The following is a 53,872-nucleotide window of genomic DNA, read 5'->3' as shown; positions in this document are numbered from 1 at the left end:
GGCGAGAATATTGATATTTAGCATTTTCGTTGGTTGCGACTTTATACAGTTCTTGCTGCACCATCGCTTCAGAAAGTTTAAGGCGTTTCATATCTGATAGTAACTTCTTGCGCATGGATTCGTCTTGACTGACAGCAAAGCCGTAAACGTGCCCAAGGTATTTCGTGTAGTCGGTACAAATCGCCTTTACACTTGATGCTGCATTAACAGTCCCAGCCATAAATAATAACGATAGTAATAGTTTTCTCATTATAAACTCACCTGCCTTATCACCCATTTAGGGTACATATTTTCGCCTTTAAAAAAAAGAGGTTATTAGATCCAACTGTGTATTTATTAAGCAGATAATGCTCTAATAAATTTGTATTTTTAAGTCACGAATGCTATCTTTTCGCATCATATTGACCTTTTAATCGTTCAGGCTTATAGTTCCGCCGTCGTAGCAAATTCTGCGACCGGGTTTAGCAGCCTGAATGATTGTGCGGACAGCCGCAGATATCCGATATTGCGGTATTTTTGTGTCCGTAAAACCGCGTTACGCCCAAATTATGGTGGGGCGTGATGGGGAGGCTTCGGCCTGCTGGTTTCACAATCGCCAGTCTGCTAACCCCGTCACGTCCTGCCACCTGTTTAGCAGCGGGTAGCAGGTTGTTAAACCTGATTGTGAGGCCGTAACTATGGTTAATGCCAATCCTTGCGCACGCCCAGAATTCATCTGGCGTTTCTATTCCTGTAAAAAACACCACTATCACTTCGTTATCGCAGCAACTGAAGACGAAGCACGCTCTCAATTGCCTGATGGCCCCTGCATTTTTACTGCCCGTTTTTCAACTAACTCGCGCAATTCACTTAGTTACTGGAGCCTCCCCTTCTCTGCCGACGTTCAGGGGGGTTTATGAAAAAACCTCTCGTCACCCGTAATGACATAGCCGAAGCGATCGCCCTGCATACTGCCTGTATACCGACACGGGAGATCCCCGGCGCAATTGCCAACTATTTCATGATAACCAGGCGTTTTTATACCCGAACAGATAAGGCTGTGATCAACAGGCTACTGATAGCCGAGATCAGGGATTATTTGATTGAACAAGGACGTCTACGTTACGCAACGGTGGCAGCAGAAATGAGAAAGGAGGCACATAGAATGACCAGTAATAATTTGAATGTTAAAAAACCAGCACCTGTTGCTTCAGCAACGCCAGCACCAGCCGTGAATGTCATCCCCACCACCGGAGACACAATCGACAGCCTGACACTGTTAAAGATGGTCAATGAGGCACGGAAATTATGTAGCGAAAAACCAGTTCGCAACAATGATTTCATTGCCAGAGTTAAGGATGAGCTTGATGGGGAGGGTTACGAAATCTTCGTAACCCCTATGGATAAGAAAAAAGGTGGAGCGGATCAGGTAGTTATAGTAATGACATACAAACAAGCCCTGCGCGTTGCTGCTCGCGAATCGAAAGCGGTCCGCCGTTCGCTGATCGACAAACTGGAAGAATTGCAGCAGGCAAACTCCCCTACCCCATCGATCCCCCAAACATTACCGGAAGCACTGCGCCTGGCTGCCGAGTTAGCAGAACAGAAAATGCAGCTGGAACAACAGCTGGTGGCCGCAGCCCCTAAAGTCGATTTTGCCGACCGGGTATCAGTGGCTAATGGAATCCTGATCGGGAACTTTGCAAAGGTCGTTGGACTGAAGCAAAACGCCCTTTTCTCATGGTTGCGCCAGAACGGCATTCTCATGGCTTTTGGTGCGCGCAAAAACGTACCGCGCCAACAGTACATCAACGCCGGGTATTTCACGGTGAAAGAAGTGGTGCTGGATGATGAAAATGGCTACCAGATACGGCTGACGCCCCAATTAACGGGTAAAGGCCAGCAGTGGTTGACTCGCAAGCTACTTGATGCTGGTTTGTTAAAACCAGTAGCAATAGGTTAACAAAAGAAAAAACCTGCCAGCGAACTGGCAGGTTTCTGAGCAGTTCGACCAACCCGATCTGGATCGAGTTAGAAAAATTTGCTCTAATAAATTTCGTTTTCTAAGTGCAAAGAATCACCATTTCGAGCTGGTGATTGAAGGTTGATGCAAATTTGGAGAAAAAATGCAACAAACATTCAATGCGGATATGAATATATCAAACCTTCATCAAAATGTCGATCCTTCAACCACTCTACCTGTTATTTGTGGTGTTGAAATTACGACCGACCGCGCTGGCCGTTACAACCTTAATGCTCTACACAGAGCGAGCGGACTCGGTGCCCATAAAGCGCCAGCTCAATGGCTAAGAACGCTGTCAGCCAAACAGCTCATTGAAGAGCTTGAAAAAGAAACTATGCAGAATTGCATAGTTTCGTTCGAAGGTCGTGGCGGCGGCACTTTTGCCCATGAATTGCTCGCTGTGGAGTACGCAGGTTGGATTTCTCCCGCGTTTCGGCTGAAGGTAAACCAGACATTTATCGACTATCGAGCCGGAAGATTACAACCAGCTATTCCGCAGAGTCTCCCTGAAGCACTCCGTTTGGCAGCCGACCTGGCAGAGCAAAAGCAACGCCTGGAGCAAAAAATGCTTATGGATGCCCCTAAAGTCGAATTCGCCGAACGCGTTGCTACCGCCAGCGGGGTTCTAATCGGCAACTATGCCAAAGTGCTCGGCCTGGGCCAAAACTATCTCTTCACCTGGTTGCGTGATAACGGAATTCTGATCGCAACCGGTGAACGCAGGAACGTCCCCAAACAAGAATACATATCCCGTGGGTATTTCACCCTTAAAGAAACCGTGATCGATACAAGCAATGGAAGCAGGATTTCTTTCACGACTCGTATAACCGGCAAAGGTCAGCAGTGGCTTATGAAGCGATTGCTTGATGCTGGTGTGCTGGTGCCTATCGCGGCGACGCGCTAACAGACGTAGTAAGAACCACCAGCATTGTAATGCTGGCTAAAGTCACTTTCCTGAGCTGTATAACGATGAGCGATTTTACTTTTTCTGGCTATGAATTGGCCTGCTTTGTAACACACTCCGGTCTATCCCGTAGCGCCGGGCATATCCTGTCGCAATGTGCAAATCTCGCGGCAACAACCAGTGAATACTTCATTCACAAGCCTCACCGCCTGATCGCGGCAGAAACTGGTTATAGCCAATCAACCGTCGTTCGTGCATTCCGTGAAGCTGTAAACAAAGGAATCCTGTCTGTAGAGATTGTTATCGGCGATCACCGTGAACGCCGCGCTAACCTGTACCGGTTTACACCATCCTTTTTGGCCTTCGCACAACAAGCTAAAAACGCGCTGACTGAAAGCAAATTAAAGATCTCTTCAGCCGCAACCAAGGTTAAAGCTGTTCTCGCTAAGACATTGGCTTTATTTGATTTTTTATCCACACCCCCATGTCAAAATGATACCCCCTCCCCCTGTCAGGATGACGTGGCAATAAAGAATAAGAAGTCACAAGTTAAAAAAACAAAAAGATCAGTTTCCGGCGGTGCCGGAACGACCAGACTCAAAAAATTGACTTCATGGATCGCTGAGGCAAAAGCAAAGGCTGACAATCTGCGGTTATCCAAAAAACGCGCTCAAAAACATGAGTTCAAGCAGAAAGTAGAGGCGGCTGCGCGGAAATATGCTTACCTGAAGAACAAGCGTTCGCCTGATATTGGCGGGATATCAAACTTCGATAACCTACCGCATTGCATGACGGTAAACGAAGCTCTTAATGCGGTTTTAGCCAAAAATAAAGATAACGAACAATGGGGTATACCGGCGGGATTCAGAGGGTGATAGATTGCTCTAATCTGGAGTCACCTGGCGTTTTCAGTTTGAGGTCGGAGATGCAATCTGATTTTTTACAGTTAGCGATCGCTTTTGCAGGATATGTTTGCATTGGCTTCTGTGTATACATGATCAGCCGAAAAATACTTGTCGATATCGACCGCAAAGAACGAGCAGAGGAAATCTTAGTATGGATTTTCTTTGGCGCGGTCTGGCCATTAGGGATCATGTTTGCTGCAACATTTCTTCTGATGTGGATATTCACCCTTCCAGGTGATTTCTATAGAAAAAAAGCCAGACATTGATACACCCGCTGCGGGTGCTTGAGGCTATCTGCTTCAGGCATTACCCGACAAGCAGATAGAAAAAAGCCCCAGATAACATTACGCGTCCTGCAAGACGCTTAACATTAATCTGAGGCCATATCTATGCTTAGCATACGTAGATTAGCCCTCTCCCCTTTTAAGGAGCAAGGAATTTTTTACTGCTATGCCGCCTTTCCAGTTATGGATTCAGCGACAAGAACAACCCCATGCTTACTTCGATCTGGGTGTTCACTCCATATCTCGGATTCAGGAATACTTTCCCCGTCATAGCAAACACGTTCGCCGTCAAACGGGTAATACTGAGCGGCATCGGTGTCGAGGATAAACACTTTTAGCTCGGAAGAGCGACGGGCGATGTGTTGCCAAAGAGCTTTTCCACCTTCGTATTGCTCATTATCACTGAGCAAAACAACACCAGCTTTTGAGGCTACGGTTTCGTAAACAAAAGTAGCTAAACCGACATCCCGGACGGTTCCATCAACCACGATACCTTCAATCTGGGCAACATCGCTATCCTCCCAGAACTTCCTTACCAGTACGCCTTCAAGCTGCGGGCGACGTTGAAGTTCAAGAGTAGCGACAACCTTATGGCGCATATCACCATCGATAACAGAAGGCGCAGCCTCTATTACAGCTGCAAATGGGGTTTTGGAATCCCATATAACCTGGTAAAGCACACCCTGGATGGTAACTCCGTCCAGGATCGAAAATCGACGAGCGACAGTACCCGGGGAGTACGACATTGGAATCACAGCCATTTTAGAGTCCCCCTTTAACAGTACAGGCACAAACATCTACCTCAATAATTGTAGTTTATTAGAACATTAATAATCTAACATAAAACTCCAGACAATGTTATCGATGCATTTTTATATAAAAAGGTTATAAAAAAAGCTCCCGAAGGAGCTTTAAAATACAAGGGATGACTCTTAATCCCACTCAATCCAGTTGTAGACGATACGAAGTGACGGGCGCACAGCGGCAGTCACATCTTCGGTACTAAAGTCGATTGCATCACTGTAGATTTTGCAGTCCAACATTTCAATTGTTGTAGCAGCTTTTGTCACAGCGTTAACCCCGGAAGATTTGGATTCAGGGGTAGCAGCCATCGTGATATCAACATAGTCCTTCGCCGCAATGCGATCCTTAATGAACTGAAGAATATCGCCTTCGATAGTCTCCACGCACTGGACCTGGATTTCCCCAGAGTTTCGAATTGGTCCGTGCTGGTTGAACTTCACACCATTCGGACCATAGTCCTCCACATCCTCGCGGGTCATTTCAGGAATTTGCGACGTGCGAACCAGTACACTGATATCTTCATAGCCTGCAAAAGTGAGCTGGAATTCAGACGATACCAGACGTTCGCCTTTAGCCGCGTTGGCAGTATAGCGGCCCTTAATAAATTTACGGTTTCCCTTAGTGTTATTGTGCCCCATATAAAATCCTTTTACTGGAACGCCCGAACAATATCGGAACTGTTATATATCGAAGAACCGGTCAACTGGAGGTTGACGGTGTTTTTCAGGAAATGCCCATTGCTGTCCCTGGGCGCATCGAGATCGAAACTTATGTCCTGGATAGCGACATCAATGATGTTGATCCGGCGACCAATGTTTAGCGTCACCCGCTCCGGGATTCGACCACCAATACTGGCGTCTTTAAGTTCCGGGCTAATCATTGCTGACAACGCGGCGATAGCACCTGAAACTTCCGTATATGGGTTAAACAAAGCAATGAAAATTACTGGCAGCGTGAACGTCGGCGGAGTTCCCCCCTCCCAAACCATTAAGCTGTTCCAACGGGCAACTGACGTTGTTTCAGTACCAACCTGCGCAAAACCACTGAAGGCACCAGCAACAGAACCCATAGACATACCAGTAAACGGCGCTTCCCAATTCTGGGCCAGATTCATTGCCGCCCCCTGGCTGATATATCCGGTAACCTGGTACTGAGAGTTCGTTAAAGTAACTTTCAGAAATGGCGATACACCGTCAGCCTGGCTGTAAACCCCAAAAGGTATAGGTGCCATTCAAGTTAAAGGCCGGAGTTCTCCGGCCTCCTCCTTTAGCCGAGGCGCTTACGGCGCAGTTTCATTGACTTTTTGCGGGCCAGTTTTGCCGCGCCGGTCTGGGCTTTACGACGCGCTTTTTTCAGCGCCGATTTTTGAGCCGCAGTCAGACGTTTTTTACGCAGACGTTTACGGATGAGTTTGATCTCGCCGTTACGAACAACCTTCTTAAATGCTTCAGTCAGCATTTCATCAGAAGTGCCAGCAACAACAAACGCCGCTTCAAGTTCGTCGCGGTCGTCGCTATCCAAACCAGCGATAGCGGAACCAACATCAGCAGCTGCGTCGTCGTCTTCATCGTCGGCCAATGCTTCGATCAGGTCATCATCTACACCGCATGCTGCGAGGAAGTCAGCAACATTTGCCCATGCTTCGTTATAGGCATCGTCCTGTTCTTCTGTAACTTCGGTATCGTCGTCGTCAGAGATACCAGCAATAGCCTGAACGAAACCATCAAGGGAGTCGAAAGTCAGATCACCGCTATCAGCCCAGGCGAAAACGGCATCGGCCGCATTACTCAACGCATTCTGCATAGCACTTCGATTTGCAGCTTCCAGAATCATCTTGTGCGCCTGTTCGACGGTCCATTCTTTACCTTCTTTCCCTTCCAGGATTTGCTCAGGTGCCGGGTCAGATTGAACGTTCTCGTTAATCTGTGCCGCCGGTTCCGGATTATTATTAATCACCGGTTCGGTTGGCGGTTGGGCACTTGCACGGGCAGATTCCATTAACTGCACCGGATCAGCGTTCAAAGCGAAACGGGACAATTCATTCCCCAAAAATGCCCCTGATTGAAAAAAGTTTTTGCTCATTGTATTCCCTTACTTAATAAGCAGCGGTACGCCCTGGATACGACGGGCTACACCTGTCGGGCAGCAGGCCCAGACCACTTCCCATTTATCGAATTCCGCCTGCGTAACTTTCAGCACATACGGTTCTGTACCGTCAGCATCCGGATCACGCGGAGCCACCAGAGCGCCAGAGGCGACAAAGCGATCTAAAAGTTTGGTCATCCCTTTAGTCAGGCCAGACTCAGTAATGCCGTCCGGGTTATGCTTCATCTGTCGGGCTAGCTGGACAAAGAAACGGCTGATTGCGTTCATCAAGGATGGTACGTGCTGGAAATGCAGATAGTTGTCCTGCGTGCAGCAAGTTAAAGCATCATCGATGATCATCTGGCCAGAGGTGCCTACAGATACTTTATTGAGACGCCCCTTAACCATAGCTTCTTCGTCCGGGGTGTCTTCCGGATACAGCGGCTGAAGTGATGCTCGAGCAATGACGGCACGTTCTTCACCAGCCGGTGAGTAATGCCAACCGCCGACATCGGAGTTTTTCTTAACGCCACGAGCTTTCGCCGCATACGCCGCGCCAGACAGACCGAAGACCACACGGGATTGGGTCCATTTGTCTTTGCAGGAGAACGGAAAGTGATAGACAGCACAGCTTACATAATCGGTACCAAGTAAACCGGTATCTTCAACAGCAGAGATCGCTTCCGTGTACGTCAATGTCGGTTTGACATCAAAGAAGCCATCAATCAGGCGATCAGAACAGATATTACCTAACGCGGTGATCGCCGCATTGTCATAGCAACCCAGGCCGAGAACAGCGGTGTACATGTACGGCGCATTGTTCAGCACTTTCACCGCACGCAGGTAAGCAGCAGTTGAGATTTTCGACTGATCGCCGTTGGTACCGCCAGTGAACGCCAGCGATTTTTTATTTGTTACTTTCGCGGTAGAAATCAGCTCTTCATTAACAACCGCGCGCAGATATTTAGAACGGGCTTCCAGAGCCGTAGGCAGATAACACAAGCGGCCCATGTCATCTTTCGCTTCTTCCGCCAAAGATACAATATGTGTCTCCAGGGTCGTAACCACACCGAGCGAAGTCGTCTGGGTCAGTTTCAGGAGGAAGCGTTCATTACCTGCGCTGTCCGCAGCTGCCGTTTCGATGGTTAACTCACGCGTAGGTGAAACGCATGGGTCGCCGTCATCAACGTAGATCGCAAAGGCTTCGCCGCTATCAAGTTCAATTTCAGAACCGTATGGCAACGCGCTGTAAGCCGGTTCGCCTGATTCATCGAACATAATAATCGGGAACTTCGCATCATCCGGAACAGCACGAACAACATAACCAGACGTTTGCTGAATAGCTTCGTACACATGACGAATTGGTTCGAACTGTGAGCCGGAAGACGGCTTCAGCGGTTCGCCGAGAACATCTTCGTAATTAGACTCAGTAACAGCGAGAACAGTAAACGGCTTGCCACGCGCAAATACGCCAATACCAGCCCATAAGCTGCTATTTAATGCAACACCGGTAGATAACGTCGCATCGGCATTGATCGGGCTAACCGCTACGCCGGATGCATTACCTAATGACTGTTGAATTGAATATTGAGACATAACTTTCCCTGTTATGCGCCCCGCGCGGGGGCGCTATGTTAAACGGAGAGCTTCCCCTGATTACTCAGAGTCACCAGCATCAATCGTGTTACCGGTCAGGAAGTTAATTCCGCCATTTTTTGCCATAGTCAGAGTTACACGGGTGAAGTAGTCAGCACCGTTGCGTGGATGCATATCGTTGATAGCAGAACCCCACAGAGTGGTTCGGTTGACCAGTGCCGGGGTGGTCGGATGCTGGAATGGGATAGCCGGGACCGCATCACCAGTCACGAAGCCTGCCTTGCCCGGATTTTCATCACGGACGTAGCACAGCACATCCATCGGGCTGAACTGGATACCTTCGGCGGTCAGGTTCGTGCAAATACCTTCAGGTACTTCGTACACCTTCACGTTACCGAACAGGGTGCCGATGAAGTGAACGTACGGAGTCTGGGTATATTCTTCAGCTGGCTGGAAGAAATCCTTCGGAAGCTGTTTGAAGAAAGATGCAGCATCAGCACCAGCAAACATCCCCATCGCACCAGAAGATTTAACGCGCTCAATAATGTCGCGATATACAGTCTGGAATTTGCCGCGAATGATGGTTGCCCATACATCAAAGGACTGGTTAACCGGCAGAGCGATGTCAAAGGAGTCGGTCGCAAGAGTACGCCAGATCATGATGCGAAGACGCAGCATATCCTGTTCATGAGACAGGTATTCCTTCAGGGTGCGGAACTGTAGGGACCCCAGGTCCAGACCAAACTCACGCTGTGCTTCATACGCCGCCTGTACCGTGTGCTCAGCCGCGATGACGAACTGGCTTGGGAACAGGGTGTAACTCTTCATTTCGTGGTTGATAAGTGGGATCAGCTCAGGAGCTGCTTCAATATTGATCTCCGCCTCAATGGCGATCTCTGTACCTTTATCCGGCGCTTTGGAGAACGACAGGGCAATCTGACCAATGTTGTAGTTCAGAGAGCAGGTAACAGTAATTTGTTCGCCAGCTTTGTTATTGAATGTGTGAAGCAGAGTACCGGAGCCGTTATCAACAACAGACTTAATGCGGTTAACGTAGATATTTGTACGGCCTTTGCGGATCGGGACATTCTGGCCTTCAAAGTCTTCCATCTTGAAGGTTGCGGTTTTGCTGGTGCCATCGGAACTTGCCACCAACACATAGCGGCGGCGCAGTTGGCTATACACACCAACAGATTGCATATCCAGAACATCACCCGAAGCATAAGAACCAAAAGAGGAACCCGCTACGTTAAAGATTTCATAGATTTCGGACTTGTCACGCGTAACTGGAATGAAGGTACACGCATCAGCGGTAGCTGCCCCCAACTGAACAGGCAGGATCATCGCGAGGAATAAAGGCAGACGCATAACACCGTCAGAAACGCTCATCATCTCTGCTGCGACGGATTCCAGCATCGCTTTATTGGTGGCATCCATGCTATTGCGGGTGGACTCAATCAGGCAGTTTTCCAGAGTCTGGTGGCAGGAGGCCAGAATTTCCGGACGCGGCATAGATTTATGTGCTGCGGCGTAGTCAGCCAGTGCACTTGCCCACGCTGTAGCGATTTGAGCAGTGGCATTATCAGAGATACCTGCAAAAATCGGGTCTTTGCGTGCAGCTTCAAGGATAGATGCGGCACGTGCGGCATCATCTTTGATGAATTGGTTATCAGTACCGAACTGTGCTGTACTTGCCCAGCCAAGAACGGCTTTAGAGCGTTTTGCGATATCTGCAATACGATTCTGGTATTCGCGTAAGTTACTCAAGTTACTCTTCCTTAAACACAAGGCACTTGTGTGAATCCCTTTTCGGAAGAGATTTTATTGAAAGTCACTTGTTGACTTTCTCACGAAAAGTAATTTTTTAAATTTTTTATGCGGGGAAGTGGACGGTGAAAGCAGGCGTTAAATCGTGGGAATTTCAGTCTGAAATTTTTCTAAAAAATATATTCAAATCATAATATTAGAAATGAAATTGGCGCGGGACATTTTAGGAAGGGGAGGGGCTAACACCACCTCCCACCAGCAGGTTTATTTTCCTGCGGACATTTTCTCAATGATTTTTTTTATTGCTTCGTCAATTTCAGTTTGCACTTCAGACGGGAGTCGGGAGAACTCGTAGGCGACTACCCGTTTTTTCGGATCGGTCTTCTTTCGTGCGTACTGGCGTCGGTCAGAGAAATCTCGCAGCTTCTCTACCACTACAGATTTAACCGGCGCAGGTTTCAGGCTTTTGCTTTCCGCTTTGAAGATAGCCAGTATCTTCGCTTTATCCTCTTTCGCGCCCTCAGTCTCTGCAATTCGCTCGCGCACCGTATCAACCAGTTCTCCAATCGGTACGTTTTTAGCGTTAGCATCTTCGGAGATCTGGAGCAGCAACTGATAATCAGGCAGGGCGAGATCGCTGGCAACAGGGAAGACAGCAATCATCTCATCCGGCACCGCCGCAGCCTGGAAAGCTCGCGTCACTTTAGCCTTTGAGATGTTCTCAGCGCGGGCGATCTCTTCTTTGGTCATGCTCTTACCGTACATAACCTCAAAGCGTTTACCCAGCTCGCGCAGAGTGTGTTCGCGAGCTGTCTGGATATCAATGGCCAGCTGGCGGGCATCCGCCAAGCTGATCTCATCTTTTGTCACCAGAATCTCAAATTTCGTTTCATTGAAGATACACGCAGCGCGGCGGCGTGATCCGTCCAATACCTCAATGCGCTCCCCAACCATACGACCGATAGCCGGGAAGAACTGTTGCAATTTAATGGTGCGGGAAATATCGCTTACCGACTCAGGAGTAAGCAGAGACTGATCGCGGCCGTTAACTGCCGGGTCAACGAACGTGCGCGACTCAATCTCACCACTAAGCACAACGGTAAGCAAAAATTTAGCCTGGCGGCCAGATTTTAGGGTAAAGGTTTTGGTGCCTTCACTGCCTTCAAGCATGCGAGCAAACTCGGAGCTATTCTTGCCCAGCACTCGTCCACGGGAAACTATTTTCTTCATGCCGACTCACCCCTTACAAACTCAATCCGATCAAACACAGCCTTAGTGAAACGCTCGGCCTCGGTTCGTGCCTTCTTCAGTGCCTCAGCACTGCCTGGATATGATTGCGGGTTGGCACTGATTACGGTGTCGAAAGACTCGCCGCATCGCTCGAAGCCATCCAGGCGAGGCAGAGAAGAGTCCAGAATGTTGCTGGCGTAAACCTCGCGCGCAAGGCTGTGTGATGTCTCGTGATCACGCTTGCCGGTCATCTTCGACATAAAACCAATGCTGGCGCTTAAACGCGGCTCTACGCCTTCCTCCTCCAGTTGCTCCAGCATTTCTGGCAGACGGGTGAGATATTTCAGAGTTGAGTGGAAGTCAACCTGGGCTGGTGGGGTAGGGGTAAGCAACAGATCGCTTGCCGCCAGACCGTTAAGCAGGAACGGATCCAAGTGCGGACCGGTATCGATAAAGATAAAGTCATAATCATCAGCAACACGATCAATGATATTGCGTCGAAGGATTTCGTACTGATTTTGTCCAGGAAGATGCTCTTCAACCAGCTCTTTCCATTGGCTGGCAACAAAGCCATCGTCGATAGAGGCTGGAATCACGTCTACGCCGGGAACGATGGTCGGACGAATCACCTCTTTGCGTAGCGTCTCCGCGTCCAGGTCGTTCAGCATCGCCTGCGCGGCTGTTTCCAGAATGGATCCAATACTGTGAGTATGGTCGAGGAACATTGTGCTGGATGCCTGCGGGTCAAGGTCAATAACCAGAATGCGCAGATCGTGACGCAGTAAATCCTGATGCACACGCAGCGCGTGCGCCAGCGTGACTGTGGAAACCGTTTTAGATACGCCACCTTTCAGGTTTACGACAAAAATAACGTAAGGCGATTTGTGAATGTCGCGATATTTGGGAATCTTGCGGTGGGCATAGATATCAATGACGTTCTGGATAGTGAGCGCGTACTGTTCAACGTTACCGACCTGTTTCTTGTTGAACTGGTACCCATCATCTTCCATCTCTTTGATGGCCTGCTCCACAATGCGGCGGCTCAGCTTCGGCAACTTTGCCACAGCGTTACGAGTAAACGTCTGATAATACTCGGTCTGATTGAACTCTTTGCGCTGATCTTCGATATCCTGGCTCATGGCCTTCAGCAATGCGCTTGCACGAAGAGCTATGGTGCCGACACCGCCGTAATCGCGTTTCATCATCATCTCCTTATCGTTTCGTATAAGTGAATTGTACGTGTGATTCTGTTACGTGCAACTTTTTTTGATATGTGCGTTATTTATTGCACGTTATGCGGTAGCGAAGAGTCTATTCGATGTGTGCTGGAGGGATGATGAAGACCCAGAATGTGCGATAGAGGGAAGTCGCATTGAATTATGTGTTGTGGAGGGATCGCAGGTATCAAATATGTGCGCTGAAGGGAAAGGCAGAGGATTAGATGTGCGCTGGAGGGAAAACCGGATGGTTAGATGTGTGCTGGAGGGAAAGTCTGGACAAACTGTGGGGCGCCGCCCTCCAGCGCACACCAAAAACAGGAAAATGGGTAGGTATTCCCGGCAGCGCACATTTTTCAAATGCAGCTGCCCTCCAGCACACACTTATTCGGGAAGTTTCAGCTTTGGATTGCGAGAATGGACGATTACAAAACTTTCCCGGCCTTTCTTCTCAATTGAACAGTCGAGATAGCCGATTGTTTTAAGCTGTTCTATCGCTTTCTTAATGATACGGTTTTGTTCGCCAACGGCTGACTGCAAAGCCAGGCGCTCGCGGATTCGCGCGAACGATAGCGGCAACGGGTTCTGCGGAAGGCTTTCAATGAAGGTGTAAATAGCTTGCGCAGCTTCTTTCTTCGGAAGGGCACGCAAGGCGTGGTGCTGCAACAGGACGCGATAATCAAGCTGGAACAGCTCCCACAGCTTCGAGTCGGCTTCCAGCTCGATCAGATCGAGGTCAGCATCGAAACGTCCGACCTTCAACAGACCAGTCTGGTAGCCACCTTTAGCATCTTTACCGCGCTTAAAAGCGATACCCTTGTTACGCAAGCGGCCAAGTGATTCATGAATGGTTAAACGCAGTTTCGCATCCAGACGTTTTGAGGGGAAACCACAGGCTTTAGCGAATTCCTGAAACGATAACTGGATGGTGTTTGAGGACAAGCCGTATTTGCTGAACGCGTAGATAACACCGATCCACGTTTTGAAATCAGTATCCATATCGAGTCGAGGACCGGTGATTTTAATGTCATCGTAACCTTCGGCTTTAGCTATCTCCAACTGAGAAAACGCTTTGGTGGCATCAATCTCTTTACTTTCTCCTTTGCTCTTTGATGGCTTCGGCACGAATACCCCCAAACGCATCAACGCTACAGGCTGCACAGTGTTGTTTGAATTAACTGTTAGTTCTTTTGCCTTACTCTCAATGTCTGCGTAAAGAATATCGGAGATAAAAGATTGATTCATATTAGCTTTTCCAGAATTATGTGGATAGTTTTTATAAGTGATGATAACTACCCATGCTTTCCCGTCAGCACACATCCTATATCCCGCCAGCACACATTAGCAACCCGTCAGCACACATTTTTTTCCCTCCAGCGCACATCGTTTTCCCTCCAGCACACATCGCGAAAGGCTTCTAAGCCAGACGTGGCGCGGCCTGCAACGATCAGGGATCTATATGGATCTAATTAGGATCTGTATGGGTCTAATTATTGGATCTATCCAGTGGATAATGTGGATAAGTGAAAAACCGGCCAACGTAGCCGGTTGGAAGGGAGTCGTATTATTCTACGCTTTCAATGAGAAGGCCATGTTCATAGCATTTAAGCTCATCGCCCTCGTACAAGAACTGGTATCCAATACCACCATATTCAGGCACATTAGGGAATAACTCATCACTCACTGAAGAACAAATCACACCAATGCAGCGATCAACACCTTCTCGTTCTTCAGTGCTGAAGAAATCCTCTTCAGTAAGCACTTGAGTACATTGCTCATCAGCATAAGTTGGAAATACATGCTCAATACAATCTGGATGTTTTAAACCAAGCTGATCGGCAAGTTCGAAAGCATGACGGAATTGTTCAGATCCTGGCTTGCCAACAGTGATTTGCTCAATTTTGTAGATTGAAGTCGCTTTGTTGATAGTTTGCTTTACTGTTACTTTATCAGACATAAAAATCCCTTTTAGTTACCGCTGATAGCGCGGTTGTAATCATTAACGTTGCGATTCTTCCTGTTAATCCCCATCAGCATCGTTTCTGTATCGAGGATATACGCTGGCAGATCATCAAAATATTCACTGCTAAACTCCGGCATCCTGCACATAAATGCACTTTTGGGGACAGGGTGGTTAACCTTTGTCGGCGTCGGCGTTAAATTCGCTGATCGACTCCCGGAGCAACCGCTGAGTGTCAGCAGGAATGCGCTGGCGAACATTACCCGCCGCAACCAGTTGTTTCTGAACTTCTGCTTTTCGTTCCATTTGCCTGTCAGCATACTTGGCTTGTTCTGATTCATTTTTCACTTCCTGGCTGTGAAAATGTTGATCTGCTTTGTTCATCGTCTCAATGGTCTGGTTAAGATCCATTATTGACTTATCACGCTCCTTAACAGCCTGATCAAGACTGCCAATTTTCTCCAAGGCTTGCTTTAGCTGATAACGTTCCCATGCAAACCCAGCACCAACAAGTGCGCAAATCAGAACAAGAACACCAGTAGCAGCAAGTTTCTCCTTCAAAGACAAAGCTGTTTTTAACGTAGAAAAGAATGACATGTCTTCCTCCTGAAGAAAAATTATCTGTGAAGTCCTTTGTTACTGTGCTGCCTTATTTAATTCATCAAGAACAGAATCAGGAACCAAAGCTGCGACTGCGCTGGCTGTGCTGGCCTTATTTGCTGATGCTTCTGCCAGCGCGGTACCGATAGCATGGTTATAAGCAGTTATGGCTACGCTGGCGCTTTCCTTCGCTCGTTCATACTGCTGTTGCAATGCTGCTACCGGTACTGTTGTCTGGTCGAAAAAAGCACCAAATTGTTCAGTTGCTTCCTTCAGTGCTTCAACTTGTTGTTCTGTCAGTGATGGTGGGGGAGTGACTGCGCCACCACCGGAATCAGAGCCTGACGAGCTGCCTGAGCCTGCGTTAAGGGTCTGGTTAATGTCCCCCATAGCAGCGATTAAACTCGACGTATTAAGCGTATTTACAGCGTCCTCAAGCGATTTCGTTGTAGTCGCGTCGCCAATGGCAATAGAGATCGGCAGTTCTGAAACTTCTCGCTCATTAGCACGACAGTAAACATCCCAACCAATATCGAGTTGAAGGAGCATTGACAGATCAGCATAACCAGCCAACAGGTCAGCGTGCTGAGTTGCCAGCCCTCCAATATTCGTTAAACCGGTTGCGGTTGTTCTGATCGTTGAAACATAGCTGGTAATAGTGTCGGGATAGACAATTGTATCCAGAATTAATCCGGTCAATTCTTCTGCAAGCAGTTTTGCCGTGTTAGCACTGTTTCGTGCCGATGTTATGGCACCAGGTGTTTTCATCCCACCGGCGGCGGCCAATTTCTTATATGCGGATAACTGGTAGTCTTTTTCCAGCATGATATCTCCTAACTTACCTGAACCAGACCGTCTCCGGCTGCAACGGTAGAGCCGCATGAAACAGGATCACCAACGCATACGATCCCTTTCCCGTTGACGGTAAACCATGCCCTGGTTGATATAGCTTGCCCGCCGTGCGTGCTGTTCCCATCGGTATGTTGTGCATATTGCTTACCATCAACTAACACTTCGACTCCGTTGACTTTAAGTAGTGGTTCGCTCTCTACGGGAGGCCTGGATGGGAATCCTCCGTGCCCCGAACAAATGCTGTCTTTTGTTGCAATACTCGCCACGTCACCACCAATGATTTGCTCTAAGTTTTGTTATTTTAACTTAGGTTTATTGTGGCATGAGTGTCATTGTTTTGAGTTTAATTGCTCTAATAAATATTGTTTTTTGTGTCGTGTTTTCGGTACCATTCAGGCATCGCCCTTCAATGGGCATTAGTTAGGAGTCGTCAGATGCAGATGGAGCTAATAAGCCGCAAGGAGTTCGATAGTCGGGTAACTAGCGGTGAACTCGACAACTTGCAGGCTATCAAGGTGAAAGAAGGCTTTTGCCTCATTGGGAATCAGAGCGGAACAAATCGCGTTTTTATGCTTCGCCGTACGGATCTGAAGCCATTTGTCTGGAAGAACGAAATTGGTCCCAGCTCATACGCTCAAACGAGGGGGTGCCATAACCTGACCTTCTTCTACAAAGACGAGCTTTCTGTGGTTGATATTCAAGGGTTACAACATGTTTAAGCACTGGAAAAACATTTCAATTTATAAAGTTTCACGTGAGACGGATCTGACCGACTTAGAAGATAAAAATAAAATGATCTCATTCACTCCATGCGGTAGTCAGGATATGTCCAAGTTCGGTTTTGTATCGCCATTTGGTGATAATTCCGAAGTGATCGCAATGCATGGAAATGGCTTTATCCTTGTTGAAGCAAAGCGCGAAACAAAAATTCTTCCCGCGCCGGTTATCCAGCGAGCCATTCAAGAGAAAATTGAAAAACTTGAGCAAGAACAATCGCGTAAACTGAAGAAAACAGAGAAGGACTCCCTGAAAGACGAAGTTCTGCATTCTCTTCTGCCACGGGCTTTTTCAAAGTTTTCTGTTATCCAGGCGATCTACGACGGTTCAACTAAACGTATCTATATCAATGCCAGCGCGCGGCAGGCAGAGGATATGCTCGCGCTTATGCGTAAGTCTCTGGGTTCTCTTCCTGTTGTGCCCCTAAGTGTTGAAAATCCCATTGAGTTAACGCTGACCGACTGGGTACGTGATGGTAGTGCTCCACAGGGATTTCAAATGGGGGATGCGGCAGAACTTAAGGCTGTGCTTGAGGATGGCGGTATCGCCCGAGTGAAAAAGCAGGATTTGGGAAGCGATGAAATTTCCACACACCTGGAAGCTGGCAAGCTCGTCACTAAGTTGGCACTCGACTGGCAGAACCGCATTAAATTTACACTGGACCATAACTTCAGCCTTACCAGCGTCAAATTTGCGGATGAATTGCTTGAGCAGAACTCTGATATTGATAGTGAAGATGTTGCGCAGCGACTGGATGCAGATTTCTTCCTGTTAACCAGTGAAATTTCATGCTTGGTTGATGCTCTGGTAAATGCCCTGGGCGGAGAGGCTAAGCAGTGAGAGAGCTGTGCTATGGATCTGTTTGCAGTGGAATTGAAGCCGCGAGTATTGCCTGGGAACCGTTGGGTATGCGTCCGGCGTGGTTTGCTGAAATCGAGCCTTTTCCATCAGCCGTTCTTGCGCACCGCTGGCCCCATGTCGCCAACCTTGGCGACATGACAAAACTTGCCAAAAAAGTCCTGGCTGGGGAAATCGAATCCCCTGATGTGCTCGTCGGGGGAACACCTTGTCAGGCATTCAGTATCGCAGGATTACGTGGTGGGCTTGATGATGAGCGTGGCGCGCTAACTTTAAAGTATGTGGAGCTTGCAAATGCAATTGACGACAAACGGGCTGAGTCATTTCTCAAACCAGCCGTTATCGTCTGGGAAAATGTCCCAGGAGTCTTGTCATCGGCAGATAACGCCTTCGGATGTTTCCTTGCCGGATTGGCTGGAGAAAATGCGCCATTCGAACCTGGTGATCGACCTGAATCACGAAAAAGTAACGCGTTCTGGCGGTGGGATGCCAAAACCGGTAGCCATGCTCCAAAGTGGCCGCAGTGTGGTTGTATTTATGGACCGCAGCGAAAAGTGGCCTGGAGAATCCTTGATGCCCAATACTTCGGAGTGGCACAACGACGCCGACGCGTGTTTGTTGTCGCAAGTGCTAGAACAGACATCGATCCCGCAACGGTACTTTTTGAGTTCGAAGGCGTGCGCCGGGATATTGCGCCGAGCCGAAGCGAGGGGGCGAAAGCTGCCGGGAATGCTGGAAATGGCATTAAAAGCGGGAGCCATTGGGATAGCTCAGTAAATCCTCACCCGACACTTAACCAGTCACACAATACTGGCGGGATCGGCGCAAGTAACCAGGAGATTTTTGCGCAGAGAGGAAGTGGGCTTGTTGGTGTTTATCGAATGGTTGCATTTGGTGAGTATGCTGATGATGAGACAGCTTCCACTGTCAAGGCCAGAGATTTTAAAGATGCTACCGATTTAGCTGTTTTCAGTAGTACAGGCGCTGGTGTTTGGCGTAAAGGAGCTGGCACTCTTCGCGCCAGACCACAAGAAAGCCACGAACATCTGGCAGTTATGGCTGTTCATGGAACACAAGATCCTGATGTTAATTGTGAATTGGCACATACTATTGGTCGTAACCACGGACAAGAAAACGCAGTAGTAGCTTTTTCCAGCAAAGATTACGGACAAGATGTTGCTATTGAATGTGCCCCGACTTTACGAGCTGGTAACTCTGTTAATAGTAATCAAAATACGGGATGCCCACCAGCTATAGCTTATGGGATACCTGGTAACTGGATTGGGCGGTCGCCTGAAAATGGCGGCAATGCAACTGAACCAATGTTGAATTTATCCCCATGTCTTACGACGACAGATAAACATGGCGTCGCCTATGCATTATTTGCACCTCATGTGATTAACGTGCGCAGGCTTACACCTATCGAATGTGAACGCCTACAAGGTTTTCCTGACGGGCATACGCTGATCCCTACAGGAAAGCGTAAAAAAGTCACTTCTGATGAACTGACATACCTTCGCAATCACTATCCTGATTTAAGCGAAGAAGAGGCCGCGATGCTCGCTGCTGACGGACCGCGTTACAAAGCGATCGGCAATAGTATGGCGATACCAGTAATGCGCTGGATTGGCGATCGGATTACTAAGGCTGCATGTCGGCAAAAAGAAGGGAGCGAAACAAAAGAGCGAAAAGTTAAACCAGCGGTAGAATTCGAACGATCCATATTCAAATGGGCTGGTGGAAAATTTGGTGTTCTGGAACAAATCTTTCGCTATTTGCCAGAAGGGAAGCGCCTGATTGAACCTTTCGTTGGTGGCGGAGCTGTCTTCATGAATGCCGGATACCAGGAAAATCTGCTAAATGATGTGAATGCTGACCTGATTAACTTTTACAAGACTCTACAACGCGAGGCGCATTCACTTATCACACTGGCACATCGGTTTTTCCAGGACTACAACACACAGGAAGGATACCTGGCAGTACGGAATGCGTTTAACAAACAAGTCTATGATGATTTACATCGCGCAGCGGCGTTTTTGTTCCTGAACCGACATTGTTTTAACGGATTGACGCGTTACAACCAGGCCGGTGAGTTCAATGTCGGTTATGGGAAGTATAAAACTCCGTATTTTCCACTACAGGAGATGGAAGCCTTTCTTGGTGCGGAAGGGCGATCTGAGTTTGTATGTGGTGATTTTGCTGGAGTGATTGAAGCTGCCGGAGAAGGAGATGTCATTTTTTGCGATCCGCCGTATGAACCGCTTCCCAATACTGAGGGGTTCACGAACTATTCCGGTCATGACTTTAAGTTTGAAGAGCAAAAACGCCTGGTGTCTCTGTTGACGGATGCTCATCGCAGAGGTGCAAAGGTTCTCATTACTAACAGTGGCGCGCCAAACATCAGAGAGCTTTATCAGGACAGCGGCTTCAGAGTGGAATCTCTTTTTGCCAGACGTTCTGTGTCTTGCAAAGGGGACACACGAGGTGTTGCTTGTGATGTTATTGGTGTATTGCTCTAATAAATTTATTAGAGTAATATTGTTTCAATGAAACGGGATTTATAAAGCGGATTGAGTTATTACCCGCGATAGGCGCGGCGGTAAGCATGGCTGGGTTACTCCGCCCACATGGCCACCGAGTTGCCAGGTTGACCATGCACCTAAGTGGCGACACCGAAATGCCTAACGATCTGTTCATCCAGTTTGCCCATCTTCGGGTGGGCGTTTTTTCAGGGTTTTCGTCATGGTTAGCGACTTTGCGGCGGTTTATAAACTGACCATTAAAGTAAATGCAAACGATGATCTGATGATGGTAGCGGCCTAAGAAGCCTGACGCCACGGGGTATGAGTCGTCCCCCGTCAAAAAATCGACCGCAGAGTGTCCCCGTCTGTGTATTAGGGAACGGGGAGGCATAACAGGCAAGGGCGCTGGTTCGATTAACCAGATGAGCGAGAAGGGGCCATCTCTTTGGTCAGCGTCCTTACCTGTTACGTCCTTTTTCATTCAGCGTAACAGCCATTGCTTAATGGCATCCTGGGATAATTTCTTGTAACGGGTATATCCCGTCATGCTGAAGGCGCTAATCACGCTGGAAGCCAGGGTTATGCATCCCCTGTTACCGAATTTCAGCCAGGGCGCGGGCGCCGAAAAGCATACGGAGGTGGAAGCCCTCGCCGGAGACGTACCCGGCAAGTGATGGTGTAGCTCAGCGGTTAGAGCGGTTGACTGTTAATCAACGGGTCGATGGTTCAAATCCATCCTCCATCGCCAATGCCGGTTTAGCTCAGTTGGTAGAACGCCTGCCTTGTAAGCAGGATGTCAGCGGTTCGAGTCCGTTAACCGGCACCAACACAACAGGTAAGGGTATTTTGCGACGTCGGAGATCGCTGTGCTTGGCAGAGGGTTCGAATCCCTACGAAGTACCCTTACCGTTGTGATGAAGTGCAGCTCTTAGAAGCAACCAGAAGATAAGCATCTGGCTTCACAACATAAACCGCAGGAACGACCAATAAACGGTAGTCCGTATGGAGAACACCCCGTTGAGGAAGAGGCCTGGCCGGAACCGTAACCGGCACTACAACGTTGAGAACACTGGCGTAACGGGGTCATATCCCAATCTACGAATAAATGTTGCGTTGCAGCGTGACAACCAGTGTTCTCAACATTGTGGTGAATGCACAGGCTGATGTGCCGCAACTACAGTAGTGCGCGCTTTGCGGGGCTTGCTACAACCCTGTGTCGGAGTTCAGCACCGACCATCACAGTTTGATTCTCTGGCATGAGCATAACGCTGAAATAAGTCCAGTCTGGTGCGGTCTGATCACCCGCCGTTAGCTCCATGAAACGGAGTACGCAACAGGTAAGAGCATTCTCCTGTAACGGGTTCATATCCCAATCTACAGGTCCACCAAGAATGCTCTTTCCGTTGCGGTGAATGCGGCTAAGCGCACGCGGGGAAATGGTTATATCAGTCCATTCATTTCTCCTTGTTTCCCCGTCCACGGTAGATAACCAGCCAAAGGACACCGGGAGGCACCCGGCACCGCAACCTTATTTCCCAACCAGTAATGAGGTTAATAAATGCTCGGCATTCTCAAAAAGAAATTCCGCAAAGCGGCTGGCGGAGTCAAGAAGATGGAAAACCGTGATGCGGTGGAAGCGACCGTCTGGGGCGCATATTCCATTGCATACTCTGACGGCACCTGCGATGCGAAAGAAATTGCAGTATTGGAAAAAACCATTGCAGCACTTCCTGCCTTTGCGCCGTTCTCCGGTGAAATTGCCCAGATGAGCGCCAATATTCGCGCTCAATATGAAGCCTCGCCGCGCCGAGCTAATGCCCAGGCTTTACGTGAGCTGGCTGATGTGTCCGGGACTAATGATGCGGTAGATGTTCTGTGCCTATGCATTGATATTGCTGACCAGGATGGCATTGGGGCAGAAGAGCAGGAGCAATTGAAGAAAATTGCCCAGGCTCTTCAATTGCCACTGGAACAGTATATCTGATGGTTATAAAAGCACGTCTAATTCTGGCTTTGGTTTTTCTCGTGCTATCTGTGCTGGTGGATTTCACCAGCACAGTCCTGTCGGTTTTATCCGACGGTGCGTTGGTAGCAGTAGCTGTAACATTGGTATGGCCGATATTTAAAACAGCTTCGAAGGATCAGTGATGGGCTTCTGGGATTTTGCTGACAAGTATCCAATTGTTCTCATTATCATTGTTGCCATAGTTGTAGGCGGCATTGTTAGCGCCATTGAAGCACTTAGTAAACAGTAATCCGGCCCTTTAGCTCAGTGGTTAGAGCTGGCGACTCATAATCGCACGGTCACCGGTTCAAGTCCGGTAGGGGCCACCACATTTGGTTGTAACACGGCGTCTGGCACATGCGTCGTTAGCGGTCTGGTGACGTTAAAGGGGGAACCTTGCCCCTAGCTCAGGCAACGAACCAGGTAGCCGGAATGTGCAAGCCCCGTTCATAGCGTCGGACTGCGGATTCACCATCCTGGCGATTCGGTGTGACAGCCGGGAAGAGTCCGGCGAATTAATCCTGATTTTCTGGTGATGACTCATATCGTTAGGAGTGATTTGAGTATGCCGATTATATCTGACATTCAGCACGCCTTGGAGGAGTGCTAATGTCTGCATCCCCTCTTGAATCCATGCCAAATTCACTTAGTGCAGAACAAGCTGTACTTGGTGGCTTAATGCTTGATAACTACCGCTGGGATGAAGTTGCAGATCGTGTAGTCGCTGATGATTTTTATACCAGTGCTCATCGTGAAATTTTCAGTGAGATGGAGAGGTTATTAAGTCATGGCAAACCGATTGATTTGATAACGCTTGCTGAAGCACTTGAACAGAACGGTAAATTAGAACGTGCAGGTGGTTTTGCGTACCTTGCGGAGATGTCAAAGAACACGCCCAGCGCGGCAAATATTTGTGCTTATGCGGATATCGTTCGTGAACGCGCGGTTGTTCGCGAAATGATTTCCGTCGCAAATGAAATAGCCGAAGCTGGATATGCGCAGGATGGCCGGGGCAGCAATGAATTGCTGGATATGGCCGAGCGCCGCGTTTTTGAAATAGCTGAAAAACGACAAAAGAGCGGGAGTGGACCAAAAGACATCGCCAGCGTTCTTGATGCGACGGTATCTCGCATCGAAGAGTTGTTTCAGCGACCGCATGATGGTGTAACGGGGATTGATACCGGGTTTACCGATCTCAATAAGAAGACGGCTGGGCTTCAGCCGTCCGATCTCATTATTGTCGCCGCCCGCCCGTCTATGGGGAAGACCACATTTGCGATGAATCTTGTCGAAAATGCCGCAGTCCGTAGCGATAAGCCCGTATTGGTTTTTAGCCTTGAGATGCCGAGCCACCAGCTGGTGATGCGCTCACTGGCCTCTCTTGCACGCGTTGATCAGACTCGTATTAGAACGGGGCAACTTAACGACGAGGATTGGGCGCGTGTTTCTGGCGCAATGGGGATTCTGTTGGACAAGCAGAATATTTTTATTGATGACTCAAGCGCCCTGACGCCTACAGAGCTACGTTCCCGCGCTCGTCGTGTTTATAAAGAAAATGGTGGATTGAGCATGATTATGATCGACTACCTGCAACTTATGCGTGTCCCCGAGCTGCAAGATAACCGAACGCTGGAAATTGCCGAGATTTCTCGCTCACTGAAGGCGTTAGCGAAGGAATTACAAGTACCGGTGGTGGCATTGTCACAACTTAATCGATCGCTTGAACAGCGTGCGGACAAACGACCGGTAAATTCAGATTTGCGCGAATCAGGAGCAATTGAACAGGACGCAGACCTGATCATGTTTCTGTATCGCGACGAGGTTTATCACCCGGATAGCGAAATGAAGGGCATTGCCGAGGTGATTATTGGTAAGCAACGAAATGGCCCAATTGGCACGGTGAGATTGGCTTTTAACGGCCAGTATTCACGATTTGATAACTATGCTGGTGCTGACTGGCAAGAGGATTATTAATGCAATGGAACGAGGAAAAGCCGATGAACATCCTGATCATTGGGCGAAAATTTGAAGCCATCAGTGATGTGAAAACATATACGGAAATGTGGGCTTATAACCTGGCCTGCGCCTTTAGTGAGGCAGGGGTAACATTGCAATACCATCGTCCATATTCCCCTGGCGTCGAAAGCCCGGAGGATTATGTTGAAGCTGTGTTGACCGCTGCGCTCTCGTGTTCTGCGAAAGCCATTTTAGCGCCAGGATTGCGGTATTTTACTACGGTGCCCAGGGAAATAGGTGTGCAACTGCGTCGTCGATTCACTGGATGGGTAGCTCAGGTATACGACGGTTCTATGCTGGATTCGGCACCAGTTGATATTACTTTTACTGTCCGCGATGATACCTGGCGGTACCTGGATAATCCCGGCAGGTTAGAGCGTCATAATCGCTTTAACAAACATGTTGGATGGGCAGCGAATCAGGAGCTGTTCCATCTGGAAACCAAAACAGACGATGTTCTGCGTATTTTTGTAGACCACGCTGCATTTGATGTTAGTGGGTTTGATCACTCCTTAAGTATCCTTATGAACCTTCAGCGTCTGACTGTTCCGTATGAGGCCAGAACGTTGACCGATGACGGATTGGTTACCATTGATCCGGGGAATATTTCGGTAACTCCATACAGACGGACGCCGGTACCAGCAACCGAATTTGCAGCTGAATTGCGTAAGAGTGACGTTTTTATCGTTACGCATCCCGAAAGCCTTGGATTAACTGTTCTTGAGGCGGCAATGTGTGGGGCGTTGATATTAACGCCGCCCGATTGCCTTCCGCCAGATCGCCTGGCTTTGGTGAACCATATGGTTATCAAGTCGCGGATTGATTGGGATGAGGTTATTGCTCGCGTTGATCGCGTGAAAAATGCTGAAAAGGTCCAGTGTCACACCTGGTCGGCAATCGCGGAAAAGATGCTTGGGACGTTTATCACGCAGAAACCGTCGTGCGGTAACGGATAAAAACATTGTACCCGTGGTAACAGTAAAGCCCGATCGCCGGGCTTTTCTTAAGCCTTATCAACAGAGACTTGAGCGGCTTTTATGGATAGATTCCCGCTGGCCTCTATCGCCATACTTCCCCCCGCCTTCAGGGCGACATCCGCGCCTGACTTTATATCGAGATTTCCTGCGGAAGAGATGAATGCCGGACCTTGAGAAATGGCATACAACTCCCCGGCCTCGTTGAATCCTATTGTTGTTCCACTTTTCAAGTGCGTAACGGCCCAGGCTCCGCCCGCCGTCCGGACCTCCATTAGTCCGTTCCGCGACGAAATAAAGTCTTTTTTGGCGCTGGTTGATGGTTGTGCTGGTGCACCTTCGACTTCAGGCGGTACATATCCTTCACCTTGTCCTGACGCTTCAGGCGGCACATTGGGAGCGCCACCGGATGCATCCTGTGCATAACCGATTATTAATGGCCATCGTGAATCCCCATTGTAGGGGAACTCTACCCATACTTTATCGCCGGGCAGAAATGGTGAAAACGTGTTTGCATTGGACAATATAGCTTCTGCCCACGGCAATGAGGCATCTGGTAACCCATCCATCATGCCGACAACGCGTATTTGTGTACGCATCAGACCTTTAGGGTCATCGACGCTTACCACTACAGCCCGATACTTCCCTGTCAAACTACCCATTCACCACTCCTAACTGTGCACGGCTGACAAAACGAAAGCGGTCTTCGAAATGAGTCACGGACATCACTATCATTTTGTCAGGGATAGATTCATCGAGTTCTCCGTCACCTGCCGTGTTATGCACGACAATTTTCAGCGTCGTACCCGGAGTTAGCGCGGCATTTCCTTCCACCAGCATATCGAGGCGGGGGAGAATGAATTTGTTGTAGTTCGCCAGCGCGGTAGGATCGGGATTGCTCGTAAATTTAATAGGGTCTTCCTGGTTACCTGAGTAAACCACGCCTTTGGTCATGTCATAACTGGCCATTCTGTAATTGTGTCGGCGCTGGTATTCATAATCGGCATTCAGGATGTTGAACTGACTAATTGTAAATCCGGATGTGTTGGGATTGGCGGACTCATAAGTAAGCGATGGAGCGGCGTTTGCCATTTTTTCCATACTTTTAAAATTGATCGTCCCCCGGGATGCCCAGCACATAGAACCGGTATCCCGGGCTATCTCCTGCAATACCTTGGTCGGTTTTTCTCCAACATTTAGGTGGTATGTGGATGTCTTTCTGAATGAATCAGCACTTACCTTCAGACCAGGGGCAAGAGTGGAAACTACGGCTGATGGGGGCTTATCAACAAAATACTGTGCGCTGGTGGACGGAACTTTCAATAACCGCACCGGGTTGCTAAACGCGTAAATCAGTACGGTATCGTCCTTGCGCGGCGCTTTAAGAACGAAGAACTCTTCCGAGAACAGGATGCCGCCATGACCTTCCGGATCACCAAGTGAAACTGTCAGTATTGTCCCAAATTTCACCCCCAGCTTATTGACCACGTAAGCCGTTGAATCCCTGACCATGAGCATAAGCTGGGGACCAGATAGCTCCCCAGGTTCGACATAGGTACATCCTACGATCATTTCGCGAGGGATTTCGTTCTGCCCAATTGAAACAGATTGCAGGAATAGCTGAGTGCGCTTTGAATCAGTTTCCGGGGCTGTGGTGGTCTTTGTGGCCATCTCATTCCTCCAGAATTTTCGCTTTTACCGTTATGGTGCCGGTGGTTTGCTGCATATAAGCCAGGATAGGAAGCTCCGCCACAACGGTGAGGTTCAATCCAACCGCGAACAGCCTGTTATCGGCGGTGCCGGTGGTCAGATCCTGAAATGCGATTGATTTTTGCCCTTCGATGTAACAGGTAACCGGTATCTCATAACCGCCGACATTGGCAATGTGAGTGAAAGATGCCTGCCCGAGGCTGGCATACATTCGTAGCCAGAATGCTAATGCAGTTGTAACCATCCCAAGAGATTCCTTCTCGTCACTGGCGATCCATAGCGAATATTCCAGTGAGAAAGGGATAGTCGATACCAGGGCTTCAATCTCATCATTTTCATTGGTGACATGCCCTTCATCGTAATTATCCCGGCACAGTTCACCTTCATAAACTGAAAACGCGGGAGAACGAGACAGATTCACAAGCGGCATTGCCAGCTTATTTACCGGAACAGAAGAGGCTGTATCTTTACGCCCGGCGCGATCGGCTTCAAATGATGACAACCACTCCTTCACATCACTAAAAGTGCCGAGCGTTATGCGATCTCTTGGGGTGCGTTTCAGGAACTCCCTGAATGACTGGTTAGTGCGATCATTAAAGCTGACAACTTGTGAGTCGAACGCTTCGTTTAAAGCCTGTGCGAGCGCCGAATCAATGCCATCAATAGTGGCAAATTCCAGCTTACCGGTTGGAGTAAGACCTTTTTTCTTAAAGATGGCCAGTAGCCATTCCTGATTATTCAGAATCACCGATGAAATTCCCTTCAAAGGCGCGTGAAGGCACGCAATAAAACAAACTGCCTACCCTGGCAGTGCCGTAATTGAATATTTTATGGATGTACCAGAAGCGGCGAATGGTTGTGCCGTCTGACAGCTGTTCCAGCCATTCGAGCATAGAACCCACTGGCACATTAACGGCGGCTAACCGAAGGATTAAAGCACTGTCGCTAATCCCTGTATTATCACTGCCGTCGTATAGCGCGTAGAAGGCGTCCATCTCATCCGGGCAGTCGAGGGCCGTTATCAGTTCTGGATCCTGATAGTCATATATGCGTTGGTTCGGTTCTATTATTTCCGATGCCGTTTCAGGTGCATTTTTGTCTCTGTAAGGTATTGCGCGATACAGAACTGCATCGAATGAGTCAGGGTCTAGCTTGATTGCTTTGAGCCAGTCCATCCGCACAAGGTTATTAAAAACTGCATGACCTTGATAACGGTGGCGCACACCAGAATCACTAAGCAGGCCGTGATCCAGATTGGGAAGGTGATTGTCCTCCACAGGATCAACAATATTACCAACGTTAACACCATCGGTTTCGATTTCAGCATCAATATCTTCCTCTTCAATCAGTTCAGAACCTTCGCCTGGAATATCCGGATCCGATTCGGTGTCCGGGAGGTTATCACCAGTCACTTGTTGTGATGGTTCTGTGTCCTCAAACATGTCATCAAAGAAACCAGCCATCGATTATCCTTTCCGTTTACGGGCTTCGTTAATTTGTGTCTCAAGAATGTTTCGCGCCTGCGCGGTGGCAGCGGCCTTGTCCATTCCCTGACTCATGAAAAACTTTATGAGGTTGTTCGCCTGCGTTTGCAGGGCTTTTTTGAGAGCGTCGGCTTCAGCGCGAGCCTGGGCTTCCCTCACCCGCGAGGCTTTTAGTTCGGCATTCTTCCTGTTTGCCGTGGTGCGAGCTTTTTTTAACAACCGGCGAACGTTGTCCGTGGCGCTATCTTTGGCGCGTAGTTTTTTGCCTAATGCATCCTGAGATTTCAGATATAACTCATACTCACGCGCCGCTTTAGCCTGATCCGTCGTTGTTGTCCGGTTGAGCGCGAGCGATTTAGCCAGTTCGCCTTTGAAATAGGTTGTTGTCTTCCGCTTGTCATCGCCGAAGGCCACCTGTTCAGCTGCTTTTTCCAGGGCAATAATGATGGCCTTGTGCCATGTGGGAGACTGAAAACGCGTCATAGCGTGCAAAACATGTTTGCAAGCCACACCAGTCAGATCAGGGTTGCGGATTTTGGGGAATGCATACTCTTTTGGCGGCGCGACAGCATAGTTACCAGCCGTGGCCATATAACGATACCAGTATTGATGGCGTCCACAATCACAGTCGAAAGATACCCGGCCCTTGCAGAGATCGGCAGCGATTCGGGCTTTTTTCGCACCGTCTTCAGCAATTTCCTCAACGGCTTTATCCCATTCCTCAAATCGAATTCTGACACGGTGATGCTGGTGGATCGACTCATCCGAGGCATTAACAGATATCAATGCAAGGTTGTGTTTTAGCCCGAGGAATGTCGCGGCTTTGATCCCTGTGCCATCAGAAACTTTGTTGTTAGCGCGTTTTATATCAATGCTGGTGGACTGCGCCACCAGCTGAGCATAGGTAATGCCGGGTACCGTGCTCTTGAATTTGGTTTTATGAGCCTGCCTTGAGGTGTTGAAACTGCGTATATCTTCGGGCGTAAAGTAGGTGCCATCTTTCTTTTTCCCAAGGCTGAGGAATGCCTCAAGTTCGCGGTTACGCATCCCCATAATCCTTGGGGTGAGTGTACGCCGCGCGTTTCGCCGACTCTGACGCTGCTGTTTACGGATAAGATCGAAGACCTTGTTAAAGTCTTTTGCACTTAATCCATCGGTCTGATAGCGACCAAGGTTGTCGCGAGCATATTCAGTTGGCATTCAATTCCCTTACGCAATGGATAATGTCCCTATTACCTGGCCGTCATATTGGAAATGGCGAATCATTTCGCGGACCCAGGTGGCAGGTGGGAGTTTTAATTTTTTGCCAACAGTCATGCCCTGAGATTCATCCTCAAGCCCAGCGGCGAGCGTCACTACCCAGCGTAGCTCTGCTATGCCCCACATACGGTAAGCCAGCAAATCCGGGCGGTATTGCTCATCGGGAAGAACGTAATAAATCGTCAGATTCTTGTCGTTCGATTCACACATAAGCATCACCTCTTTGCGTAGCTCTGCCCTGAGTATTGGATCGGCTATGTTGCGGTCGTCATACCGCGACAGAGGATATTGCCGGGTGCTTTGGGTTGTAGTGATTGATGTAGCCATAGTCAGCCTGCCAGAAATAGATGATGGTGATTCTACCGCTAGTCATTTGTTGAATATTTAACTCAATAAAAGAAAATTATTAGTGCAATTTTGGTTGTGAAATGTATCATTCTGCCCTTAAGTAGGTTCTTCACGAGGAAACAAAATTGGCAGAACGTGTTGATGATGCAGAGCTGAGCATGAATCAGTTAGAAGCTCTCAAAGACATGGCCATCGATAACATCAGAAAGCAGGCACAGGTCGTGAGTCAGGTATTTACAGGGAAGTGTCGGTACTGCAATGAACCGATTGAATCCGGCATCTATTGTGACGCTGATTGTGCGCAATGGCACAGGGAAGAGCAGGCAGCAAAACAGCGTAAATATGGCATGCGACCGGCAGAGTTTGACTGATTATGTTGCGCTTTACTGAGCAAGAGTATCTGGCTTTCAGTAAGCGCAGAAAGAAAGGATGGGCTAAGCCAAAGCCCAAAAAGGATCCGTTCTTATCACTTGCCCCGGTAAAAGAAGTTTCGCCACATGCGAAGGCGCTTGCAGCACTGGCAAAAAATCCTGATCTGCGAGTAGGAAATTGCGAGCACTACGAACAGGTTTTGATTTTTGATTACTTCGAACGCTATTACCCTGAAATTTATGAGCTGTTGCATGCAACACCTAACGGAGGGAAGCGTTCAAAAGCAACCGCCGGGAAATTGAAGGCGGAAGGGCTGAAAAAAGGTTATCCGGACATGAGTCTCGATAAAGCATGTGGCATTTATCACGGCATGCGAATTGAGCTTAAAGAACCAAATGGTAAAGCCCCGACGAAAGAGCAGATCGCCTGGATGCGCAGGCTTAGAGAGGAAGGTTACTACGTGGTTCTCGCGTATGGTGCAGAACAAGCGATTACCGCCATCCTGGAATACATAAGCCTTAAAAAGGGTGAGGCTATTGAGTATGTATTGAACGGCGATAAGTGGTTGTACGCTGCGTAAAATAATAAATTAATTAGTGCATGTGTGCTCTTTGAGATAGCGAACATTAACATCGGGAGAATAATCGTGTCATCCAAGGTTAATTATGAATCGCTGGCATCGGTCATGCCGCGTAATGAACAGGAAGCAGATGCTGTAGTGGACCCGGTAATCGCTGAAATGAATGCTCGCCTGGAGGCTGAATTTGCAGCTGAGAATGAACATACCACCCAGGGCGACTAGGACTGTTTTTTGTATCGGTAGCGGCCCATCACTCACTCGCGAGGACTGTGCTGCTATAGAAAAAACTGGCTGTTCAATCATCGCGGTTAACAATTCCTGGCAGATGTTCGATGAAATTTATGCCTTATACGCAGGTGATTTGTCATGGTGGAAGCAATACGGATCCACCATACCGGGGGGGAGATTCCGCAAAGTGACAGCCAACCTGGCGGCGGCGAAATCATTTTCGTTGGAGTACAGGCGATATTGTGGACCGGCGGAAGGGGTGAATAGCGGCGCGCAGGCTATCAGTCTGGCGGCTGAATCGGGGGCTGAAGTAGTTGTATTAGTCGGCTATGACTGTTCTCTGCAAAATGGCCTTCATTGGCATGGCGCGCACCCTCAAGCACTACGGAATCCAACGCAGGTGTCTATTTCAAAATGGCAACAGCAGTTCCTGGATACCCGCAAAAAACACGCAGATTTACATATTTTGAATGCAAGTAGGAGCAGTGCAATTCAATGTTTCCCAAGAATAAATTTAGAGGCAGTGATCGCGTTATTATCGTCGGCAGTGGCCCAAGCGCCGCAAACTTTGTTGCGCCGCGCGGAGTGCCGATTATAGCGGTCAATGGGGCCATCGACTGGCTTAACCGCGCTTCTTATTTTTTCACCCTTGATCCATCCCCAGACAATATGCGGCGCGTTGGTCGTGGGCGCCGTCGCCGTGGTGTTTATTATTGCATGGCGCTACCTGATGTTAAAGAACGTGAAGTCAGAGACGGCGTTCTGTGCTTCCGTCGTGTGGCTGAGCGCGGCACGGAGCCAAAAAATACGAATTCTCCCGAGTGGTGGGCGTGGCGCTGGTCCGCACATTTCGGTCTTTGCGAAGATGTGAATGAAATTGCCAGCGGCAATAGTGCATATGGTGCTCTGAACCTGGCTTTCCATATCGGATTCAAACATGTCGCCCTGGTGGGCGTGGACGCTACACAAGAACCACGCGTTCATTCCGGCGGCACGCCAAAAAATCTAAGTCACCTGCCTTTGTTATTCCAGTCTGCGCGTGAACAGATTGATGTTGTTTCATGCGGGAAAATGGGAGGTATTCCGCAGATGACTCTTAAAGAATGGCTGAAGAATACATGATGGCACCCACAATTTATCACCGTATCGACGGTACCAAATACAGGAATGTCTGGGTTGTTGGTGATTTGCATGGTTGCTACACCAGACTGATGTCCGAACTCCATCGTGTGGATTTTGACCCTGCGCAGGATTTACTGATATCGGTCGGCGACCTTATCGATCGCGGCACCGAAAATGTTAAATGTCTGGAGCTATTGCAGATGCCATGGTTCAGAGCGGTCATGGGCAACCATGAGCGGCTGATGATTGATGCGTTAAGCCCCGATGGCAACGTGAATAACTGGCTAATGAATGGCGGACAATGGTTCTTCATGCTCGACACTGATCAGGAAATATTAGCCAGGGCGCTGGTGGAGCTGGTAAGACGTCTGCCCTATATCATTGAGCTGAACACCGGGCGAGAAACTATTGTTATAGCCCATGCCGACTATCCGGATAATGAATATCAATTCGGTAAGGAGGTACCGCTTTTCAATGTTGTCTGGGCGCGCGAGCGTATCAGTGATTCGATGGATGATATTGGTGGCGAAATTTCGGGAGCAGATCGTTTTATCTTTGGTCATACCCCGGTGAAAAGCCCGAAGACATTCTGGAATCAGCATTATATCGACACTGGAGCCGTATTTTGCGGAAACCTGACATTGATGAAAGTGAAAGGTGATGGTGCAGCATGAAGATTGCTTTAGTTCTTCGCTCTGGTGGCGACTATAACGCTTCCGATGTGCAGTGGCTGGTTAATCAGCTGCCAAAAGGCTATGAAATTATTTGCCTGACAGACCTGAAGAGTTTACATGTGCCAGGCGTTAAGGTTGTCCCATTAATCAACCAGTGGCAAAAGTGCCGTGGCTGGTGGGCGAAAATCGAGTTGTTTCGACCGGATATAACCGATGATCTCTTCTACCTGGATTTGGACACGGTTATTGCCGGTGATATACGCCCAATTCTTGAGAATCCACCAACCAGCTTCACCATGCTTAGGGATTTTTACCATCCACAATATCGTGGCAGCGGTGCTCTGTGGATACCAAATAGTGTAAAAGCGCACATCTGGAGTGCATTCTGGCAAGATCCGGAAGGTTGGATTGCTCGTTGTGTTACTACTGAGTGCTGGGGTGATCAGGGGTTCTTGCGGAAGGTTATGGGCGATGACACACCAGCATTTCAGGATCTGTATCCGGGATGGTTTGTAAGTTACAAGGCCGATGTTGTGGAACCTGGTTCTAAATATGCAAGCGCGCGTTACTCCAGGGGGAATGGGGCATTACCAAAGGACTGCCGAATAATCTTTTTCCACGGCAAACCGCGACCTCGCGAAGTGTCAGAGGATTGGCTTCCCCTCATTAGCGCGTTTTTTGAGCAAGAATCAGAATAATATTGCTCTAATAATTCCATATTTTTAAAACGTGATGTACACTCATCACGTTTTTTATTAGAGCAATCCATAAGGTGCACTATGTGGCCATTCCGACGGAAATATCACTACTGGCTGATCGCCTTTGTTACACCGTCCGGCGATATCAGGCATGTCATCACCCGGTATCGCAACAAGAGACTCACCTTAGCCAGAATTTTACAGGCTGCCATTGGTGAGGGACTGGATACAAATTGCGTAGTCCTTCCACCTTCATACTTAGGAAAAATGACCGAAGCACAAGCTAATACGGAACTTTGAAATGAGCACTTCAGCACAAAACCAATCAATCGAAAATGTATCTATCCCTGACGTCCTGAATGCCGGTATCCCGGCCATTATTCAGAACATCCGAGCCGCGCAACGCCGCGTTAGTTGTGATGACCTCACAGCACGTTTTTTTGATAATGCGGTTCAGTCAGCTGAGATGCTTCACGCACAGCTTATTGATGTTTATAACGCAGAAGCTGATAGCCATAACGACCTGGTAGATGCAGCTGAAAATATGCAGCTGGATCTCGGTCTGAAGGGGAAAGAAATTGAAGAGCTTCAGCTGCAAATTGAGCATTTGAAACGCCAGCAACAGGACGCCATCGACGATGCGACGCATGACGCCAACCAGCGTGCTGATAATGCCGAACGTATAAGCATTGAGTTGGAAACAAAACTCAATGAAATGACTGCGATGGTTGAGCTGCGGAACTCACAGATTTCAACGCTAAAATCTCAATATAAAGAGATCATGAAACTTGATCCTTTTAACCTTGAGAAACGCTATAACAAAGCCAAAAGCGAGCGCCAGGAACTGCGTAAGCAGGTCGCCGACCTTAACCAACAGCTCAAAAAGGCCATTAAAGATGCAAGTGAGGCGCGCGTGGCATTTGCTAATAAAAAAGCAGAGGTTACCGAGCTGGTTAATGAAAATGCCAAATTTGCGACACTCAAGAAGGAAATGTATGGCATTACTGAGCGCCGTTTCCCTGCAAGTAAACTCCATCCGACGTTAGGGCAAATATCCTTCTTCCCGCGCCTCCTGGCTTATGGGATCTCATCGCCTAAAGAGTTCAATAACGAGCGCCCTTATATCGTTTCTAAGCTGGACTTTGCTTATCAGTTCTGCTGTGACATGGGCTATGCCATTGATATCCGAATCAACGAATGGTTGATGCCAAACTTCCAGCCGCTGGCCATTTTCCGCGAGTTCCAGCCGGAAGGTTGGGTAGAGTTCTTCCATGAATTGATCTGTAAAGAGATGGAAAGCCGCCGCCCGGAACTGGTCCGCCGTGTCGAGTGGGCGCAAGAGGTTATGTTGGCAGATGCAGAGCTACCGTTCGAACCGGAATTCATTGATGAACTGGCAACTAAAGGGCTGCATACGTTGTTTGATGTGGTTACCCGCCGTCATGAACAGTTGGTTGTCGAATTGGGTTTAGAGGAAACAGCGGCAAGAAGACTTCTCGATGTTTGCTATGCACGTAGCGACGCATGGGAAAAAGAGAACGGCGGCACTATTTACGTTCGCTGATAGTTACAGTGTCACTTTTAATGCTGGTGGAGTGCGTCCCACCAGCATTTTTTTCGTCCAATGAGGAGGGCATTTGAGTATTTTCAATAAACACGCACACCAGGAACGTCCGTATATCGTCATAGTCGATATTGATGGAACAATATCGGAGGCAACGGAAGACAGACTGCATTTGCTTCCGCCACCAGGTAAAGGTGCATTAACAAAGGACTGGAACGAGTTTAATCTCGCCTGTGACACTGATACTCCCATAACTCCAGTTATTGATATTGTGCGCCAGTTATTTAACGTTTACACGGTCTGGTTTGTAACCGGGCGCTGTGAGATCGCAAGGGATAAAACACGAGCTTGGCTGCGGAAGTACGTAACAAACGGGGCTGAGCCTTTGCTATCTATGCGCCCTGCCACTGATGACAGAAATGACGGCCCAGCAAAGATTGATCTCCTTAAGAAAATTGGTCTAAGTAAAATTGCGTTCGCGCTGGAAGATAAGATTGAAGTGGCGCGTGTTTTCAGGAGACACGGCGTGCTTACGTTAATGGTCAGGGAGTATGAAAATGCGCTTCTTCATCAGCAGTAATTGCTCTAATAAATCTTGATTTTTAAAGCAGGGAAAGTGAAAATAAAAACATGCCGCAAGGCGCGGCATGTATCTAATCAATCACAGGAGCTGAAAATATGAACACGGCATTCAAAATCATTATGGCCGCGATCTATTTCTGGCTGTTCTCTATCACTTTTGGCGGCATCGTCGCGCATGGGTAAGGGGGATGCATGAAAGGCGAAGTGAAAGAGCGCGGCATGATTTTCAACGATGAGATGGTCCGGGCCATCCTCGAAGGAAGGAAAACGCAGACGCGGCGGATAATGAAAAATCAGCCTGCGGAAGTTGGTCCAGAAGCACCAGTGATGGTTAGAAAAATTGGTGCAGGTTTTCAGTGGTACGGGGCTGATGGTGTAAGCAGTGTTTTCAATTGCCCCTTTGGTATCGTCGGCGATCGAATTTGGGTTCGTGAAACATGGGCGATATTAGGCAATGAGGATGGTTGCAGTGTGGACTGGAACGACAACCTTTGTCGTGGCGATGAGAAGAGCGCAGCAAGGATTTATCGGGCCAGTTGTGAGCAAAAGCCTGGTGATTACGGCTTATGGTCGATACCCGATGATGCCGACTGGAAACCTCACACTGTGAATGAAAAGTTTGATGGTGGGTGGCGTCCATCAATTCACATGCCGCGATGGGCATCACGCATTCTGTTGGAAATTACCAACGTGCGCGTTGAGCGGTTGAACGATATCAGCGAATGCGATGCAGGGGCTGAGGGCGTTCCGCCTGCTGGAAGTTTGCTTCCTGATTACCCGGGAACATTCCTTACTCCCAATGGGGACTTCGCAATGGCAAAGGTTGCGTTCCAGCGTCTGTGGGAGTCCATCTACGGCGAAGAAAGCTGGAGTGCTAATCCCTGGGTTTGGGTAATCGAGTTTGAGCGTATTCAGTAGGGCGAGCGTATGCAATCAGTTATTTGTGAGGAAGTCGGCCTGAATAAAGCATCCCCAGCAGAGTTAAGAGCAAGTCTCGAAATGGCGCATAGCCTTGCTCAAATTGGTGTCAGGTTTGTACCAATTCCAGTTGAAACAGATGAAGAATTTCACAGGTTAGCGGTATCGGCAGCACAAAAGCTGGAAATCATGGCAGCGAAAGTAGAGAAAGCTGAAGGAGCGACAAAATGAGCAAGCCAACCGACGAAGAAATAGTTCGGGTGTTGGAAGAACACGGGCGCTGTATGACTTACGTCGTGACCAACTGGCTTAGGGATAAATATCGCACACTCAAAACGGCATACGTTTTGCGTCGTCTAAAGAAACTGGAGTTCGACGGGAAAGTAAAGCGCGTTAACAGTTCTTATATAAGACAAATTTGCTGGGAGGCGACCAGTGAATAACCGCTTTTACATGATGTGCTTGCGTGAAACTGTGGGTAATAACGCTTCATTCCATTGCCATAACGGCAATGGTTACAGCTCTGATATCGATCGCGCTCATGTTTACACGCTGGAAGAAGCCCAAAAAGCCTGGAATTGTGGGCGAGATATCGATCAGCCTGTTTGTGCCGATAGTGTGGATGCAATGGCTGTGTGGCACGTTGATTGCCAGTACATCCCTACAGAAAACCTGATTGAGGCAGATTGCACTGCGTATGTGGCCTACAAAAAAGGTAGCTGGAACGGCAACGATGTTTACTGGCTTCAACACGGTGGATTGCCAACAGATGACTTCAGTAAAGCAACCATCTTTAGCGTCGCCAACAAAAACGAACCTGGAATAGTTTGGTTGCCATTTTCCATTGCTGATGCAGCAAAGCGCCGGACGTTCAATATCAATAACTTTAACCGCAGAACAATGGTTCAGGGCGCAGGTTTGGTCATGCCTGACTGGTTGAAAAAGCAAAACAGAAGAAAGAAGTCGCGAAGCGGGAAGGTGCGTTGGAATTGTCCGCATTGCGGAAAAATAACTTGGCAGTACAGCCCATATGATTTTGAAGGCTGTAGTGATTACAACTGTGAAGGATGGCGAGAATGACAATTGACTATCAGGTACTGCGTGAGGCGGCAGAAAAGGCAACACCAGACGAATGGGTCGCATTTATTTCGACGGATACTGGTACTTATGCGGTGCACACGCCCGGTGATGAACGATGTGAAGACGTTATCAAATGGACCGGCTTTGATGGACAGAAAAATGCAGAGAACAACGCTCGTCATGTTGCCGCGTTCAACCCAAAGGTTGCACTGGAGCTGCTTGGTGAAATTAAGTGCTTGGAGGACACAAATATTGATGCCACGTGCCGAATTTCAGAGCTTGAGACTAATCTCGCTGCGCTGGTGGCAGAGAACGCTGGGCTGAAACACGCAATGGCCGTAACTCTTGAGCATGTGTCGGTCACGGATGCAGGGCAGGCCGGAGTTGCTGCAATGATTATCAACGATGCCCTGCACCACAGCGAAACTCCAGCTACCGATGCTTTTCTGGCTGAAATTCGTGCGCAGGGCGTGGAGATGTTTGCGGAGTGTGCATACACACTTGAACATCATGATCACGCAGTAGCCTTCGCCGCTGAGCTTCGCAAAGGAGGCAACCAGTGAGCGAAATTAATTACCAGGCACTGCGTGAGGCGGCGGAACGTGCAATTCTAGCAATGGAACGCCTGTTAATGTTGCCAGCTGATGATGATTTGTTAAGTGAACAGGAACTTAAAGATTACGGTGTGGATATTGATGTGCTCAACGCCTTCAAATTTCTGGCCGGACCAGAAACCGTGCTGGCACTACTGGATGAAAGGGAAAGAAACCAGCAATACATCAAACGCCGTGACCAGGAGAACGAGGATATTGCGCTAACGGTAGGGAAGCTGCGCGTTGAGCTGGAAGCCGCAGAGAAGCGCATTGCAGAACTGGAAGCACGGGAAAGGAACCAGCAATACATCAAATCCCGCGACCAGGAGAACGAGGATATTGCGCTAACGGTAGGGAAGCTGCGCGTTGAGCTGGAAGCCGCAGAGAAGCGCATTGCAGAACTGGAAGCACGGGAAAGGAACCAGCAATACATCAAATCCCGCGACCAGGAGAACGAGGATATTGCGCTAACGGTAGGGAAGCTGCGCGTTGAGCTGGAAGCCGCAGAGAAGCGCATTGCAGAACTGGAAGCACGGGAAAGGAACCAGCAATACATCAAATCCCGCGACCAGGAGAACGAGGATATTGCGCTAACGGTAGGGAAGCTGCGCGTTGAGCTGGAAGCCGCAGAGAAGCGCATTGCAGAACTGGAAGCACGGGAAAGGAACCAGCAATACATCAAATCCCGCGACCAGGAGAACGAGGATATTGCGCTAACGGTAGGGAAGCTGCGCGTTGAGCTGGAAGCCGCAGAGAAGCGCATTGCAGAACTGGAAGCACGGGAAAGGAACCAGCAATACATCAAATCCCGCGACCAGGAGAACGAGGATATTGCGCTAACGGTAGGGAAGCTGCGCGTTGAGCTGGAAGCCGCAGAGAAGCGCATTGCAGAACTGGAAGCACGGGAAAGGAACCAGCAATACATCAAATCCCGCGACCAGGAGAACGAGGATATTGCGCTAACGGTAGGGAAGCTGCGCGTTGAGCTGGAAGCCGCAGAGAAGCGCATTGCAGAACTGGAAGCACGGGAAAGGAACCAGCAATACATCAAATCCCGCGACCAGGAGAACGAGGATATTGCGCTAACGGTAGGGAAGCTGCGCGTTGAGCTGGAAGCCGCAGAGAAGCGCATTGCAGAACTGGAAGCACGGGAAAGGAACCAGCAATACATCAAATCCCGCGACCAGGAGAACGAGGATATTGCGCTAACGGTAGGGAAGCTGCGCGTTGAGCTGGAAGCCGCAGAGAAGCGCATTGCAGAACTGGAAGCACGGGAAAGGAACCAGCAATACATCAAATCCCGCGACCAGGAGAACGAGGATATTGCGCTAACGGTAGGGAAGCTGCTAATCGAAAACGGCCGGCTTGTTGCCGATACGCTACGCCACTTAGCTGATAACGAAATCGACTCTGATTATTTTGCTATCACCTCAACGAATGAGAACGGTACTGAAATTGATCATGAGATGGCTATTACCGATTACGCACTGCAAGCTGCCGGAACTGTAGACGAATTGGTTGCGGCGCTGGAATCCGCAGAGAAGCGCATTGCAGAACTGGAAAGCAACGAAGTCCGTGAAGTCGGAAATCAGTTTCTTGTTGTTCGCCATCCTGGGAAAACTCCTGTCATCAAGCACTGCACTGGTGACCTGGAAGAGTTTCTGCGGAAGTTAATCGAACAAGACCCGTTAGTAACTATCGACATCATTACGCATCGCTATTACGGGATTGGCGGTCAATGGGTTCAGGATGCAGTTGAGTATCTGCATATGATGTCTGACGCTGGCATTCGCATCAAAGGAGAGTGACATGACCACTTTTACCGACAAAGAACTGATTAAAGAAATCAAAGAGCGCATAGGCAGCTTGGACGTTCGAGACAATATTGAGCGCCGTGCTTATGAAATTGCACTGGCATCGCTGGAAGCAGATCCAGTTGCTTATATTTTCAAACATCCTGCCGGGAAATTATTCTGGGCTTTAACGGATGAAAGCAATAAAGAGCAAGCGGACGTTATTCCTGTTTATGCCGCCCCTCCAGTGCCAGTAGTACCTGAAGAAAAACCAATGCCCAACCCTCTTAAAATGTACGCGGTCGATGCTGTTGCCGCTATTGCAGAGGTGAGAGGCTGGAATGCCTGCCGTGCTGCCATGCTAAACAAGGAGAAGAACAATGGATAATCGATATGAAATAGCAGAACAAAATGGCATGAGCCTAGAGTTCGCTGACTGGTTCTTTGATAACAAAAAAGATGGCTGTGGAAACGCTTGGTTCGTGATGATGGCTGCCATGTGGGAAGGCTGGAAAGGCCGGGCAGAACCGCCAGTTCCGGAAATACAGGCTGATGTCGCGCAAGCAATTGAAAAACTCAAACGGAAATTAGTGGAATGCAATCGCTATAACTACTGCGCAGATGCAGTAAAGGGCGTAGAGGATGCCTGCCACGCTGCCATGCTTCAGGGTAGCCAACCTGTAAGCCAAACTTACAAGTTGCCAGTTAATACACCTTGCCAAGATGCGCCAGCCCATATCTGGCTGCAAACAGCTGGAGTATGGCCAGAAGATGGCGAGTTAAGCGAATTAACGTGGTGCAGCCACAATCAGCACCATGATGACACGCTATATGTTCGAGCTGACCTTGTGAATGGCAACTATCCGGTAACTCCGGATGGTTGGATAAGCTGTAGTGAGCGAATGCCAGAGGATGGTCAGCACGTAATTATTTTATGTGATGGCGCATTCGTTCTTTATGCGCAATATCGAGACGGAGAGTTTTTCGATATTGTCCGCAATGGTGATGAATTTTTCGAAACACAGAGTCGCAATGTAACCGACTGGATGTCGCTACCAGAACCGCCGCAGGAGGTCGATCAATGAGCTGGCCTGAGGCATTCACCACGGTCGGAATTGCAATGGCGGTAGCACTGGTTGTGTATTCAATTTGTCGCAGGGGGTAACGATGGGAAAATTAACTTTTGTAGTCGAATTTGAGGATGGCAAAGAGCCACCTGTTAGCGCCAATCTTGATGTTGCTGGTGGCAGGCTGGTTTCGGTTCTATTTGGTGATTACCGCGACGACTTCCTTCAGCCTGAAGAGGTTGATGTAGTGCGAGAAGCATTAAACGAGCTAAGTGTTGATAACGATGATGCTCATGCGGAAATCATCAAAAAAATGGAACTGCTAACTCACTAAATTATCAATTATGGTGCTATCACCTACTGCACCGAGAGAAATTTTATAATGTCAAAAGTAAATATTTTGATTTTTTCAGCAATTGTTGGCTTTGGTTTTACTGCCGGAGTGCAGATTTATATTGCGTGGGAAAAAATCATCAACTACGCATGGAGTTGTTTTATTAAGTGAGGTAAGTATGTGGAGAGGTAATAGTCATGGCAAAAGCCAGATGATACTTACCGAATATACGTTCGACCACAAAACCAATGAATCACATTCAGTATATTTGCTTCGGCACAATAGTCGCGCAAGGAATACCGTGCTGGAGCAAAATCTGACCGTTGAAATGGATAATTTCGGGAACTTCAAGCCAACAATATCGCTTGATGATTTCCCGCGCGGGTTAAGCGAAAGAGAAGCAATGCTGAAATTAGCAGAATGGCTACAGAGATTAAGTATTGTTATTGAAGATAACTGGTCTGAACCTTAAATTCATATGATGACATTCAAACATTTTCTTGACCGCCCATTATGGGCGGCAGCCGCAGGCTATGATTTTAATTATATGGATTGCATGTCTTATACCGCCACTGCATACGACCATTCGTTCAGTCTGCTGTTTAACTCTTTAAAGATATTGCCTGAAACAGAAGTAGGAGAGCTTCATTTATGGCTATTGGGCTTTATCGCGGCTGTCGTTGGCATTGCTGTATGGCCTTTTATTTTCTGGTTGGTGGCTATTGTAGTGTGGTTTAAGTGTAAGACATACCGGAAAAAGTATTTCTTAGGCGATGGAATGACTGACATTGCCAAAATGAACATTAAAAATTGGACTAAGGAATGCGAAAAGAAATGGAAGAGGATGTCACGCAATGAAAAATAATAAGTCCTTTGATATTACCCCATTATTACATGCGGCTTGTGCCGTTTTAGCTCAGGTGCTTATGGGCACATTAACTGGCAACTGGATTTATGGAGCGATAGCAGGGATCACGTTCTTTATTGCGCGTGAACACACCCAGGCTGAATACCGATGGATAAACAAGTTCGGGAACGGTAAGCGCAGCAATATGCCCTGGTGGGGCGGTTTCGATCCACGCGTATGGGATATGGCGAGCTTGCAGGATTTTACCGTCCCTACTGTCGCCTGCCTTTGGGTTTTGGTTTTTGTGTATCTATGATGGTGAGCGATATGAGGATAACTAAAACTCGTTTATTGGACATTATCGCACGAATAGAAATGTATGGTCACGGTGCTGGATATACGGCAGATGAGGTGTTGGAGCTTGCCAAAATAGCGTTAGCAACCTGCAAGGATGGTGAAACAATAAAGCTGATTGACTTATTGGTGCAGGAGCTGCCAAAGCGTGGAGGGTGGCCTGATGATGTGCTCGATTGTCGCATGGTTAGAGAGGACGAGTATGAACCATCATATGGCCTCTTTGCTTTTGGCTCTGACCCGGCAAAAAGCCTGCGAGGACGCCATTTTTGCCTTGAGGTCAGACTCCCGATAAGTAACCTTGATCGTGAGGAATACACGGAAATAATTTCGCGCAAACAATACGAAGAGGCTCTAGAAGCATCCAACAAGTTAAATTTTGAGCAGTGGCTGGGGCAGCAACACGAAAAAATCGACCAGGACTGCGGTTGTGTGTCTACGGAAACATTCATGCACTGGCTGCGGGTAGCCTATGAATCTGGCAACCGTCTGGATACCCATCCACAAGCGCCGAAGCCAAGAGTGAGTACAACTCTGGAAAGGGGCCATCTTGAAACCGCATTAAAGATTAAGGCGGGGCATACGCTTGGGGTAATAGATGCTATGTTAATTCATGAAATGGCTAAGGCTTTGCTACCAGAAATCCCCGCAAATACGCCAACGCACGTGCTGGCGCAAATGAAAAAACACAATCTGCCCAGGGAAGTATTCTGGTGCTTTGACCATGAACAGTGGAGATTCGCATGTCATAAGTGCAAGTATTAAAGATGACCTGTCAGAAAAAATCACATAGCTGGTGGGTAAAATTCTGAATAAAGCTGATATCTGATCACCATGCTAAAATCCCCTCAATTCACAGAGGGGATTTTTGTATATGTTGCATAGAGTTTTATGGAAAAGCGTTATTGTCGGCGCGATCTTGGCTATGTCTGGGTGTGCAATGGTGCAATACAACGACGGTGAAAAGGTAAGCATCCAGTCAGATGGCTGGTATGGGCTGGATAGTCTGCAAAAAACCGCAGATAAAGCCTGTCAGCAATATGGAAAGTCTAAAGCCGTATATCAGCATAGCGCGAACGCTAATCCACATCTCGCGCCCGGCACGGGCGTTCAGAACACCATTTGGAAATGCGAACCATAATGCTGGTGGCATCTTTGTTTCAAAGAGGAACACCTGCTCTCAATGCAGGGGATGAGATTTAACGAAATCGATCACCTTATCTTGAACTTCGGAAAGAAGGTATTTTTCACGAGCCAGGACGTCAGGGTATTGACGTTCTGGCCTTACCAGATGCCGGAGCTTCCCATTAAGCAGAATGGCCTCAGAAAACACTTTTACGCTGTGCTTTACCCCCTCTGCTTCACTTTTAAGCGTCAAAATAAAGCGCAATTGCTTAATTGCATTGGCATGATTCAGGTTCAATACACGAATTTGCAGTTCGTCTATGCTATTTCGCAATGGGATTGATGCCACCACACTGGTGCAGTCTCTGATTGTCTGAATTGAACGGCTAACATTGAGAACGTTATTGTGCATGTGCCTGATCCACTAACTCCGGGAGGTTCTTATGTCAGATCGAAATATAGCAGATAAAAGCCAGGAAGAGCGAGACAAGGTGAACGTAGACCTTGCCGCCAGCGGCGTTGCTTACAAAGAACGGCTGAATATACCTGTGATTGCAGAGCAGGTGGCCCGTGAGCAACCGGAAAACCTGCGCGCCTATTTCATGGAACGGCTACGGCACTACCGGCAGTTAAGCCTCCAGTTGCCAAAAGGGAGCGATCCGGTGTATCAGAACGAGGATGCACCAAAAAAATAACGGCAAGATGGGGGAGAAATGTGATTAGCCCCCAGCGTGGCGCGCCTACAAACCCCGCTTTCACAAACTATGCCTTTTCAATGTATACTGTATGAATAAACAGTATCATTAAGGTAAAACGCTATGGGCTTCCCTTCTCCTGCGGCGGATTATGCAGAGAGCCGCATTTCTCTTGATCAGCAACTAATCAGACATCCTTCCGCGACCTACTTCATGCGGGCGGCAGACAGCCATCACCGTGAGGGAATATTGCAAGGTGCTTTGCTGGTGGTTGATTCCTCACTTACTCCGGTTGATGGTTCACTGCTTATATGCGCTATGGAGGGTGAATATCGCATAAAGAGATACAGGAAGTATCCGCGCCAGCACCTGGAGGATTTAAGCACCGGGAAGAAAGAGGCGTTACCAGTAGATGACGATGGATGCACGGGCAGTAATGCTGTTTTTGGTGTGATCACTCATGTCATCAATGATGCCCGAAGTGGGGAGTTTGATGATTGTCCGGTTATTTAAGCTGCAAAGGGCTGGTGCTTTATGCCTGTGAGGTTTATAATTGTGTACACATAACGAGTACACGAGGTGTTTATGCAATCCATTAACTTCCGTACCGCGCGCGGCAACCTTTCTGAAGTGCTCAACAATGTTGAAGCCGGGGAAGAGGTTGAAATCACCCGCAGAGGCCGTGAGCCAGCAGTAATTGTCAGCAAGGCTACTTTCGAAGCCTACAAAAAAGCGGCGCTGGATGCTGAATTTGCATCCCTGTTTGACACCCTGGACTCCACCAACAAGGAACTGGTTAACCGATAATGAGGCATATATCACCGGAAGAACTTATTGCGCTTCATGATGCGAATATAAACCGCTACGGCGGCCTGCCGGGAATGTCAGATCCGGGTAGGGCAGAGGCCATTATCGGGAGAGTTCAGGCCAGAGTTGCCTACGAAGAGATCACCGACCTTTTCGAAGTCTCCGCCACCTACCTGGTGGCTACTGCGAGAGGGCATATATTCAATGATGCCAATAAGCGTACCGCGCTAAACAGTGCGCTGCTATTTCTACGCCGTAACGGGGTGCAGGTATTTGATTCACCTGAACTGGCAGACCTTACTGTAGGCGCTGCGACTGGCGAGATATCTGTATCTTCTGTCGCCGACACGTTACGTAGATTGTATGGTTCTGCGGAGTAGATTAATGGCACGCAAATACAACAAATTGTCCCGTGAAGCGTTAAAGATGCTTCTTGATGGCGTGAGTCGCCGCAAGGTAAAGCAATACCTGGTTGGTAAGCAAATTGGAGTCAGGACCGCTATTGCTGTGTTATGCCGTCAGGAAATGGTTGTGCTTAAACAGAGAATGCCGGGCAGCAGATAAAGCCCAATCAGTGATGAAAGGTGTGATGTGAAAGCCGTAATTACTCCCTTTGTTCAGAAAGAGCTTGGCCTCGCCACGTTCAAAGTGGATCAGGAGGTCAGAAAGCTGGTGGAGGCTGGCCGTAAATTTATTATGGAGCCGGTGCCGCGCGAGTTAATCGAGCACATGGAAGATGGCCTCGTTGTTACCGAGCAATCCATGGCAACAAACGAAGCATTGCAGCCGTTTTTTAACAGCGATGAACTGTTTCGTCGTCTTGGTGGAATTGACGCGCTGGTGGCGTGGTTGCGTAGGAAAGAGGGGCAATGCCAGGCCGCAGATCGTAGTTGGTGTGACAACCATATTGTCCACGCTGAACGAGACAATAGCGCGGTGTTGTTGTGCTGGCATCACGATAACCATTACCGGATGCGTGGTTTTAATGAGCTGACAGAAACGCTGCATAATAATCGCGTTAACTGGATACTGGATGTAGCCCGTCAGGAAATGGGCCTTTCAGATGGGCATGATTTAAGTATTCAGGAGCTGTGCTGGTGGGCTTTCATGCGCAACATGATGCACCTGATGCCGGAAGAAGTCTGCCGCATATCAATAAATAAGATGAAGGCTGCACCGCAGGATAGCGGACCTCTGAAAGAGGCGGATATTCGCCCGTATGACGATCGAGCTACAGCATATGTTCAGATGATGGAAGAACGCGCCGCGCCGATGCGTGCAAAAGTATGTCCTGTGGATGTTGACCCCGATCCAGGTATGGCGCATTTCAAAATACCAAAACTGCAATCGCTAAAATTGCCCGAATACATGGACTTTGTTGCTTCTCGTCCATGTTGTGCTTGTGGAGCTGCGGGGGATGGTGCTCACATTACGCCCTATATCGTTCGTCATAGTCGATTATGCGCGCATGACATTTACGCGATTCCGCTATGTCAGTCATGCCAGCGTGATATTGAGCGTGACCGCGATGATTGGGAGAGTAAGCACGGCAGGCTGGCGATGCATCAACGATTGTTCTTTGATTACGCGCTCGGAGTAGGCGCTATCACAAGTCACTCGTCAATCGTTAGATAAAATTGCTCTAATGTATTGCTATTTATTTAATCGAGAGTATTATATCCATCGTTGATTAGTTGACATGGGCTAATCAGTAGGTGACAGGATGTTACTTAGCTGGCAGGGACGCCAATTCATGGAAATAAACCACTCACGAATAACATCGTATGAGATCGCGGATTACATGATCCGCACTAAGTCTTTTCTATCAGCGAAAGAACTCGCAGCAATCCTTGAAAAGGAATACCCGCATCTTGATGTCGATAAGCGCGATGTCTATCTGCGCTTAAAGGCTATTGCAGTGTCTAAATATTCGTCTGTTCTGATTGATGACAGTACGCGCCCGCGTAGATTTCAGATCCACTCTCTGAACCCTGAATTCTTTCGCCGTAGCCGTGCCCCGCGCCGGTTTGATGAAAAACTCCAGAATGAACTCTATATGACGCAGGACGAAAAGGAACGCCGAGAACACCAGCCTTGGGTAATGGCACGTCAACTTTTCAATAAGGTTGCCCGTCAGCACCGTCAGTTCGGTAATGCCGCTTCAGCACGTATCTGATTGATTGTTTACCCGTTCCGGGTCTTTTGACATGTGACTTTCGTTACCCTCGCGTCAAAAAGAGTTTTATACGAAAGGAAGCATAAGTGACCTGGGACGATCACAAGAAGAATTTTGCTCGCCTGGCGCGAGATGGTGGTTACACCATCGCACAGTATGCCGCCGAGTTTAATCTCAACCCAAACACCGCACGTCGTTATCTCCGTGCCTTCAAAGAAGACACCAGAACAGCGGACAGCCGCAAGCCAAATAAACCGGTCAGGAAGCCACTGAAAAGCATGATCATTGATCACGCTAATGATCAACGTGCTGGTGATCATATTGTGGCTGAAATTGTGGAAAAACAGAGGGTTAATGCTGTTGTCAGTGCCGCTGTCGAGAATGCGAAACGCCAAAATAAGCGCATAAAGGATCGTTCGGATGATCATGATGTGATCACCCGCGCCCACCGGACTTTACGTGATCGCCTGGAGCGCGACACCCTTGATGATGATGGGGAACGCTTTGAATTCGAAGCAGGCGATTACCTGATAGATAACGTTGAAGCGCGGAAGGCAGCGCGCGCAATGTTGCGTCGTTCCGGGGCTGACGTTCTGGAAACCACTCTTCTGGAAAAGTCACTCTCTCATCTCCTTATGCTGGAAAACGCCAGGGATACGTGTATTCGCCTGGTGCAGGAAATGCGCGATCAGCAAAAAGACGATGATGAAGGGACTCCGCCTGAATACCGTATCGCGAGCATGCTAAACAGCTGTTCCGCGCAGATAAGCAGCCTGATCAACACCATTTACAGCATCCGGAATAACTATCGAAAGGAAAGCCGGGAGGCGGAAAAGCACGCTTTGTCTATGGGGCAGGCAGGCATTGTTAAGCTGGCATACGAACGAAAGCGCGAAAACAACTGGTCAGTGCTGGAAGCAGCCGAATTCATCGAGGCGCATGGTGGGAAAGTACCACCCCTGATGCTGGAGCAAATCAAAGCCGATCTGCGCGCTCCTAAAGCTAATGCAGATGACGAGGAAAGCCAAACAGCATCAGGCGCACCATCGCTTGAAGATCTGGATAAAATCGCGCGAGAACGGGCCGCTAACCGTCGCGCTGATGCTGCATTGTGGATTGAACAACGTAGGGAAGAAATCGCCGATATCGTTGATACAGGCGGTTATGGCGATGTTGATACTGAAGGCGTATCAAACGATCCATGGCTGGAACAAGACCTTGACGAAGACGAGGAGGAAGACGAAGAGGTTACCCGCAAGCTATACGGGGATAATGATTAATGGCCAGAAGTTGCGTTACGGATCCACGCTGGCGGGAGCTGGTGGCTCTATATCGTTATGACTGGATTGCGGCCGCCGATGTTTTGTTCGGGAAGACGCCAACCTGGCAGCAGGATGAGATAATTGAGTCCACGCAACAGGATGGAAGCTGGACAAGTGTGACCTCTGGTCATGGTACTGGTAAGTCGGATATGACGAGTATCATTGCAATTCTCTTTATCATATTTTTCCCTGGTGCTCGCGTCATTCTGGTCGCAAACAAAAGACAGCAAGTGCTTGATGGTATTTTTAAATACATAAAGAGCAATTGGGCTACTGCGGTTAGCCGATTCCCCTGGTTGTCAAAGTATTTCATTCTTACAGAAACGTCTTTTTTTGAGATAACCGGCAAGGGTGTTTGGACAATACTGATAAAGTCCTGTCGCCCGGGAAATGAGGAGGCGTTGGCTGGTGAACACGCCGATCATCTCCTGTATATCATCGACGAAGCTTCGGGTGTTAGCGATAAAGCATTCAGTGTGATAACAGGGGCGCTGACTGGTAAGGATAACCGTATTCTTCTTCTTTCTCAGCCTACGCGACCTTCTGGATATTTCTACGATTCACACCACAGACTGGCGATTCGCCCAGGAAATCCTGATGGATTGTTTACTGCGATAACACTGAATAGTGAAGAGTCTCCGCTTGTAGACGCAAAATTTATACGAGCAAAACTTGCGGAGTATGGCGGGCGTGATAACCCTATGTACCTGATCAAGGTACGCGGCCTATTCCCTAAATCACAGGATGGCTTCCTTCTTGGTCGTGATGAGGTTGAGCGTGCGACGCGGCGCAAGGTCAAGATCGCCAAAGGATGGGGATGGGTTGCATGTGTTGACGTTGCTGGTGGCACAGGTCGGGATAAGTCCGTTATCAATATCATGATGGTTTCCGGACAGCGAAATAAACGCCGTGTAATTAACTATCGTATGCTGGAATACACAGACGTTACAGAAACGCAGCTTGCCGCAAAGATTTTCGCAGAATGTAACCCGGAACGATTCCCTAATATCACTATAGCTATTGACGGCGATGGCCTGGGGAAAGCAACGGCGGATCTGATGTACGAGCATTATGGAATTACCGTACAGCGTATACGCTGGGGTAAAAAGATGCATAGCCGTGAAGATAAAAGCCTGTACTACGATAAGCGTGCGTATGCGAACGTTCAAGCCGCAGAGGCCGTAAAATCTGGTCGTATGAGACTGGATAAGGGGAATGCAACCATTGAGGAGGCGTCGAAAATACCTGTAGGTATTAACTCCGCAGGTCAATGGAGGGTGATGACTAAGGAAGACATGAAGAAAAAGTTCAACCTGCACTCACCAGACCATTGGGATACGTATTGTTTCGCTATGCTGGCGGATTATGTTCCCCAGGATGAGGTGCTTAGCGTCGAAGACGAAGCACAGGTTGATGAAGCTCTGGCATGGCTTAATGAATAGCTCTTTAACCATGCCGGGCGGAAACTATTGCGCGCTTTCGGGGTTGTCGTTAACCGGCTGCCCCTTCTTAGTTTTACGGCTACGCGTAACTGATGCGGCTTATTTAACCTTCTTCTCTTCGCGAGTGATGGCAATTTGTTTTTTTACGTTTTCAATATCTGCCAGGCGATATATTTTCGCCTGTGGCCAACGATCGCAGATGATTGGCTCTATAGAGTCGTAAATACTAAATTTTGCTTTCTCAAACTCGCCATTGATGATAATCCCATCGCGGAGAGTTTCGTCACAAATAAATACGCCACATAATGGGACGTGATAACTAACTGATTTACCGCCATTATAGTTAGGACTGCTGGAAATGTAGTGGACGCGGAGCATGGTCTCACTAAAGCCGTGTACGCGCATACGGAATTTCTCATCTTCCGGATACTGCATCATCAGCTCTTTCGTTGTTTCCAGGTTCTCTATGTACTTTGCGCTGTGTTCGCTAATACCTGCGCTTTTTTGGATTCGAATATCTCTGTCGATCAGATGGATAATGCGACCGGCAGTCATATTTACGCTATTAACAGCCTCCGTCCGATAAGTTGTCACCTTCCGCACACCGCGAAGTATGTTAGGAACAGGATATAAAATTGTTTTTGGGATATTCAGGTCTGGGTACTGTTCCAGCTCCTTCGCCATTAATGTCCATTTATCAATTTCAGCTTGAATGCTGTCCGTTTCTTTAAACGGCAGAACGACAACAGGGCGTACAGGACGTCCGTCGCTGGCGGCATCAACATGTTGGGCGCGTGCAACAGCTTTTTTTAGAAAGAGATCCCTGAAGCTGACGAACTCCTGGTACAGTTGTTCGCCGTAGACATAATTTATCATTGATCCTCCTCCAGAATTGACATGGCCAACAACTCACAGCGGATAACACTGAGAGTTGTTGACCACCATTATAGAAGGATCCAGCAAAAATAATAGATTTATTAGTGCATTTATTGTGAGTCTGGCTGGTTAGTGGCCATGAGATATTCGATTGTGTCAGTGAGATCATCAAGGTCGTCTTGGGTGATGCGGTACTCCTGATTGGATATCTTTGAGTAGTGTTCAGCAATGGCGCGAGCAGCGTCGGTTTCGGCGGGGTCTACAGATAAAGCGTTAGAGCAATGTCTAACGTCGTCGATGGTTGGTGGAATGAAAGCCATAATTATGCCTCACTGTATTGACAACACAGAGCCTGAAGCTCTGACCTACTGTTTCACCCATAATCCATGCTGGGGTTATCTAACAACATTGCGCTGTGTGTAAGATGAGCAATGCATAGCCGTAATGCCGTTTGTATAAGGTTTCCCTGTTTGCTCATTTCCCTCTGAGCCGCTCTATAACACCTGAAGGTGGCCTTGGTGTCATATTACGAAACGGCGGCAAAACTATAATTTATTAGAGCAATTGTCAAACAACTATGAAAAACAATCCAGATTTTTGCTGGAAGAAAGTGGTTTATTGTATTGCTCTAATAATTCTTGATTTTTGTGCGCAGCTGGACGTAAACTCCTCTTCTGACCTGATAACTTCGTATAGCATACATTATACGAAGTTATCTTAAGGGTTATTGAACATGATCAATTTACCTGTAAATCCATACAGTTCAATACCTTATCAGGTCAAATAGTGATCACTTGATCATTTGATCAAGGTTGCGCTACGTAAAATCTGCGAAATGTTGGCAGTGTTAGTGCTCCAGATTTTGCGTAGCGCACTTAGCACCACCAATCAATCAGAGGTGAAAAATGGGATATTCAGCTGCTAAAGTGTCCACTCATATTGAGCTTGAGAAAAACCGTGGTTACTGGCGGGCAAAAGGGTTTGATCGTGATAGTTGTCAACTGTCATTATCGCGCGGTGAAGAGAAAATAGAACGCACGCGCGGTCGCTGGCGTTTCTATGACGAGAACCATAAACAGGTAAAGGCAGAGCCGATCCTGTACACTTTACTTAAAACCATCATCTGAGTGTTAAATGTCCAATTTACTGACCGTACACCAAAATTTGCCTGCATTACCGGTCGATGCAACGAGTGATGAGGTTCGCAAGAACCTGATGGACATGTTCAGGGATCGCCAGGCGTTTTCTGAGCATACCTGGAAAATGCTTCTGTCCGTTTGCCGGTCGTGGGCGGCATGGTGCAAGTTGAATAACCGGAAATGGTTTCCCGCAGAACCTGAAGATGTTCGCGATTACCTTCTATATCTTCAGGCGCGCGGTCTGGCAGTGAAAACTATCCAGCAACATTTGGGCCAGCTAAATATGCTTCATCGTCGGTCCGGGCTGCCACGACCAAGTGACAGCAATGCTGTTTCACTGGTCATGCGACGGATCCGAAAAGAAAACGTTGATGCCGGTGAGCGTGCAAAACAGGCGCTGGCGTTCGAACGCACTGATTTCGACCAGGTTCGTTCACTCATGGAAAATAGCGATCGCTGCCAGGATATACGTAATCTGGCATTTCTGGGGATTGCTTATAACACCCTGTTACGTATAGCTGAAATTTCCAGGATCAGGGTTAAAGATATCTCACGTACTGACGGTGGGAGAATGTTAATCCATATTGGCAGAACGAAAACGCTGGTTAGCACCGCAGGTGTAGAGAAGGCACTTAGCCTGGGGGTAACTAAACTGGTTGAGCGATGGATTTCTGTCTCTGGTGTAGCTGATGATCCGAATAACTACCTGTTTTGCCGCGTCAGAAAAAATGGTGTTGCCGCGCCATCATCCACCAGCCAGCTATCAACTCGCGCCCTGGAAGGGATTTTTGAAGCAACTCACCGATTGATTTACGGGGCAAAAGATGACTCTGGTCAGCGATACCTGGCCTGGTCTGGACATAGTGCCCGTGTCGGTGCCGCGCGAGATATGGCCCGCGCCGGAGTTTCAATACCGGAGATCATGCAAGCTGGTGGCTGGACCAACGTAAATATTGTCATGAACTACATTCGTAACCTGGATAGTGAAACGGGGGCAATGGTGCGCCTGCTGGAAGATGGCGATTAGCCGTTCATTTGCGCTTGATTGCTCTAATCATTTGATATTTATGGTGACACATGCGGAAGGATTTCAAAATAGACGGAAAATATGTGGTGCTGTCTGTAAGCTCTCAAATTCAGTCACCATCTGTCATTGTCACCGTAAAGTTGAGCGATAGGATGCCTGATATCGACTCGATATCTGTTGCGTTCCCCGTTAAAAGTATGCGGAGTGCTGAACATTTTGTGATGAATGCAACGGAGGAGGAAGCGCGGCGCGGGCTTACTAGAGTGATGGCGGAATTTGGCGAACTCCTGGGTAAGG

Annotated in this window: 69 protein-coding genes, 3 tRNA genes and 8 pseudogenes (1 of these 80 cut by a window edge); 56 read left to right on the top strand and 24 right to left on the bottom strand. The window is 48.4% G+C overall.

What is annotated here, in order from left to right; all coding sequences use genetic code 11:
- Positions 1 to 250 carry the 5' portion of a simA domain protein gene (locus RGV86_RS22100; RefSeq protein ID WP_309508499.1) on the bottom strand. It extends 242 nt beyond the left edge of the window, so the window shows 250 of its 492 coding nt (coding positions 1-250); it begins with the start codon at positions 248 to 250; the stop codon falls past the left edge of the window.
- Between the two features lie 427 nt (positions 251 to 677).
- Between RGV86_RS22100 and RGV86_RS22095 the strand changes: the two genes are divergently transcribed.
- The 5 genes from RGV86_RS22095 to RGV86_RS22075 all read left to right on the top strand — a co-directional run bounded on the left by RGV86_RS22095 (position 678) and on the right by RGV86_RS22075 (position 4,077).
- Positions 678 to 899, top strand: a complete 222-nt coding sequence (locus RGV86_RS22095; RefSeq protein WP_000245703.1) for a host cell division inhibitor Icd-like protein — start codon at positions 678 to 680, stop codon at positions 897 to 899.
- A complete protein-coding gene (locus RGV86_RS22090; protein ID WP_309508500.1) occupies positions 896 to 1,942 on the top strand; it encodes a phage antirepressor KilAC domain-containing protein in 1,047 nt (348 codons plus the stop codon). The genes RGV86_RS22095 and RGV86_RS22090 overlap by 4 nt, the downstream gene beginning before the upstream one ends.
- A 163-nt stretch (positions 1,943 to 2,105) precedes the next feature.
- Positions 2,106 to 2,906, top strand: coding sequence for a phage antirepressor KilAC domain-containing protein (locus RGV86_RS22085; RefSeq protein WP_309508501.1), 801 nt, complete (start codon positions 2,106 to 2,108; stop codon positions 2,904 to 2,906).
- 29 nt (positions 2,907 to 2,935) lie between these two features.
- On the top strand, positions 2,936 to 3,781 hold the full coding sequence (locus RGV86_RS22080; protein ID WP_130261325.1) for a MarR family transcriptional regulator: 846 nt from the start codon (positions 2,936 to 2,938) through the stop codon (positions 3,779 to 3,781).
- A 50-nt stretch (positions 3,782 to 3,831) separates the two neighbouring features.
- Positions 3,832 to 4,077: a hypothetical protein gene (locus RGV86_RS22075; protein WP_222687634.1), complete on the top strand. Its 246-nt coding sequence runs from the start codon at positions 3,832 to 3,834 to the stop codon at positions 4,075 to 4,077.
- A 182-nt stretch (positions 4,078 to 4,259) separates the two neighbouring features.
- On the opposite strand, the gene RGV86_RS22070 is transcribed toward RGV86_RS22075, so the two are convergent.
- The 3 genes from RGV86_RS22070 to RGV86_RS22060 form a co-directional block, all read right to left on the bottom strand.
- On the bottom strand, positions 4,260 to 4,856 hold the full coding sequence (locus tag RGV86_RS22070; RefSeq protein ID WP_222687633.1) for a hypothetical protein: 597 nt from the start codon (positions 4,854 to 4,856) through the stop codon (positions 4,260 to 4,262).
- A gap of 171 nt (positions 4,857 to 5,027) precedes the next feature.
- A complete protein-coding gene (locus tag RGV86_RS22065; RefSeq protein WP_001615627.1) occupies positions 5,028 to 5,537 on the bottom strand; it encodes a hypothetical protein in 510 nt (169 codons plus the stop codon).
- Positions 5,538 to 5,548: 11 nt separating this feature from the next.
- A complete protein-coding gene (locus tag RGV86_RS22060; protein ID WP_309246988.1) occupies positions 5,549 to 5,830 on the bottom strand; it encodes a hypothetical protein in 282 nt (93 codons plus the stop codon).
- Positions 5,831 to 5,834: 4 nt separating this feature from the next.
- Between RGV86_RS22060 and RGV86_RS22055 the strand changes: the two genes are divergently transcribed.
- Positions 5,835 to 6,053: a hypothetical protein gene (locus RGV86_RS22055; protein WP_309246989.1), complete on the top strand. Its 219-nt coding sequence runs from the start codon at positions 5,835 to 5,837 to the stop codon at positions 6,051 to 6,053.
- 112 nt (positions 6,054 to 6,165) lie between these two features.
- On the opposite strand, the gene RGV86_RS22050 is transcribed toward RGV86_RS22055, so the two are convergent.
- The 11 genes from RGV86_RS22050 to RGV86_RS22000 form a co-directional block, all read right to left on the bottom strand.
- Positions 6,166 to 6,981 (bottom strand): hypothetical protein, encoded by an 816-nt coding sequence (locus RGV86_RS22050; RefSeq protein WP_222687631.1) that lies wholly within the window; start codon positions 6,979 to 6,981, stop codon positions 6,166 to 6,168.
- A gap of 9 nt (positions 6,982 to 6,990) precedes the next feature.
- Positions 6,991 to 8,580, bottom strand: coding sequence for a hypothetical protein (locus RGV86_RS22045; RefSeq protein ID WP_222687630.1), 1,590 nt, complete (start codon positions 8,578 to 8,580; stop codon positions 6,991 to 6,993).
- A 60-nt stretch (positions 8,581 to 8,640) separates the two neighbouring features.
- Positions 8,641 to 10,347 carry a DUF8615 domain-containing protein gene (locus tag RGV86_RS22040; protein WP_222687629.1) on the bottom strand — a complete coding sequence of 569 codons (1,707 nt, stop codon included), beginning with the start codon at positions 10,345 to 10,347 and terminating at the stop codon, positions 8,641 to 8,643.
- A gap of 264 nt (positions 10,348 to 10,611) precedes the next feature.
- On the bottom strand, positions 10,612 to 11,577 hold the full coding sequence (locus RGV86_RS22035; protein ID WP_309508502.1) for a ParB family protein: 966 nt from the start codon (positions 11,575 to 11,577) through the stop codon (positions 10,612 to 10,614).
- Entirely contained in the window at positions 11,574 to 12,779 is a 1,206-nt protein-coding gene (locus RGV86_RS22030; RefSeq protein ID WP_048266580.1) for an AAA family ATPase, read from the bottom strand. The genes RGV86_RS22035 and RGV86_RS22030 overlap by 4 nt, the downstream gene beginning before the upstream one ends.
- Positions 12,780 to 13,178: 399 nt before the next feature.
- The gene (repA, locus tag RGV86_RS22025; RefSeq protein WP_001076427.1) at positions 13,179 to 14,039 is read right to left on the bottom strand and encodes a replication protein RepA; all 861 of its coding nucleotides are present in this window, start codon (positions 14,037 to 14,039) and stop codon (positions 13,179 to 13,181) included.
- A gap of 319 nt (positions 14,040 to 14,358) precedes the next feature.
- Complete coding sequence (locus tag RGV86_RS22020) at positions 14,359 to 14,751, bottom strand: hypothetical protein (protein ID WP_222687626.1); 393 nt, start codon at positions 14,749 to 14,751, stop codon at positions 14,359 to 14,361.
- Between the two features lie 11 nt (positions 14,752 to 14,762).
- A complete protein-coding gene (locus RGV86_RS22015; protein WP_000336812.1) occupies positions 14,763 to 14,903 on the bottom strand; it encodes a hypothetical protein in 141 nt (46 codons plus the stop codon).
- Between the two features lie 25 nt (positions 14,904 to 14,928).
- Positions 14,929 to 15,351 carry a ppfA gene (locus tag RGV86_RS22010; RefSeq protein ID WP_222687625.1) on the bottom strand — a complete coding sequence of 141 codons (423 nt, stop codon included), beginning with the start codon at positions 15,349 to 15,351 and terminating at the stop codon, positions 14,929 to 14,931.
- A gap of 39 nt (positions 15,352 to 15,390) precedes the next feature.
- Complete coding sequence (locus tag RGV86_RS22005) at positions 15,391 to 16,179, bottom strand: hypothetical protein (RefSeq protein WP_222687624.1); 789 nt, start codon at positions 16,177 to 16,179, stop codon at positions 15,391 to 15,393.
- A 13-nt stretch (positions 16,180 to 16,192) separates the two neighbouring features.
- Entirely contained in the window at positions 16,193 to 16,345 is a 153-nt protein-coding gene (locus RGV86_RS22000) for a hypothetical protein (protein ID WP_309508503.1), read from the bottom strand.
- Positions 16,346 to 16,640: 295 nt separating this feature from the next.
- On the opposite strand from RGV86_RS22000, the gene RGV86_RS21995 reads away from it, so the two are divergent.
- From RGV86_RS21995 to RGV86_RS21950, 10 genes are all read left to right on the top strand, one after another.
- Complete coding sequence (locus RGV86_RS21995; RefSeq protein WP_001177861.1) at positions 16,641 to 16,925, top strand: hypothetical protein; 285 nt, start codon at positions 16,641 to 16,643, stop codon at positions 16,923 to 16,925.
- Complete coding sequence (gene rdgC / locus RGV86_RS21990; protein WP_222687622.1) at positions 16,918 to 17,823, top strand: recombination-associated protein RdgC; 906 nt, start codon at positions 16,918 to 16,920, stop codon at positions 17,821 to 17,823. The genes RGV86_RS21995 and rdgC overlap by 8 nt, the downstream gene beginning before the upstream one ends.
- Complete coding sequence (locus RGV86_RS21985) at positions 17,820 to 20,360, top strand: Dam family site-specific DNA-(adenine-N6)-methyltransferase (RefSeq protein WP_309508504.1); 2,541 nt, start codon at positions 17,820 to 17,822, stop codon at positions 20,358 to 20,360. Before rdgC ends, RGV86_RS21985 begins: the two co-directional genes overlap by 4 nt.
- 675 nt (positions 20,361 to 21,035) lie before the next feature.
- Positions 21,036 to 21,111, top strand: a tRNA-Asn gene (locus RGV86_RS21980).
- Between the two features lie 2 nt (positions 21,112 to 21,113).
- Positions 21,114 to 21,189: transfer RNA gene (locus RGV86_RS21975), tRNA-Thr, on the top strand.
- A gap of 732 nt (positions 21,190 to 21,921) precedes the next feature.
- On the top strand, positions 21,922 to 22,347 hold the full coding sequence (locus tag RGV86_RS21970) for a tellurite resistance TerB family protein (protein ID WP_000900640.1): 426 nt from the start codon (positions 21,922 to 21,924) through the stop codon (positions 22,345 to 22,347).
- On the top strand, positions 22,347 to 22,511 hold the full coding sequence (locus RGV86_RS21965) for a DUF3927 family protein (protein ID WP_222687618.1): 165 nt from the start codon (positions 22,347 to 22,349) through the stop codon (positions 22,509 to 22,511). The genes RGV86_RS21970 and RGV86_RS21965 overlap by 1 nt, the downstream gene beginning before the upstream one ends.
- A 110-nt stretch (positions 22,512 to 22,621) precedes the next feature.
- Positions 22,622 to 22,697, top strand: a tRNA-Ile gene (locus RGV86_RS21960).
- A gap of 280 nt (positions 22,698 to 22,977) precedes the next feature.
- Positions 22,978 to 24,342, top strand: coding sequence for a replicative DNA helicase (dnaB, locus tag RGV86_RS21955; RefSeq protein WP_222687617.1), 1,365 nt, complete (start codon positions 22,978 to 22,980; stop codon positions 24,340 to 24,342).
- Positions 24,342 to 25,340 (top strand): glycosyltransferase family protein, encoded by a 999-nt coding sequence (locus tag RGV86_RS21950; protein WP_222687615.1) that lies wholly within the window; start codon positions 24,342 to 24,344, stop codon positions 25,338 to 25,340. Before dnaB ends, RGV86_RS21950 begins: the two co-directional genes overlap by 1 nt.
- Before the next feature lie 47 nt (positions 25,341 to 25,387).
- Here the strand turns inward: RGV86_RS21950 and RGV86_RS21945 are convergent, their stop codons facing one another.
- The 6 genes from RGV86_RS21945 to RGV86_RS21920 are packed head-to-tail and all read right to left on the bottom strand — an operon-like array spanning position 25,388 to position 30,139.
- Entirely contained in the window at positions 25,388 to 26,020 is a 633-nt protein-coding gene (locus RGV86_RS21945; RefSeq protein WP_000535208.1) for a hypothetical protein, read from the bottom strand.
- Positions 26,013 to 27,029: a phage tail tape measure protein gene (locus RGV86_RS21940; protein WP_222687614.1), complete on the bottom strand. Its 1,017-nt coding sequence runs from the start codon at positions 27,027 to 27,029 to the stop codon at positions 26,013 to 26,015. Before RGV86_RS21940 ends, RGV86_RS21945 begins: the two co-directional genes overlap by 8 nt.
- A gap of 1 nt (position 27,030) precedes the next feature.
- Positions 27,031 to 27,816, bottom strand: coding sequence for a hypothetical protein (locus RGV86_RS21935; RefSeq protein ID WP_016231373.1), 786 nt, complete (start codon positions 27,814 to 27,816; stop codon positions 27,031 to 27,033).
- Positions 27,803 to 28,531, bottom strand: a complete 729-nt coding sequence (locus tag RGV86_RS21930; RefSeq protein ID WP_000896801.1) for a hypothetical protein — start codon at positions 28,529 to 28,531, stop codon at positions 27,803 to 27,805. The genes RGV86_RS21935 and RGV86_RS21930 overlap by 14 nt, the downstream gene beginning before the upstream one ends.
- Before the next feature lie 3 nt (positions 28,532 to 28,534).
- A complete protein-coding gene (locus RGV86_RS21925; protein ID WP_309508505.1) occupies positions 28,535 to 29,752 on the bottom strand; it encodes a phage tail protein in 1,218 nt (405 codons plus the stop codon).
- 9 nt (positions 29,753 to 29,761) lie between these two features.
- A complete protein-coding gene (locus tag RGV86_RS21920; protein ID WP_032353325.1) occupies positions 29,762 to 30,139 on the bottom strand; it encodes a hypothetical protein in 378 nt (125 codons plus the stop codon).
- 146 nt (positions 30,140 to 30,285) lie between these two features.
- Between RGV86_RS21920 and RGV86_RS21915 the strand changes: the two genes are divergently transcribed.
- The 28 genes and pseudogenes from RGV86_RS21915 (at position 30,286) to RGV86_RS21795 (ending at position 44,107) form a co-directional block, all read left to right on the top strand.
- The gene (locus RGV86_RS21915) at positions 30,286 to 30,531 is read left to right on the top strand and encodes a hypothetical protein (protein WP_059222016.1); all 246 of its coding nucleotides are present in this window, start codon (positions 30,286 to 30,288) and stop codon (positions 30,529 to 30,531) included.
- Positions 30,532 to 30,533: 2 nt separating this feature from the next.
- On the top strand, positions 30,534 to 31,112 hold the full coding sequence (locus RGV86_RS21910; protein WP_222687609.1) for a PDDEXK family nuclease: 579 nt from the start codon (positions 30,534 to 30,536) through the stop codon (positions 31,110 to 31,112).
- A 66-nt stretch (positions 31,113 to 31,178) separates the two neighbouring features.
- Positions 31,179 to 31,334 (top strand): hypothetical protein, encoded by a 156-nt coding sequence (locus RGV86_RS21905; protein WP_042017011.1) that lies wholly within the window; start codon positions 31,179 to 31,181, stop codon positions 31,332 to 31,334.
- A gap of 501 nt (positions 31,335 to 31,835) precedes the next feature.
- Entirely contained in the window at positions 31,836 to 32,462 is a 627-nt protein-coding gene (locus RGV86_RS21900; protein WP_222687607.1) for a motility associated factor glycosyltransferase family protein, read from the top strand.
- Positions 32,459 to 33,136, top strand: coding sequence for a metallophosphoesterase (locus RGV86_RS21895; RefSeq protein WP_222687606.1), 678 nt, complete (start codon positions 32,459 to 32,461; stop codon positions 33,134 to 33,136). The genes RGV86_RS21900 and RGV86_RS21895 overlap by 4 nt, the downstream gene beginning before the upstream one ends.
- Positions 33,133 to 33,834, top strand: coding sequence for a hypothetical protein (locus RGV86_RS21890; protein WP_222687604.1), 702 nt, complete (start codon positions 33,133 to 33,135; stop codon positions 33,832 to 33,834). Before RGV86_RS21895 ends, RGV86_RS21890 begins: the two co-directional genes overlap by 4 nt.
- A 301-nt stretch (positions 33,835 to 34,135) precedes the next feature.
- Positions 34,136 to 35,398, top strand: a complete 1,263-nt coding sequence (locus RGV86_RS21885) for a hypothetical protein (RefSeq protein WP_309508506.1) — start codon at positions 34,136 to 34,138, stop codon at positions 35,396 to 35,398.
- A gap of 73 nt (positions 35,399 to 35,471) precedes the next feature.
- Entirely contained in the window at positions 35,472 to 35,978 is a 507-nt protein-coding gene (locus tag RGV86_RS21880) for a phosphatase domain-containing protein (RefSeq protein ID WP_001379122.1), read from the top strand.
- Positions 35,979 to 36,172: 194 nt separating this feature from the next.
- The gene (locus tag RGV86_RS21875) at positions 36,173 to 36,898 is read left to right on the top strand and encodes an ASCH domain-containing protein (RefSeq protein WP_023156867.1); all 726 of its coding nucleotides are present in this window, start codon (positions 36,173 to 36,175) and stop codon (positions 36,896 to 36,898) included.
- A gap of 39 nt (positions 36,899 to 36,937) precedes the next feature.
- Positions 36,938 to 37,129, top strand: coding sequence for a DUF1382 family protein (locus RGV86_RS21870; RefSeq protein ID WP_024257927.1), 192 nt, complete (start codon positions 36,938 to 36,940; stop codon positions 37,127 to 37,129).
- Positions 37,126 to 37,341, top strand: a complete 216-nt coding sequence (locus RGV86_RS21865) for a hypothetical protein (RefSeq protein ID WP_023156869.1) — start codon at positions 37,126 to 37,128, stop codon at positions 37,339 to 37,341. Before RGV86_RS21870 ends, RGV86_RS21865 begins: the two co-directional genes overlap by 4 nt.
- Entirely contained in the window at positions 37,334 to 37,978 is a 645-nt protein-coding gene (locus RGV86_RS21860; protein ID WP_309508507.1) for a hypothetical protein, read from the top strand. The genes RGV86_RS21865 and RGV86_RS21860 overlap by 8 nt, the downstream gene beginning before the upstream one ends.
- Positions 37,975 to 38,541, top strand: coding sequence for an ead/Ea22-like family protein (locus RGV86_RS21855; RefSeq protein WP_309508508.1), 567 nt, complete (start codon positions 37,975 to 37,977; stop codon positions 38,539 to 38,541). The genes RGV86_RS21860 and RGV86_RS21855 overlap by 4 nt, the downstream gene beginning before the upstream one ends.
- Positions 38,538 to 38,942: pseudogene (locus RGV86_RS22405) on the top strand (ead/Ea22-like family protein); the annotation flags it as partial. The gene RGV86_RS21855 and the pseudogene RGV86_RS22405, both read left to right, overlap by 4 nt.
- 21 nt (positions 38,943 to 38,963) lie before the next feature.
- Positions 38,964 to 39,189 (top strand): annotated as a pseudogene (locus tag RGV86_RS22525) (ead/Ea22-like family protein); the annotation flags it as partial.
- A 20-nt stretch (positions 39,190 to 39,209) separates the two neighbouring features.
- Positions 39,210 to 39,341: pseudogene (locus tag RGV86_RS22520) on the top strand (ead/Ea22-like family protein); the annotation flags it as partial.
- A pseudogene (locus tag RGV86_RS22515) lies at positions 39,333 to 39,401 on the top strand (ead/Ea22-like family protein); the annotation flags it as partial. The pseudogenes RGV86_RS22520 and RGV86_RS22515, both read left to right, overlap by 9 nt.
- A 54-nt stretch (positions 39,402 to 39,455) precedes the next feature.
- Positions 39,456 to 39,587: pseudogene (locus RGV86_RS22510) on the top strand (ead/Ea22-like family protein); the annotation flags it as partial.
- Positions 39,579 to 39,644: pseudogene (locus RGV86_RS22375) on the top strand (ead/Ea22-like family protein); the annotation flags it as partial. The pseudogenes RGV86_RS22510 and RGV86_RS22375, both read left to right, overlap by 9 nt.
- Before the next feature lie 3 nt (positions 39,645 to 39,647).
- A pseudogene (locus RGV86_RS22475) lies at positions 39,648 to 39,926 on the top strand (ead/Ea22-like family protein); the annotation flags it as partial.
- Between the two features lie 454 nt (positions 39,927 to 40,380).
- The gene (locus RGV86_RS21830; RefSeq protein ID WP_309508509.1) at positions 40,381 to 40,752 is read left to right on the top strand and encodes a hypothetical protein; all 372 of its coding nucleotides are present in this window, start codon (positions 40,381 to 40,383) and stop codon (positions 40,750 to 40,752) included.
- Positions 40,753 to 40,849: 97 nt separating this feature from the next.
- Positions 40,850 to 41,449, top strand: coding sequence for a DUF551 domain-containing protein (locus RGV86_RS21825; protein WP_309508532.1), 600 nt, complete (start codon positions 40,850 to 40,852; stop codon positions 41,447 to 41,449).
- A gap of 82 nt (positions 41,450 to 41,531) precedes the next feature.
- Positions 41,532 to 41,765 (top strand): hypothetical protein, encoded by a 234-nt coding sequence (locus tag RGV86_RS21820; protein ID WP_309508510.1) that lies wholly within the window; start codon positions 41,532 to 41,534, stop codon positions 41,763 to 41,765.
- Between the two features lie 178 nt (positions 41,766 to 41,943).
- Entirely contained in the window at positions 41,944 to 42,237 is a 294-nt protein-coding gene (locus RGV86_RS21815; RefSeq protein ID WP_309508533.1) for a hypothetical protein, read from the top strand.
- A 6-nt stretch (positions 42,238 to 42,243) separates the two neighbouring features.
- Complete coding sequence (locus RGV86_RS21810; protein WP_104075979.1) at positions 42,244 to 42,630, top strand: hypothetical protein; 387 nt, start codon at positions 42,244 to 42,246, stop codon at positions 42,628 to 42,630.
- Positions 42,620 to 42,928 (top strand): hypothetical protein, encoded by a 309-nt coding sequence (locus RGV86_RS21805; protein ID WP_222687600.1) that lies wholly within the window; start codon positions 42,620 to 42,622, stop codon positions 42,926 to 42,928. Before RGV86_RS21810 ends, RGV86_RS21805 begins: the two co-directional genes overlap by 11 nt.
- Positions 42,929 to 42,939: 11 nt before the next feature.
- Positions 42,940 to 43,731, top strand: coding sequence for a P-loop NTPase family protein (locus RGV86_RS21800; RefSeq protein WP_222687644.1), 792 nt, complete (start codon positions 42,940 to 42,942; stop codon positions 43,729 to 43,731).
- Between the two features lie 160 nt (positions 43,732 to 43,891).
- Positions 43,892 to 44,107, top strand: a complete 216-nt coding sequence (locus RGV86_RS21795) for a hypothetical protein (protein ID WP_024259737.1) — start codon at positions 43,892 to 43,894, stop codon at positions 44,105 to 44,107.
- 39 nt (positions 44,108 to 44,146) lie between these two features.
- Here RGV86_RS21795 and RGV86_RS21790 read toward each other — a convergent pair whose 3' ends face one another.
- Positions 44,147 to 44,503 carry a hypothetical protein gene (locus RGV86_RS21790; protein ID WP_134261048.1) on the bottom strand — a complete coding sequence of 119 codons (357 nt, stop codon included), beginning with the start codon at positions 44,501 to 44,503 and terminating at the stop codon, positions 44,147 to 44,149.
- Positions 44,504 to 44,534: 31 nt separating this feature from the next.
- Here RGV86_RS21790 and RGV86_RS21785 point away from each other — a divergent pair, with 31 nt between their 5' ends.
- The 9 genes from RGV86_RS21785 (at position 44,535) to RGV86_RS21745 (ending at position 50,533) form a co-directional block, all read left to right on the top strand.
- Positions 44,535 to 44,786: a DNA polymerase III subunit theta gene (locus tag RGV86_RS21785; RefSeq protein WP_309508511.1), complete on the top strand. Its 252-nt coding sequence runs from the start codon at positions 44,535 to 44,537 to the stop codon at positions 44,784 to 44,786.
- A gap of 123 nt (positions 44,787 to 44,909) precedes the next feature.
- Positions 44,910 to 45,299 (top strand): HumD family translesion DNA polymerase, encoded by a 390-nt coding sequence (locus tag RGV86_RS21780; RefSeq protein ID WP_136766607.1) that lies wholly within the window; start codon positions 44,910 to 44,912, stop codon positions 45,297 to 45,299.
- Between the two features lie 72 nt (positions 45,300 to 45,371).
- The gene (locus tag RGV86_RS21775) at positions 45,372 to 45,593 is read left to right on the top strand and encodes a type II toxin-antitoxin system Phd/YefM family antitoxin (protein ID WP_001190712.1); all 222 of its coding nucleotides are present in this window, start codon (positions 45,372 to 45,374) and stop codon (positions 45,591 to 45,593) included.
- A complete protein-coding gene (locus tag RGV86_RS21770) occupies positions 45,593 to 45,973 on the top strand; it encodes a type II toxin-antitoxin system death-on-curing family toxin (RefSeq protein WP_001216034.1) in 381 nt (126 codons plus the stop codon). Before RGV86_RS21775 ends, RGV86_RS21770 begins: the two co-directional genes overlap by 1 nt.
- A gap of 4 nt (positions 45,974 to 45,977) precedes the next feature.
- Positions 45,978 to 46,157, top strand: coding sequence for a hypothetical protein (locus RGV86_RS21765; protein ID WP_000113019.1), 180 nt, complete (start codon positions 45,978 to 45,980; stop codon positions 46,155 to 46,157).
- Between the two features lie 27 nt (positions 46,158 to 46,184).
- The gene (locus RGV86_RS21760; protein WP_222686584.1) at positions 46,185 to 47,228 is read left to right on the top strand and encodes a DUF968 domain-containing protein; all 1,044 of its coding nucleotides are present in this window, start codon (positions 46,185 to 46,187) and stop codon (positions 47,226 to 47,228) included.
- Between the two features lie 118 nt (positions 47,229 to 47,346).
- Positions 47,347 to 47,769, top strand: coding sequence for a Late promoter-activating protein (locus RGV86_RS21755; protein WP_286182240.1), 423 nt, complete (start codon positions 47,347 to 47,349; stop codon positions 47,767 to 47,769).
- An 86-nt stretch (positions 47,770 to 47,855) separates the two neighbouring features.
- Positions 47,856 to 49,049, top strand: coding sequence for a terminase (locus RGV86_RS21750; RefSeq protein WP_222687593.1), 1,194 nt, complete (start codon positions 47,856 to 47,858; stop codon positions 49,047 to 49,049).
- Complete coding sequence (locus tag RGV86_RS21745) at positions 49,049 to 50,533, top strand: terminase (protein WP_181199420.1); 1,485 nt, start codon at positions 49,049 to 49,051, stop codon at positions 50,531 to 50,533. The genes RGV86_RS21750 and RGV86_RS21745 overlap by 1 nt, the downstream gene beginning before the upstream one ends.
- Positions 50,534 to 50,557: 24 nt before the next feature.
- On the opposite strand, the pseudogene RGV86_RS21740 reads toward RGV86_RS21745, so the two are convergent.
- Positions 50,558 to 51,409, bottom strand: a pseudogene (locus tag RGV86_RS21740) (phage repressor protein C1).
- Positions 51,410 to 51,519: 110 nt separating this feature from the next.
- Positions 51,520 to 51,729, bottom strand: coding sequence for a hypothetical protein (locus RGV86_RS21735; protein ID WP_000874154.1), 210 nt, complete (start codon positions 51,727 to 51,729; stop codon positions 51,520 to 51,522).
- 585 nt (positions 51,730 to 52,314) lie between these two features.
- Here RGV86_RS21735 and RGV86_RS21730 point away from each other — a divergent pair.
- The 3 genes from RGV86_RS21730 to RGV86_RS21720 all read left to right on the top strand — a co-directional run.
- The gene (locus RGV86_RS21730; RefSeq protein WP_000542332.1) at positions 52,315 to 52,536 is read left to right on the top strand and encodes a hypothetical protein; all 222 of its coding nucleotides are present in this window, start codon (positions 52,315 to 52,317) and stop codon (positions 52,534 to 52,536) included.
- A gap of 7 nt (positions 52,537 to 52,543) precedes the next feature.
- Positions 52,544 to 53,575, top strand: coding sequence for a site-specific integrase (locus RGV86_RS21725; RefSeq protein ID WP_000067535.1), 1,032 nt, complete (start codon positions 52,544 to 52,546; stop codon positions 53,573 to 53,575).
- A gap of 50 nt (positions 53,576 to 53,625) precedes the next feature.
- A partial coding sequence (locus RGV86_RS21720; RefSeq protein ID WP_309513786.1) for a lysogeny establishment protein occupies positions 53,626 to 53,872 on the top strand: 247 nt, incomplete at its 3' end.

The organism is Escherichia ruysiae, assembly GCF_031323975.1.
Lineage (GTDB): Bacteria > Pseudomonadota > Gammaproteobacteria > Enterobacterales > Enterobacteriaceae > Escherichia > Escherichia ruysiae.
The sequence above is the reverse complement of the archived record's forward strand: the minus strand, read 5'-3'. Positions and strand labels throughout refer to the sequence as shown.

Excerpts from the sequence above, each read along its gene's own strand:
- RGV86_RS21885 (WP_309508506.1), top strand. The coding sequence starts at position 34,136 with ATGAGCACTTCAGCACAAAACCAATCAATCGAAAATGTATCTATCCCT.
- RGV86_RS21920 (WP_032353325.1), bottom strand. The coding sequence starts at position 30,139 with ATGGCTACATCAATCACTACAACCCAAAGCACCCGGCAATATCCTCTG.
- RGV86_RS21890 (WP_222687604.1), top strand. The coding sequence starts at position 33,133 with ATGAAGATTGCTTTAGTTCTTCGCTCTGGTGGCGACTATAACGCTTCC.
- RGV86_RS21945 (WP_000535208.1), bottom strand. The coding sequence starts at position 26,020 with ATGGGTAGTTTGACAGGGAAGTATCGGGCTGTAGTGGTAAGCGTCGAT.
- RGV86_RS22055 (WP_309246989.1), top strand. The coding sequence starts at position 5,835 with ATGAAAATTACTGGCAGCGTGAACGTCGGCGGAGTTCCCCCCTCCCAA.
- RGV86_RS22035 (WP_309508502.1), bottom strand. The coding sequence starts at position 11,577 with ATGAAGAAAATAGTTTCCCGTGGACGAGTGCTGGGCAAGAATAGCTCC.
- RGV86_RS21800 (WP_222687644.1), top strand. The coding sequence starts at position 42,940 with ATGAGGATAACTAAAACTCGTTTATTGGACATTATCGCACGAATAGAA.
- RGV86_RS21895 (WP_222687606.1), top strand. The coding sequence starts at position 32,459 with ATGATGGCACCCACAATTTATCACCGTATCGACGGTACCAAATACAGG.
- RGV86_RS22005 (WP_222687624.1), bottom strand. The coding sequence starts at position 16,179 with ATGCTGGAAAAAGACTACCAGTTATCCGCATATAAGAAATTGGCCGCC.
- RGV86_RS21805 (WP_222687600.1), top strand. The coding sequence starts at position 42,620 with ATGAAAAATAATAAGTCCTTTGATATTACCCCATTATTACATGCGGCT.
- dnaB (WP_222687617.1), top strand. The coding sequence starts at position 22,978 with ATGTCTGCATCCCCTCTTGAATCCATGCCAAATTCACTTAGTGCAGAA.
- RGV86_RS22010 (WP_222687625.1), bottom strand. The coding sequence starts at position 15,351 with ATGTCATTCTTTTCTACGTTAAAAACAGCTTTGTCTTTGAAGGAGAAA.
- RGV86_RS22080 (WP_130261325.1), top strand. The coding sequence starts at position 2,936 with ATGCTGGCTAAAGTCACTTTCCTGAGCTGTATAACGATGAGCGATTTT.
- RGV86_RS21820 (WP_309508510.1), top strand. The coding sequence starts at position 41,532 with ATGGGAAAATTAACTTTTGTAGTCGAATTTGAGGATGGCAAAGAGCCA.
- RGV86_RS22030 (WP_048266580.1), bottom strand. The coding sequence starts at position 12,779 with ATGAAACGCGATTACGGCGGTGTCGGCACCATAGCTCTTCGTGCAAGC.
- RGV86_RS21770 (WP_001216034.1), top strand. The coding sequence starts at position 45,593 with ATGAGGCATATATCACCGGAAGAACTTATTGCGCTTCATGATGCGAAT.
- RGV86_RS22075 (WP_222687634.1), top strand. The coding sequence starts at position 3,832 with ATGCAATCTGATTTTTTACAGTTAGCGATCGCTTTTGCAGGATATGTT.
- RGV86_RS21900 (WP_222687607.1), top strand. The coding sequence starts at position 31,836 with ATGTTTCCCAAGAATAAATTTAGAGGCAGTGATCGCGTTATTATCGTC.
- RGV86_RS21790 (WP_134261048.1), bottom strand. The coding sequence starts at position 44,503 with ATGCACAATAACGTTCTCAATGTTAGCCGTTCAATTCAGACAATCAGA.
- RGV86_RS22015 (WP_000336812.1), bottom strand. The coding sequence starts at position 14,903 with ATGTGCAGGATGCCGGAGTTTAGCAGTGAATATTTTGATGATCTGCCA.
- RGV86_RS21940 (WP_222687614.1), bottom strand. The coding sequence starts at position 27,029 with ATGGCCACAAAGACCACCACAGCCCCGGAAACTGATTCAAAGCGCACT.
- RGV86_RS21810 (WP_104075979.1), top strand. The coding sequence starts at position 42,244 with ATGATGACATTCAAACATTTTCTTGACCGCCCATTATGGGCGGCAGCC.
- RGV86_RS21855 (WP_309508508.1), top strand. The coding sequence starts at position 37,975 with ATGACAATTGACTATCAGGTACTGCGTGAGGCGGCAGAAAAGGCAACA.
- RGV86_RS21865 (WP_023156869.1), top strand. The coding sequence starts at position 37,126 with ATGAGCAAGCCAACCGACGAAGAAATAGTTCGGGTGTTGGAAGAACAC.
- RGV86_RS21925 (WP_309508505.1), bottom strand. The coding sequence starts at position 29,752 with ATGCCAACTGAATATGCTCGCGACAACCTTGGTCGCTATCAGACCGAT.
- RGV86_RS21725 (WP_000067535.1), top strand. The coding sequence starts at position 52,544 with ATGTCCAATTTACTGACCGTACACCAAAATTTGCCTGCATTACCGGTC.
- RGV86_RS21795 (WP_024259737.1), top strand. The coding sequence starts at position 43,892 with ATGTCTGGGTGTGCAATGGTGCAATACAACGACGGTGAAAAGGTAAGC.
- RGV86_RS21995 (WP_001177861.1), top strand. The coding sequence starts at position 16,641 with ATGCAGATGGAGCTAATAAGCCGCAAGGAGTTCGATAGTCGGGTAACT.
- RGV86_RS22020 (WP_222687626.1), bottom strand. The coding sequence starts at position 14,751 with ATGTCTGATAAAGTAACAGTAAAGCAAACTATCAACAAAGCGACTTCA.
- RGV86_RS22000 (WP_309508503.1), bottom strand. The coding sequence starts at position 16,345 with ATGCACAACATACCGATGGGAACAGCACGCACGGCGGGCAAGCTATAT.
- RGV86_RS21785 (WP_309508511.1), top strand. The coding sequence starts at position 44,535 with ATGTCAGATCGAAATATAGCAGATAAAAGCCAGGAAGAGCGAGACAAG.
- RGV86_RS21745 (WP_181199420.1), top strand. The coding sequence starts at position 49,049 with ATGGCCAGAAGTTGCGTTACGGATCCACGCTGGCGGGAGCTGGTGGCT.
- RGV86_RS22095 (WP_000245703.1), top strand. The coding sequence starts at position 678 with ATGGTTAATGCCAATCCTTGCGCACGCCCAGAATTCATCTGGCGTTTC.
- RGV86_RS21965 (WP_222687618.1), top strand. The coding sequence starts at position 22,347 with ATGGTTATAAAAGCACGTCTAATTCTGGCTTTGGTTTTTCTCGTGCTA.
- RGV86_RS21775 (WP_001190712.1), top strand. The coding sequence starts at position 45,372 with ATGCAATCCATTAACTTCCGTACCGCGCGCGGCAACCTTTCTGAAGTG.
- RGV86_RS22070 (WP_222687633.1), bottom strand. The coding sequence starts at position 4,856 with ATGGCTGTGATTCCAATGTCGTACTCCCCGGGTACTGTCGCTCGTCGA.
- rdgC (WP_222687622.1), top strand. The coding sequence starts at position 16,918 with ATGTTTAAGCACTGGAAAAACATTTCAATTTATAAAGTTTCACGTGAG.
- RGV86_RS21755 (WP_286182240.1), top strand. The coding sequence starts at position 47,347 with ATGGAAATAAACCACTCACGAATAACATCGTATGAGATCGCGGATTAC.
- RGV86_RS21950 (WP_222687615.1), top strand. The coding sequence starts at position 24,342 with ATGCAATGGAACGAGGAAAAGCCGATGAACATCCTGATCATTGGGCGA.
- RGV86_RS21735 (WP_000874154.1), bottom strand. The coding sequence starts at position 51,729 with ATGGCTTTCATTCCACCAACCATCGACGACGTTAGACATTGCTCTAAC.
- RGV86_RS22050 (WP_222687631.1), bottom strand. The coding sequence starts at position 6,981 with ATGAGCAAAAACTTTTTTCAATCAGGGGCATTTTTGGGGAATGAATTG.
- RGV86_RS22065 (WP_001615627.1), bottom strand. The coding sequence starts at position 5,537 with ATGGGGCACAATAACACTAAGGGAAACCGTAAATTTATTAAGGGCCGC.
- RGV86_RS21730 (WP_000542332.1), top strand. The coding sequence starts at position 52,315 with ATGGGATATTCAGCTGCTAAAGTGTCCACTCATATTGAGCTTGAGAAA.
- RGV86_RS21875 (WP_023156867.1), top strand. The coding sequence starts at position 36,173 with ATGAAAGGCGAAGTGAAAGAGCGCGGCATGATTTTCAACGATGAGATG.
- RGV86_RS21765 (WP_000113019.1), top strand. The coding sequence starts at position 45,978 with ATGGCACGCAAATACAACAAATTGTCCCGTGAAGCGTTAAAGATGCTT.
- RGV86_RS21910 (WP_222687609.1), top strand. The coding sequence starts at position 30,534 with ATGTTGCGCTTTACTGAGCAAGAGTATCTGGCTTTCAGTAAGCGCAGA.
- RGV86_RS21780 (WP_136766607.1), top strand. The coding sequence starts at position 44,910 with ATGGGCTTCCCTTCTCCTGCGGCGGATTATGCAGAGAGCCGCATTTCT.
- RGV86_RS22045 (WP_222687630.1), bottom strand. The coding sequence starts at position 8,580 with ATGTCTCAATATTCAATTCAACAGTCATTAGGTAATGCATCCGGCGTA.
- RGV86_RS21930 (WP_000896801.1), bottom strand. The coding sequence starts at position 28,531 with ATGGCTGGTTTCTTTGATGACATGTTTGAGGACACAGAACCATCACAA.
- RGV86_RS21815 (WP_309508533.1), top strand. The coding sequence starts at position 41,944 with ATGTGGAGAGGTAATAGTCATGGCAAAAGCCAGATGATACTTACCGAA.
- RGV86_RS21830 (WP_309508509.1), top strand. The coding sequence starts at position 40,381 with ATGACCACTTTTACCGACAAAGAACTGATTAAAGAAATCAAAGAGCGC.
- RGV86_RS21970 (WP_000900640.1), top strand. The coding sequence starts at position 21,922 with ATGCTCGGCATTCTCAAAAAGAAATTCCGCAAAGCGGCTGGCGGAGTC.
- RGV86_RS22085 (WP_309508501.1), top strand. The coding sequence starts at position 2,106 with ATGCAACAAACATTCAATGCGGATATGAATATATCAAACCTTCATCAA.
- RGV86_RS22090 (WP_309508500.1), top strand. The coding sequence starts at position 896 with ATGAAAAAACCTCTCGTCACCCGTAATGACATAGCCGAAGCGATCGCC.
- repA (WP_001076427.1), bottom strand. The coding sequence starts at position 14,039 with ATGAATCAATCTTTTATCTCCGATATTCTTTACGCAGACATTGAGAGT.
- RGV86_RS21825 (WP_309508532.1), top strand. The coding sequence starts at position 40,850 with ATGATGGCTGCCATGTGGGAAGGCTGGAAAGGCCGGGCAGAACCGCCA.